Below are 53264 nucleotides of genomic sequence, written 5' to 3' on the forward strand. Positions count from 1 at the left end.
GGTGATGGTCAGCGGATGTATCGCACCGGGGATTTGGTGCGCTGGGGTGCTGATGGGCAGTTGCAGTATCTGGGGCGCGCTGATGAGCAGGTCAAGATCCGCGGGTATCGCATCGAGCTCGGGGAGATCCAGGCCGCCCTGGCCGCCTGTGGAGGGGTGGGGCAGGCGGTGGTGATCGCCCGTGAGGACCGCCCCGGGGATAAGCGGCTGGTCGGCTACGTCACCGGCCAGGTCGACCCGGCCCAGACGCGCGCCGCGCTGGGGCAGCGGTTGCCGGGCTACATGGTGCCCGCCGCCGTGGTGACGCTGGAGGTGTTGCCGTTGACGGTCAACGGCAAGATCGACACCCGCGCGCTACCGGCACCGGAATACAGCGACGCCGAACGCTACCGCGCCCCAGTGACCGCGATCGAAGAGATCCTGGCCGGCATCTACGCCCAAGTCCTGGGCGTCGACCGCGTCAGCGTCGACGACTCCTTCTTCGAACTCGGCGGCGACTCCCTGTCGGCGATGCGCCTGGTGGCCGTGATCAACAAGACGCTGGACACCCACCTCGCGGTGCGCACGCTGTTCCACGCGCCGTCCGTGCGTGGCCTCAGCGAGCAACTGGGCAAAGCCGACAGCGCCTTGGAACTCATTCCTCTCGAGGTTTTCCGAGAGGGCACCGGAATTCCGCTGTGCTGTATTCACGAAGGCAACGGACAAAGCTATGCGTACCGGAATCTTCGCGATTACCTGGACTGCCCGATAATCGGGATCAACCAGATTCCGCAGGACGGAGAAACTGAACCTCACTCGATTCGTGACATGGCAAGAAACTACGCCGATCGAATCCAGGCCGCTTATCCGGAAGGGCCCTACAACCTGCTCGGGTGGTCATTCGGCGGCCCGGTTGCCCATGAAATCGCCGTCGAGCTTCGCCGGCGGGGTGCCGTGGTGCACCGTCTCGTCATGCTGGACCCGGTCCTCGACGCCGACGGTGACGCAGCAGACCAGACCGCCGTCGACGAGAGCCCGGCCGAGAATCGCCTGCTCAACCTCTTCCTGCGGTCCAGCGGCATCGAAATCCCCGAGCAGTCCGAGCCGCTCACCTACCAACAGGCAGAAGAGCTGATCCGCGAACAGGGGCAGGCGGTGGAATTCGTTCTGCCGCCCAAACCGATATTCGAGTTCGCGGTTTACAACCACAATACGAATCTGTCCTATCTGCGCGAACACACGCCCGAGGTGTTTGACGGCGATATGATCGTTTTCTCCGCTGCACGAGGTGAAAATGAGAACAATCCAGAAGACTGGCGGCAGTATGTAGCCGGTGACATCGCCGTGTACCCGGTCGATTGCGGACACGACGAGATGACCTCGACAGAAGTGCTGAATTCATATATCGAACAACTCAAACTGTCTTTAGGAGTTTGAGGCTGTAGTGGAGTGTAGAAGGCAATCTGCTCGGTGAGAGCGAGGGCGCAAGCCTGATGGGGGCGGGGGTGACCGGGGGGTGTTGACCCAGGCTGCGGCTACTGCCGGCTCACACGTGGGCGTTGGCGACCTGATGGACGCCGAGCACGGCCCGGCCGGACGGATCGGCGTTGTCGGCGAAGCTGGTGTCCCACGCGATGGCCGCCGGGGTGCTGCAGGCGATGCTCGGGCCGCCGGGCACACAAGACGCCGCGGCACGGCCCGGGAAGTGCGACTCGAAGATCTCCCGGTACATGTACGCCTCCTTGGTGGCCGGCGGATTGTCGGGAAAGCGGTACCGCGCGCTCTGCATCTGGCTGTCGGAGACCTGCGCCTCGGCGACCGCCTTGAGCGAATCGATCCACCGGTACCCGACGCCGTCGGAGAACTGTTCCTTCTGCCGCCACAGGATCTCGCTGGGCAGGAATCCCCGAAACGCTTCTCGCAGCGGCCATTTCTCCATCCGGTCCTGGCCGACCATCTTCTCGCAGGGATCGAAAGCCATTGCGATGTCGAGGAATTCGCGATCGAGGAACGGCACCCGGATCTCGACGCCCCACGCCGCGGCGGTCTTGTTGGCGCGCAGGCAGTCGTACTTGTGCAGCAGGTCGAGCTTGCGGATGGTCTCCTCGTGAAACTCCTGGGCGCCGGGCGCCTTGTGGAAGTAGAGGTAGCCGCCGAAGACCTCGTCGGCGCCTTCTCCCGACAGGACCATCTTGATCCCCATCGCCTTGATCCGGCGCATCATCAGATACATCGGTGTCGAGGCGCGGATGCTCGTCACGTCGTAGGTCTCGATGTGGTAAATCACGTCCCAGAGCGCGTCGAGGCCCTCCTGCACGGTGAACTGGAACTCGTGGTGCACGGTGCCGATCGCCGCGGCGACCTTGCGGGCCGCGGCGAGGTCGGGGGAACCTTCGAGCCCGATGCAGAACGAGTGCAGCCGCGGCCACCAGGCCTGCGTCCGGTCGCCGTCCTCGATCCGGTTCTCGGCGAATTTCGCGGTGACCGCCGAGATCACCGAAGAATCGAGTCCGCCGGAGATCAGCACGCCGTAGGGCACGTCGGACATCAATTGCTGATGGACGGCGGCTTCGAGGCCCTCGCGCAGGCCGGCGATGTCGAGGGGTCGGCCGGTGACGGCGGAGAAGTCGCGCCAGTGCGGGTCGTAATAGCGTCGCGGCTTGTCCAGCCCGCGCGTCAGGTAATGGCCCGGCGGGAAGTCTTCGATGTGCCGGCAGTACCGGATCAGCGCTTTCATCTCCGAGGCGACGTACAGGTTCCCGTTCTCGTCACGCCCGGTGTACAGGGGGATGACGCCGATCGGGTCCCGCGCGACGAGGAAGTCGTTGGTCCGCTTGTCGTAGAGGACGAACGCGAAGATTCCGCTGAGCCGATTGAGGAAATCGGCGCCGTAGCGCTCGTAGAGCGGGATGATCGCTTCGCAGTCCGACGCAGTCTTGAACGGATAGTCCCTGAACTCAGAGCGGAGCGCCTGGTGGTTGTAGATCTCGCCGTTGACCGCCAGGACGAGCTCGACACTTCGATCGGTCAGCGGCTGAGCTCCGTGTTCGACGTCGACGATCGAGAGCCGCTCGTGCGCGAGCACCGCATTCTCGTCGGCGAAGATGCCGCTCCAGTCCGGCCCGCGGTGACGCAGCAGTCGCGCCATCGTCACGGCCCGCTCGCGGAGCTCCCGGTGATCACCGCGCACATCGAGGATCGAAGCAATCCCACACATCACGCCCCCCATCTGAACCGACCGCAAACGCGATCAGCGCGAGCGTACTGCGGGGGGCGGTTCGCGGAGCTGTCGATTCGCGAAATGAAGCCCATTCGAAGCAAAGAAAAACGGCGGCTCGCCTGCCGCCCTCGCACAGGTGTCTCTGCTCAACGAGGAGGGAGATGACACGCAGCGCTGTTCATGGGTTGGTGTCGGTCGAACTGGTTTCGGCCGACCCGGAAAAGCTCGCGGAGTTCTATCGCCGTGTTTTCGACATCGAGTTCGAGCGTGAGGTCTACGGATACTCGTACCCGTACTTCGTCAGCACCGGCTCGTCGGCCCGCGGACTGGTGATCCACGACATCCGGAATTTCCCGCCGGGCAGAGCGCATTGCGGTACCGCGCGCTTCCTGCTGCAGATCGAGGATCTGGAGACTCTCAAGCAACGGCTGACGCAGCACGGCATCGAACTCGAGGAACCGCCCAGGAACCTGGGCTTCGAGAGGCTCCCGTGGTTCAGTTACTGGGGGCGGTGGGTCATCTCGATACGGGACCCAGACGGCAACGTCGTCCTGTTCCGCCAGTTCGAAAACGAGTTGCCGCGCAACCGGTTCGAGATGTTCAAGCTGACGCTGGCGTCCACCTACACCGACCTGAAGACGGTTCTCCAGTTCAAGGTCGTCGATCGCCTCCAGTATCGACTGGGCCGAATCCCGATCCGCACCAGAGATCTGACCGGTTACACGCATCTGGTGGCGTCGCGGGAAGGGCTCTACGCGGTCAACGGCCGGCAGTGGACGAAGATCATCAGCGGCGTCTTCTTCGGTGTGACGGTCAAGGACGGTTGCATCTACTGCTATCAGGCGCACGACATATACGACACCGGAATCCTGCTGAGCCGCATACAACTACGGGGCAAACCCCTGCGGGTGCGCGGCAAGCTGTTGGGCCGCGTCATCAAGCTGGAGCTGGACGGCAACCGCATCCGGCGCGAATCGGTGGTCGTCACCGGTTTGCACACCAACTGTCACCAGATGGATTTCATCGGCGACAAACTCCACATCATCGACACCTTCTGCCAGAAGATCCAGCGCTTCGACAGCTCATTCGAGCTGGAGGAGGAATTCTTTCCCCTGGGTTCTGAATTCGCGTCGCACAAATCGGGTCCCGATCGGTACATAGTTCCGGGACGCAATTACGTCCACATCAACTCCATCGTCGCGGAGCAGGGGTCCGTTTACCTTCTCCTGCACAACGGTCTGTCCAGTGGCAAACACAGCGAGCTGATCCAGACGGACGAGAACTTCGAGGTGAAGAACAGGTTCACCGTCCCCGGGGCTGGTTGTCACAACGTCGTGTTCCTGGAGGACGGCGAGTGGCTGATGTGTGATTCGCGCGGCGGCAACCTCATCAACCGCCATGGTGTGGTGGTGCACGTCGGTGAGCTGCTCACCCGTGGCCTCTCGGTCGACAAGGACACGGTCGTGGTCGGTGAATCGGGATACGCCACGCGGCTCGGCAGGCGCTACGTGCCGGGCAACGTGCACTTCTTCGACAGGAACTACCAGCGGCTGTCGAGCTTGCGCTTACCGGCCGCGCCCACCGATATTCGCAAGATCGACGGCCAGGACCTTTCACTTTCGAACGTGACCGAGCTGTAGGGGCACGGGCGGTGGACGACAGGACAGTTGGGATGCCGGCATGACCAGAGATTCAGTGCACAGCGACTTGTCGATTTCGCTATCTGGCGATCCGGCCATGGGCAAACTGTGGAGGGCGCCTACCGGACCGGGCCCGGGAGAGGATTCGACGATGGAAGAGCTGGCCCTGACCAGAACCGAGGCGCGCCCGGTTGTCCTGTTCGTGTTGGGCCAGGGCCGGTCCGGCACGTCGGCGCTCGCGCGTGTGCTCTCGCTCTGTGGCGCCGCGCTTCCCGCCGAGGTCAGACAGGCTGATGCGCACAACCCTCGTGGCTATTGGGAGCCCCGGGCAACGCTGGTACTCAACGAGACGATCCTGCGCCGGCACGGCAGCGCGGGGTTCGATCCCTCCCTGCGTCTGCTCGAGGACGGCGCGTTCGAACCCGACGAGAAGGCCGCCTGGACCGCCAAGATCGGCGATTTTCTGTCCGGGCTGCCGCAGGCGCCACTGGTGGTCATCAAGGACACCCATGTGACGGCGCTGTCCGACCTCTGGTTCGAGGCTGCGGATTCGGCCGGACTCGACGTTGTGGCCGTGATCGCGGTGCGCCACCCGCAAGAAGTCATCGCATCGCTCGCGGCAGCGGGTCCGACCACCCCTGAGCTGTCGAGCGCGCTGTGGCTCAAGAACACTCTGCTCGCCGAGAGGTACACGCGCGGCATGCCCCGGGTGTTCGTCGACTACGCCAACCTCCTCGACGACTGGCGCCGCGAGGTTTCGCGGATATCCCGGGCGGTCGCGATCGACCTGCACGCGCGAGACGAGGCCGAAGTCGACGAGTTCCTGGCGCCCAGCCTGCGGCGTCAGCGATGTTCCGGCCCGGTGAGCGAGCGTTTCGGCACCGACTGGATGTCGGCGGTGTACGAAGCGATGCGCGCGGCCGCGTGCGACGATCCCTGGGACAGCTCCGTGCTGGATCGTGTTTTCGAGGCGTATCAGGTCAGCGAACACGACTTCCGGACGGCCTTCGACAATTCGCGGGAGCTGTGGGCACTCGGCGCCGATCGCGCCTACTCCAACAGCTTGCTCTACCGGCTGTCTGTGTTGAAAATGATCCGCGCACCACGTGCCATGGTCAACCGTCGCAGGGGTGCGCGCGCCTGACGGAGGTGCGAATGACTTTGGCGGCGCTCATGTTTGCCGTAGGGTAGCCCGCTATGGCGTGTCTCGACGATGGGGAGCAAGCGACAGCTCGCTCGCGGACCAAACGTGCGGGACACGCGATGACAAAGGCCGCCGACCCGGCTACGCCACACCGCAGGAAAAGCTACGTTCCGGATTTGCTGAGGTCCCGGCGGTTCGTCGCAGTGATCCTCGCGATCGGCGGCACCCAGCTGATGGCGTCGATGGACGGACCGGTCGTGGTCCTCGCCCTTCCGACCATCCAGAACGAGCTGGGGCTCTCGGACGGAATGCGGAGCTGGGTCATCACCGCCTACGTGCTGACGTTCGGCGGGCTGATGCTCGTCGGCGGACGCCTCGGTGACACCATCGGCCGCAAGCGCACGTTCATCATCGGGGTGGCTCTGTTCACCGTCGCGTCCGCTGTGTGCGCGGTCGCCTGGAACGGAGGCGTTCTCGTCGTGGCGCGTCTGCTGCACGGAGCTGCGGCGGCGATCATCGCGCCGACTTGTATGGCGCTGGTGGCCACGACCTTTCCCAAGGGGCCGGTGCGAAACGCGGCGACGGCGGTGCTCGGCGGGATGATCGGCGTCGGGTCCGTGATGGGCCTGGTGCTCGGCGGGATGCTCACCGACGTGTCGTGGCGGCTCGTGTTCTGGGTGAATGTGCCGATCGGGATCCTGGTGATCGTCCTGGGCAGCACGATGCTGCAGGAAACGCAGAAAGAGCGGATGAGGCTCGACGCCAGCGGAGCGGTACTGGCGACACTGATCTGCACCGCGGCAGTCTTCGGACTGTCGATGGGTCCGGAGCTGGGCTGGGTTTCGGTCCTGACGATCGGCTCAGGCGTGGTGGCGCTGGTCGGTCTGGTCGCATTCGTCGCGGTGGAACGCACCGCGGAGAACCCGGTCGTGCCGTTCAGCCTGTTCTTCGACCGCAACCGGCTGGCCACCTACGGTGTCATGTTCCTCTCCGGCGGAACGGGTTTCACGCTTGCTGTGCTGATCGCCCTGTATGTGCAGGACGTGATGGGCTACAGCGCGCTGCAGGCAGGTATCGCCTTCATCCCCTTCGCCTTGGCGCAGGCCACCGGAATGGGCACCTCATCGCAGCTGGTGAAGTGGTTCCCGCCCCGCGTGGTGGTGATCACCGGCGCCAGCCTGCTGGTGGGCGCCATGCTGTACGGCTCGACGCTCAACCGTGACGTCCCGTACTTTCCGGACCTGTTGCTTCCCCTCGTCGTCGGCGGTCTCGGGCTGGGCATGATGGAGATCCCGCTCATGCTCTCCTTGATCGCCAGTGTCGGCTCCGACCGGATCGGCCCCGCATCGGCGGTGGCGGTGATGATCAGGATGATCGGCGGCCCCGTCATCCTGGTGACCATCCAGGCCGTCATCACGTTGCGCACGCTGGACCTCGGCGGCACGACCGGCCCCGTGCAGTCCATGACCGACGCTCAGTTGAATGCGATGGACAACGGCTTCACCGACGGGCTGCTCGGCGTGGCCGGTGTGGTCATGCTGCTGGCAGTGCTGGCGTTGTTCATCGGCTATACCGCCGAGCAGGTGGCACGGGCCAAGGAGGCGAGGGAAGCCAGGGACGCGGCGGACGCTGCCTGACGGCTACGGGTTGCGCACCGACCAGGGTTCGGCCATGCCGACGACGATCTGGCGCGGCGGCTTGTACTCCTCGCGGCTGTGGGCGACGAGCATGTTCTCGAGCATCATGATGTCGCCCTCCTGCCACGGGAGAGTCACCGTCTCGGCCTCATACGCCGCGCGTAGTTCGTCGAGCGCCTCGGGCTCGATCTCCTCGCCGTCGCCGTAGTAGGTGTTGTTCGGCAGGTTCTCCTTGCCCATCGACAGCAGGGCCTCGGCGACCATCGGGTCCAGGCTGGAAATGTGGAAGAAGGTGAGGTGGTTGAACCACGTCTTCTCGCCTGTTTCCGGGTGTGTCGCGGTAACCGGCCGCCGCTGCCGGGTGGTCAGCTCGCCGCCCGCCCCCCAGGTGAACTCGATGTCGTTCTCGGCGCAGTAGCGCTCGACCTCGGCGCGGTCGTCGGTCTGAAACGCCTCCTGCCAGCTGACCCCGAAGGTCGGGTTGAAATGGCGGACGTAGAGGTAGTCCCGTTCCTCCAGCCGTTGCCGGAGTTCAGGCGAGATCCGGCGGTAGATGTTGCGGCTGTCGGCGATCGGCGTGGCACCGCCGCTACCCGGTGGCACGACGCAGTGAAAGAAGAGCCGCAGCGGCCAGGTCTTGCTGTAGGACGACTCGTTGTGCATCGGAATCCGGGTGTGCGGCGGGTAGTCGGTCGACGTGTAGACGCGGTCACCGACTTCGTGTCGGGGCGACGTTCTGCCGACATAGGGGAGCGGCTCGCCGCCCACCGCCGCGATGAACCGGCGAAATGTCTCGACTGATGCCCCGGTGAAGCCCCGGAACACGATGCCTCCGTGGCGGAGGAGGAGTTCATGAATCGCGCCGCGCTGTTCCTGTGCCCACGCCACCACGTCCAAGCCGGCCCTCGTCGGCTCTATGACAAGGGGAAGTGACGGTCCCGGAACAATTCTTGCGTCCGTCAGTGTCAAGACATCAGACTCCACGTCGATCCCTCCCGCGCTCGACTGCGCCTCGAAGTCGCCGTCCCCACGGCTCGGCACGCCACGCTACCAGCGGCTTGTGACGCCGGGACGCTTCTTTGAAAGACGAACGGAACCGGCTCGGAAAACTTGAGAATCGACCCACGAGGGACGGCTTGGAGTGGCCCACCCTGAGCGGCGAACCGTCCCGGCATTCCGTTGTGCCGGCTGCGGCGGAGCGGTCAAGACACCCCATCAATTGATGGTGGTCGCTTAGCTGACGAAATCGGATGACGTCGCGTTGACTTTCCTCAACCACACGAGAGCAACAATGAGCACCGTTGCCTTGCTGTTATGGTCGGCTTTGCGTCACGGAGACGTAATTCAAAAAGGGGAAGCGACGAATTTCGCAAGGGGGAAAACAATGGCGACAGAAGCCAGCCACGCGTCGGCGGTAAAGGACATGCGGCGCCTGCGGTGGCAACTGTTCTTCCGGGGCGCAGTGACGCTCTACGGGTCCAGCAGCGCCACCGAAATGGTGTACCTTACCCATTACGCCCAACATGCCCGTCTAGTCGCTGAGATCGGGTTCAACGCCGGCCAATCCGCTTACGCAATGCTCATCGCGAACCCCGACCTCGAGGTGGTGTCGTTCGACCTAGGAGCGCATCGGGCGATAAAAGTCGGGAAACGGTTCATCGATGAGCGGTTCCCCGGCCGCCACACCCTGATTCTCGGAGACTCCAAAACTACCGTGCCTGAATACAGAGCCGCTCATCCTGAAACGGTGTTCGATGTGGTATTCGTCGACGGCGGCCACGACTACGACACCGCCGCAGCCGATCTGGCGAACATGCGGGAATTGTCCTCCCCGGCGACAACACTGATCATGGACGATTTGGTGCCGGGAATGAGTTACGGGATCGGGCCCATGAAGGCGTGGAGTGAGGCTGTTGAGCAGGGGATGATTCGTGAGTCAGAACGCGTGCGCAATGGGCGGCGCCGCGGATGGGGACGCGGCCACTACGTGGCGAGGGAGACTGACACACCCACCTGAGTGGATCGACTGGTGTAGTTCGCCGTTCTGGCGTTCGGGTGTTCCGCTGGGGGCACACGCCCTGCGCCTGCTTCGCCCAACTATCGAGCGCAGCAAACTTGCCGAGGTAAGCGCAGAATCTTCGGCGACTAGCGCGGATTGCCCTAGCTGACAGGTCGGCGACCAGGCGTCGCGTTCGCTGGGTGTATGCCCGGTTAGGTCGAAACTGCTCGATGATCCACGCCCTGGCTATCGCCCTGCCGCAAGTTCGCCGAACGGGCTACCGGCGCGGTAGTATTTGCTGCGTAGACCATGGGGGAGTTTACTGGCGGGGTCCGACGGATAATCCGCCGCGTAGTCTTGAAGGGTCATGACCGGAGAGAGCAGTCGCATCGCGCTAACCCGCGGTCGGCGCTGCGCCTGAACCCTGGCGTGCTGCGCGCCGCGTGGTGTAGTCGCGCCGACTCTGCTGTCAGAGTCCACCGTCCTGAAGGAGGAAACGGTTGTTTGACGTCAACAACACGTTCGAGGTGCCGAGATTAGAACGCCCGAGCCGCGATGAACTGGAAGAGCGCTTCATCATCCCGCAGCGCCCGGTCGTCATCTCCGGAGCGATGGAGGACTGGCCAGCGCTCGAGCAGTGGACCAACGAGTATCTGAAGGAGAAAATCGGCGGTCGCCCGCTGAGCCCCTCCAAGGTCACCGATGCGGGCACTCACATCCCCGATGCGAAGAAGGGGACCATGGCTGCCGCGTCGGAGATGACGTTCGCGGAGTACATCGATCTGCTGGCAAGTGGCGTCATCTCGGACGGCGAACTCTATGCCGTCCAACTTCCCATCGAGACCGCCCTACCCGAGCTGTGGCCCGATGTCCGATTCCCCGCCTTCGTCGACGAGGACAAGTTCGCCGCGGTCAATCTTTGGTTCGGCCCTGGCAACAACTTCACGTCGCTGCACTACGACTACGCCGACAACTTCCTCACGCAGGTCCGGGGCAAGAAGCAAGTAATGCTCTGTCCGCCTCGGGAGATCACCCGCGTCTACCCCTACCCCTTCGGATACGTCGGCAACAACCTCTCCCAGGTCAACGTCGCGTCCCCGGATCTGACTCAGTTCCCCGACTGGGCCGACGCCGACCGGGCTGTCGTCGAGCTCGGCCCGGGCGACATGCTCTACATCCCGCTCGTCTGGTGGCACGCGGTGTGGGGAATCGGCGAGAACATGTCGATCAACTACTGGTGGCAGTCCAACTACGCCAATTTCCTCAAACATCCCCGCCAGACGGCCCGCCGCCTCGGCAGCCTCGCTGTCGGCGTTCGCGGTGCCGCCGGCCAGATGGTACAGAGCGTCGCCAGCAGCGCCGGTCTCCAGTCCGTCCGCTGACCCGCAGGGCCGTCACAGCGCGTCGGTATCGCTTCGCGACAGCACGATGTCGCAGTGCGGTTTGCGCTCCAAAAGCGTCAAGTCACGCACGCGCTGTGGCCGGCCGACATTCCTGGGCCACAGATACCGCCAGGGCCCGTAGTCGTTCGGCAGCAGATAGACGTTGAAACCGCGATCCACAAAGGGTCGCAGCACATCCGTCGGCTTCAGTGTCTGATCGCTCCACCAGATCGGGGACAGCTCAACCATCAATTCCGCGTCGGCGGGCAGCGCGTCGACGGACTCCAACAAGCCCGCGAGCACGCGGTCCTCGCCGCCCTCTACGTCGATCTTGATCAGGCGCGCAGCCGCCAGCTCCTCGCGGCGTACGAGCGCACCCAGCGGCGCCGCTCGAACTCGGCCCTGTTCCCGGAAGCCCCCGTGGGCGACCGTCGTGGTGAGGCCGGTGTTGTAGCTCGGACCCACGAACAGCGGGACTTCGTCGTCGTGATCCGACACGGCGGCGGTCACCACGCGGACGTTCGTCAGGTCGTTCGTGGACACCGTTTCCTCTAGCGCGGCGACGGCCGGGGGCGAGGGCTCGATCGCCACCACTGTGCCGGCAGGACCGACCAGCTTGGCGGCCAGCGCGCTTACACAGCCGATGTTGGCGCCGACGTCGATGAAGGTGTCGCCGGGTTGCAATCGGCGGCGCATGAGCGCTGCAATGTCGGGTTCCCACGTGCCGAACAGATACAGATACATCTGAATGAGGTCAGGTAGCTCGCATCGATGACGCACGCCGTCTTCAGTGGTGCAATGAACGACCAGCGGGCCCCGAAATGCGGCACGGAGGTACAGCCACACAACCATCGCGAAGAACGGAACGACGAGTAGAACGGTCCGAACCCGGCGCTCGGCGGCACCGACGCTTTCCTGGTCGGTGCGCAGAGATCTGAGGTACCTCCGCCACAGTGCGACGATCCGCTGCTCGATCAACCGCGTGACCCGCTGTCTCCAGACACCGATGAACACTGCTGGTACGCCAACGACACAGGCGTTCCCCCTAAGTCACCCCGACCCAGAACACGTGGGCCCCTGAACGATCAACGTGATCCTAGTCCGAACACACAACATCCGATCAGGAAGAGGCGGATCACTCCGGCGACCGCGAACCCGACTGCCTCGGCGCGGGGTGGCCCGGCGGAGCCTGCTGCCGGCGGTCGCGTGCAGGCCTACATGTCGCCGGCGTCGATGGCCTTCTTGACTTGCTGTGCGTGCGCCACCTGCTGCGCCGAGTAGCCGATGAAGAGCGCGATGATGCCGACGATGACGGTCACCGCAGCCAACCACAACAAGCCGTAGGTGATGCCTTCGTCCAGCGCATGCAACTGAGCGGCGTCCATGGACTTGACCGGGCCGTTGACGCCGCCCAGGGAAAGGGTGCGCGACGTGATCACGGCTTGGATCGCGACCAGCACCACCGGTCCCCCCAGGGTGGACAACATCAGTGCTATCGCGGAGGTGGGTCCGATGCGGTCGTCTCCGACGCTGGCGATGGCCGAGAGCATGAGCGGGAGGTTGACCACGCCGATGCCGACGCCGCCCACGACGAGTGGCAGCACCAGGTTCGGGAAGTAAGGGACGTCCATGTTGAGGGTGAGGCCGCTGACCACCACCGCCCCCAACACGAGCAGGCCACCGGCGATCACCAGCACCCGTGGCGGGAACCGCATCACCAGCCGCGACGACGCGCCCATCCCGATGCCAGCCGCAATGACGAACGGAATGAATCCGATGCCGGCGTGCAGCGTGCTGTAATGCAGGACTTGCTGAACATATAAGGCAACCAGCACGGTCAGCGTGAACAACACCCCACCGGCGAAGAAGATGGTGACGAACGTGGCCAGCCGATTACGGTCGACGAACAAATCGAAAGGCACGATGGGGTTCTCGGCCCGGCGCTCGACCACGACGAACGCCACCAGGGCGGCTAGTGCCACGACGCCCGAACCGATCGTCATAGCCGACAGCCAGCCCTCTTGAGGCGCTACTGATACGCCGAGAACCACGGCGGCACAAATCAATGTGGCCAGTACGGCCCCGGCGACGTCGAGCTTCATCCGCTCCGTCCGGGTCTCGCGCAGCGCGGCGCTCGCGAGCCAGATCACGACGAGTCCGATCGGCACGTTGACGATGAAGACGAGTCGCCATGACACGTCGGTGAGTGCCCCGCCCACAGTCAAGGCCAGCACGGAGCTGAGTCCCCCCATCGCGCCGAATATCGCCGTCGCGACATTGCGCCCGGGCCCCTTCGGGAATGTGGTCGCCACCAGCGCCATACACGTGGGTGTGAGGATGCCGGCGGCTATGCCCTGCACCAGCCGGCCCGAAAGGAGACTGGCCGAGTCCCAGGCGACCCCGCACAGTCCTGAGGCGATCGTGAACACCGCACCAGCGATCAGGAAAGTGCGCTTCCGGCCGATCGCGTCCCCAAGGCGGCCGCCCAGAAGCATCAGGCCGCCGAAGGTGAGTATGTAGGCAGTGACCACCCATCCCCGAGCAGCGTCGGAGAGGCCAAACTCGTTCTGAATCTTGGGAAGAGCGAAGACCGCGATAGTCCCGTCCATCGCCGCCACCAGGCTCATGCCGCTGAGGGCGATGACTGCGGCGGCATACCGGCCACGCGACAGCGGAGTCTGGAGGAAGCCGCTCTTATCGCTCAACGTAGTCGGCTCGGCGGGCATACAGTCGCTCCTTTCGCGTGCCCTGCCGTCGATTGACGTTGCGCTGCCACGTCACTCGCCGTCATAGCGGACCACGCTACAGCAATCTCAAAAGGTGTCGGCCGTGAGCCCGACGGGTCAAGCGCTGTCTGTGACTTCGGGTCTCAGTCGCCTTCCGCCGACCGTGTCATTGGCGAACATCGCGGTCGTGCCAGGTGACCGGTCAATGCCTCGCCATGTGGTTGCGTAGTGGTCCCACGGTCAAGTCAAGCTCGCGAAGGCGAACCACCAACGGTTCGAGCGCGGCAGCCGTCACCTTCCATGATCCCGGAGCGGCTTGATAATCGCTGTCGTGCAGCAGCACCGTGCTGCCATCACGCGCGTCGCGCATCACATCGCGCACCACCTCTTCGGCGGTGGCATCTTCGCGCCAATCGCGCCCGCACGCATCCCAGAGCACCGGCATCAAACCCAGGCTCCTGCTGGCCCAGAACGTGGCACCCGTCGGAATCCCGTACGGCGGCCGATACCAGACGGGCCGCACCCCGGTCGCCGCGGCGATTTCATCCGAGGCCCTCACCAGGCTGGCGCGCAGCCGGCGTGGGGGCACCAGCAGGCTGTTTCGATGATCCCACCCGTGCAGGGCGATCTCATGGCCTTCGGCGACCACACGCTGCGCGACGTCAGGGTGTTTGGCCACCTGCTCGCCCAGCATGAAGAACGTCGCTTTCACCTCGAGCCGCGCGAGTATGTCCAGAATCTCTGGCGTGCCGCACGGGTCGGGACCGTCGTCGAATGTCAGCGCGACGTGGCCCGGCCGGCCTCGGCCGGCCAAGCGCGGCATCCACCGGTGCACTTGTGGAAAGGCTGTGATGAACGGTAAGGCAAACGCCAAAGCCGACATCACCGCCGCCACACAAGCCCACCGCAGCGTCGCTCTCATCACCCTCCCATGGTCTGTCCGCGTCGTCGTTCGCACGGAGAACGGGCGCTTTATCAACGCCGTGGACTGTCAGTCGGCGCGGCAATGCACCCGGCGCGTGCGGACTTTTCCAGTAGATCAGCGGCGTTGGCAACGCTTTCAGCGGGTTTTGTCATCCGGGTGGCGATTTCTCGAGCCCGACTGACGTATTGCGGCGCCAAGATTTGTCGAAGGTCTTTGGCCAAGGATTTAGCGTCAGTCGCCGAAAATCGCCGCGTGGCGCCGACCTGCATTCGCTTGGCGTGGCCGCCGAATACCTGCCCATCGGTGTGCGACCAAAGGATCAGCGAAGGTACTCCCGCGCGTAGAGTTGCGGCGAAGGTTCCCGCGCCGCCGTGGTGCACTATGGCACGGCAGGCGGGAAAGACTGCCGAGTGCGAGACCGCCTTAACGACTTTGACGTCATCCGAGCACGGAACGTGTTTGAAGTCATTGCATCCTGAGCAGATCAGGACCCGCTCACCCAATTCCGCGCAGGCGGCGATGACCATCGCGATTGTGCGGTCGGGGGAGTCGGTCGGCATGCTTCCGAATCCGAAATAGATCGGCTGCGTTCCCGCGGCGATCCACGAGCTCACTTCCTCGTCGTCATTCGACGACAAACCCATCGTCAGCGCTCCCACGAACGGACGATGATCTTGGCGCTGCGCCCATTCCGCTGCCAGTCCCGGGTAGCAGATTTCGTCATACGTCTGTATCTCCAAGGCCCCTTCTGCGATCCGCCGCGTTGTCGGCATTGTCGCTTTCGGTAGCCCGAGTTCACTGCGTTGAGCGGCCTCGAGATTTTTTGTTCCCAGCCAGTTCATCCAGTCCAAGAGGCGAAGGCCGAAACGGACGACCGCCGGCGGTAAACCTGGAATCCAATACCCGTTGGGTCTCAGCGGAATGGGATGCAGCGTCGCGAACGGGATGGCGTGATGCTCTGCGACGTTTGCCGCGACTTGCTCGTAAATATGACCGCTGACTAGCAGATCGGCGTCATCGGCCAGCGAGATCAGCGTTTTGCTCAACTCCGACCAGTGTCTCTTGACTATGTCGATCGTTTCTCGCCATGACTCGAATAACTCTTTGGTCCACAAATTCCGCGGGAATCCCTTCCACAAATTCTGGAAGAAATCCGATTTCAGGGTGGACTGCGAATCCAGGCCGAAGGCGACCGCCTCGAGCCCTGCCGATTCGACGAGCCCCACCTGGTCAGGTGGAACTGCCATCCGTACTTCGTGGCCCCGGAACGCCAGTTCGCGGCCCAGTGCCGCGCAGGGCTCGACGTCACCCCGGGTTCCATAGCACGCCAAAACAAATTTCATAACCGCTCCCCCCGGCCGTATGCTATCGCCGCGCGATGGAAGAGATTGTAAGCAGTTGCACAGCTACTGACAAATCACTGCTGCGTCACACCATTTCGATCTCAACGAGATAAATTGTTTGCGGCAGCAACGATGTTTTCTTCTACCACGTCAATACCCTTTCATATGGCCGCCAGCAGCGGAATCACCTCGGCCTCCAGTCTTGATCCCTGCGCTGCCAGCAACCTTCCGCACCATCTCGTCCCACTCACCGCCAATGCCCGAGCGCGAAGGTCGATTACGCGGCGGGCAGCCGGTGGGGGTGCTCCGAGCAGTTGGCACAGCCGCGAGTGCCGCACGGGAGTTGACTGATCACGTGCTGCGGGACGCCCTGGACGGCATGCCGCCGAAAGGGGGGTGAACGGCATGTTGCCCCCGCACGGGCTCGGCGCGAGCGCAGTCGGCGCCGGACCAGTCGGAACGGTGGGCATAGTCGTCATGCCGGCCGGCGAAGTTGTGCCCGGCCAGAGTTGACGGCGGAATCGCAACGAGCGCTTCGAGGCGCGATACTATGCAGCATCACACTTCAGGCGCTTGGGGCCATCTCGCGGGCCATAGAATTGAGGTTGCAAACAGTCACATCTGCGCACGATTTTCTTTCAACTACTGGTTCAGTTTCGGGGCGGGTTCCATCGCTCTTGAACGTCGCAACATTCATCGACAAATAAGGCCGTTCCTAATATGCCACGATCTGCCCATGCAAATAACGCGCGAAAGTCGTTCACGGCCGTCATGGCGGCCAAGTCCGTGGCTTTCTTCACCCGACACCCGATTCTCATACGGGCCGTCGTCCCTCCGTTGTCATACATGGTCAATCCTCCATCGATTGATGAGGCAACGTGGGATCGCGAATATTCAGAGGGTCATTGGGCTTACCTGAATGAATTGGCCGAAATGCCGCGTTATGCTCTCATTGCTGGGTTCATGAGATATTTGCAGCCAGTGGGAAGTGTACTGGATGTCGGTTGTGGGACCGGCCAGCTGGTTGATTGGGTATGGCGGGAAAGTGTCCAGCGGTACGTCGGGATCGATTTATCGAAAGTCGCGGTTGAAACTGCGAGCCGTCTGAGTGCGCAAGCGCGATTCGAAGTGGCAGACGCGAATACTTACGTTCCAGACGAAACGTTCGACGTCATCATCTTCAATGAAGTTCTCTACTACTCGCCCGATCCCGGTGCAACATTGGAACGTTACGGGCAGTTCCTCAATCCGGACGGCGCGTTCATTATTTCGACGTTCCGTAATCCCGGCGGCGTGAAGATGTGGCGCGAGTGTAGGGCGCACGTCGAACTAGTCGACCAGGTCAGGTGCCGGGGGGCTGCAGGATTGGAATGGGACATTCGTCTATGTCGTCCCAAGAAGGCGGCTGCTTGATTCCCTTCGACCTCTCCCGACGAGTCGATTCACGGCTCACCCCGTCAGCGGTCACTCGATCCGGCCGGCCAAGCCGAATTCTGCGAGCGTTCGCGCAGCCAACTCGCGCAAAGCGGGCTTTGTATTCTCAAAACCCGGTTGGTATGCGTCAACACTGATGATGAAGCTGCCCGGGATGCGCAGGGACTGCAGAATCAGTTGCCCGCCGGTGCGCTCGAGCCGTTCTCGCGATTCGTGCTGGGCAGTCACTCGTGCGGTGGCGTACTCGGCGTCAGTGCCGTCGAGACGGTTCACCACCGAACCGACGTCGCCGAGGTTGGAACAGAACACCGGGTGCTCTGGGTCAGCCAGCGTCGCATCGTCCATGCGTTTCAGGGCCCGCTTCGGTGTGAAGGAAAGCAGCCACGCGAGCTGCAAAGACTCATCGTGTGTCTGACGCACCTCTTTCAGCGCCTGTCTGATCGCCGCGCGCATGTCATGCAGATCCGTAGTGAGTCCGGTCGGATCGATGCTGACGCGCGCGATCAACATCGCATTTGCCCGTAGATCACCCTCGCCGCGCTCGCTCACGGGGAGCTGCAGCGTGACGGCGCCGTCACCAGCACGTCGGCGTCCGAGGTGTTCCCCGAGTTTCGCGGCGAACGCCGCAGTCAGGGTGTTACTCGTGCCGCCCAGAGCCTCCGCGCGGGCGTCCCAGGCTGCGAGATCAACGCGAATCGTGATACCCGGCACGACGATGACGTCATCGCCGGCGGCCCGCCGAAGCGGCGCTGGTGGTGGCGGCGCCGGCGCCGGTGACTGCGCAAGCTCACGGCGGCGCTGACGGGCGAGTCGTGCCGCCAGCCGAACTGCCCGGCCGACTTCAGGTGCGTCCCGCAGCGTCAGTCGGCTGTCCTGTGCGACCGCGCGCAGCCGACGACGTGAGTCCGGCGGCGGGTAGGGGAGATCGTGCGTGTTCCCCATGAGCGCGTCAACCAGGACCACGACGAGCCCGAGGCCGTCGACCAGGTAGTGCGAGACGACCAGGCTGACCGCGGTGCAGCCGTCCTCCAGCGGAACGACCCCGATATGCCAACCCGGTCCGTTCTCCGCATCGATGGGTATCTGTGAGCGTTCGTCGATCCAGTCGCCGAGCTCAGCCCGTGGCCGGGGGCGTTCTTCGACATCTATGCCCGAAGGGCCGCGGTCCAGGACCCACCGATGCGGACCGAACGGCAGCGGCGAACTCTCGATGCGCCGCCCCGCCAGCCCATACCCCAGATTCCGGTGGAAGCTCTGCACGCGCTCGAAGTCGATCGGGTGTTCGTAGACCCACACACACTGGATGACCAAGTTGCGCCCCATCGCGCGGTGCTGCGTGAACAAGCCGTGGTCCATGAGTGCGAGCCGATTTTCCGGCCGCACAGCGCTTGTCGTGTCGGGGCTGTCTGTCGAAGTCCTTGCATCAGGCGTCCGCGCCCGCATCATCAGCCTTCGATCGCCTGGTACGCATCATCGCGGAGGACGACACGGCACCGGCCGACGCGGGCATCGGCGAATCCGAACCAATTCATGGGGTGAGAGTACCGAGGAGCTTGATCGGGAGTGTGGCGGACTCTGGCGTGGACCTTGCGGCCCACGTCCATCAGCAGTTGGAGCGCAGGCGTGCGAAGTTCTCGACGAGATCGGCAGCGGCCGAGACGCTTTCGGCGGGGCTGGTCATCTGGGTGGCGATTTCGCGGGCTCGTGATTCGTACCGTGGAGCGAGGATCGTGCGCAGATCCGCCAGCAGTGATTCCGAGGTGGTGGTCGAAAAGCGGCGCTTCGAGCCGACTTTCAGTCGCTTGACCCGGACCCCCCAGAGAGTCTGATCCAGGTCGGTCGAGAGGATCAACTGCGGGATTCCGGCACGCAGAGCCGCTGCCGTCGTACCCGCGCCACCGTGGTGCACGACGGCGCGGCACGCGGGGAAGGCGGCCGCATAGCTCGTCGCGCTGACCACCTTGACGTCGTCCGGATTCGCGACTTGGGGAGCATCCAACCCAGTCGCGCAAATCAGTGCCCGCTCGCCCAGTTGCGCGCAGGCCTCGGTGATCATGGCCAGCGTGTCGGCGGCAGAATCCACCGGCACGCTGCCGAACCCGAAGAAGATCGGCGGAGTCCCCGCTCCGATCCAGGAGGCAACCTCCTGGTCGCTGTCCGCCGGCTGGTTCGTCGCCAGTGCCCCGACGAAGGGCCGTTGGCCGTCGAAGTCCGCCCATTCTTCGGCCAGGCCCGGAAAGCAAGCCTTTTCATAAGCCTGAATTTCCAGCGATCCGCGTTCGGTGATCTGCCGCGTGGCGGACAGCGTGGCCTCTGGCAGTCCCAATTCGCGGCGCTGCGCGTCGACCACCTCTTTCGTCCCGCGCCAAATCAGCCATTCGTGCGCCAGCATGGTCACACGACGTAATGGCGCCGGCAGGAACGAAAGTAGTTTGCCATTGGGTCGGATAGGAAAGTAATGCAGCGTGGCCAAAGGAATGTCGTAATACTCGGCGACGTTGGCCGCGACCTCTTCGAATACCAAGCCGGTGAAGAGCAGATCGGCGCCCTTCGCAAGCGACGTCAGCGTATTGCTCAGCTCTTGCCAGGCCTCGGCTTTGGGCTCCCATGCCTCGCGCGACAACCTGCTCACTTCGCGAAGCCGCCAGGGCGTGTGAAAAAACGTCCGGTAGAAGGCCCAGTGGGCGTCGAGCATCTTGTGCGAATCCGGCCCGAAGGCGGTCGCATCGAGTCCTGTCGACTCGACGAAGCCGACCATGTTGGGTGCGACGGCCAGGTGCACCTCGTGCCCACGGTGGAGCAGTTCACGGGCAACCGCGGCGCAGGGCTCGACATCGCCGCGCGTCCCGTAGCACGCCACCACAACCTTCATCGTGAGTCCTGACCTTTCATCGTCGCTGCGGAGCCTTTCATTCTTGTTGCTGGGGGCGCAACGCGCGGACAGCTGCTGTAGGACAAGTGTGATGGCCGACCACCGGACTGGCGACTGCCGTCGTCCGAGCGAATATTCTGTCCACCGTGTGTGGACCTCTTACTGAGCCGCACAGGGCGCCTTTCTCATGGCCGTGAGCGCAAATCCGCAGCGTCGAATCAGCTCCGAAAGCGGTTCGGTTAATTGACGTACTCGTGGAAGAAGAGCCGCGACCCGGCTCCTTGTCGGAAGTTCAGCAAATCTGCCGCGCCGGCTGAAGCCGGCTGAACCTCGCCTGTCAGGGGGCGTCTGGCTGCCGAGGCTGGGCGGTCCTGCTGTTGCCCGCGCATATCCCCATTGTCGGGGCGCGGCCGGAGAACCAGTAACGGCTAACTGCGCTATTTGAAGACGCACAGTAAATGCTTCTGCGCATTTCTACTCAAGCGGAATCAAAATGCATTATCGGTCGGTTCGGCATGGCTCGGACCGAAGTGCCTCCAGCAGTCAAGAACAGGTTTCGCCGGCATCGCCGGTGCAACTCCGGCACGGCGGTCACGCCGGTTCGGGGGTTGGCGCCGCCGAGTTCACTGAGCTAGGAGAAACCTGGACTCCCAAAGCGGCGAGACACACTTCGAGATGACCCATCACCGCAGGCGATAGCACTTCGCCAGGCTACCGCTTTGGATGCTAGGCTGTGAAGCGCACTACACCTAAAGACTTTGCTGAAAGCCTGAACAGGCCCACCTCGGCTTCAGTATGGTTTGGAGGCGTCCCACCGACTCAAGTAAATTCTGGAGAGCTGTGAGCATCGATGCGTTCGACTGCGCCGACGGCCGTTCCTGGTCTCGGCCGACGTTGGGCGACACAGCCGGTGGCTCGTCTAGGACCATTTCGCAACCGGCTCGCGAGCGGTTCGCGGCAAAGTCCAGCGCCTCGCGGTTTGCACTGCCTCGGACAGAACTGGGTACACATGGCCCAAAGGGGCTGCGGGAGAAGCTCGCCGGGGGCCTCACGCTGACGAGCAAAGTGCCTGACTTGGGTGATTGAGGGGACTTGAATGGAACTCGATGACCGGGTTTTTCCGCTAACGCGGAGACAGTTCGAGATGTGGCTCGCCGAAGAGACGGGCCAGGCCGACGCGACGTTGCATCTCGGCGGGCTCCTGCGGATCGAGGGGCCGATAGACGCGGATCAGCTGGAATCCGCGATTCACCACGTTGTGCGCGAGGCCGAACCGCTCAGAGCCGAATTCTTCCAAGACGCTGGACAGGTCTTCCAGAAGCCGGTCGATCACCCGGTGGTTGAGCTTCGTCGCTATGACCTACTGCGCTCGCAAGATCCGGTCGATGAGGTGCAACGCTTGGCATCCAGCATCCGGCGGATGCCGATGCCGCTGTCTGGCCCGCTGTTCACGTTCACCCTGATGCAGACGCGCGCGGACGAGAACTACCTGTTCGCCTGCTGCCACCACATCGCGGTGGACGGAATCGGCCTCACTCTGGTATTGCACCGGATCGCAGCTGTTTACTCCGCGATTGCTGCCGGCGACGAGATTCCTCCGGCTTTCTTCGGCTCGTTGCAGGACTTGGTTCAATGCGAATCGGAATACGAAACGTCCGGCGAGTATCTCGATGACCAGGCCTACTGGGCCAGTAATCTTCCCGGCGAAAAGCCGCTCGCTCACTCTTCAGTCCACGCTGCCGCGCACGGAAGCGCTGCCGACGACTTTTCCGCACCGCTTCCATTGGATTCGCAGATTCTCGAGCAGATCGACGAATTGTCGCGGAATGTGGGTGTCAGTCGGTCTTCGGTGATCACTGCTGCCTGCGCGCTATTGGTCAGCGCTTATGAGGCCGACCGTTCAGAGGTCGTACTCGATTTTCCGGTGAGCAGGCGCGTGCGTCCGGAATCGCTGGCGGTCCCAGGCTTGATTTCAGGTGTTGTGCCACTCGTCTTGAAGACACCTGCGGATGCCTCCATAGCTAATTTTTGTCGACACGTCAATATTCGGATTCGGGAAGCGCTGCAACACCAGCGGTATCCGGTGGCTGCAATGGAGAGCAGAGCGTACCTCGGCGACTCCAGCCGTGCGTCGAATCGGGTCGTGGTCAATATCATTCCCGCGGCGCATATGGGCCTCTTCGATGGCGCCTTGGCGACGGGCACTCTGACCAATGCCGGTTTCGGGGATCAGGCCGCACTGGTCTTCTTCAGGGATGGCGACCAGCTTCACCTCAGCTCGCTGGGCACCGGCCATCCGACTGCCGAACTCGATGCCGCCGACGTGGCGGATCGGTTGAGTCGCCTGCTGACGGCGATGACGACCGATCCGGAACGGCGGTTGTCCTCACTCGACCTGCTCGACGAGAGCGAGCAGGTCCGAGTCCACGAGTGGGGAAACCGGGCCGTGTTGACCGCCCCGGCGCCGCAGGCGGTGTCGATCCCGGCGGTGTTCGCGGCGCAGGTTGCCGCCGCTCCGGAGGCGGTGGCGCTGACCTGTTCGGGCCGTTCGTGGACTTACGCCGAGCTGGATGCGGCGTCGAATCGGGTCGCGCACCTGTTGGCCGGCCTCGGCGCGGGCCCGGGCCAGTCGGTGGCGCTGCTCTTCTCACGGTGCGCCGAGGCGATCGTGGCCATGCTCGGGGTGCTCAAGAGCGGCGCGGCGTACCTGCCGATCGATCCGGCGCACCCGTCGGCGCGTATCGAGTTCATGATTGCCGACGCCGCGCCGATGGCCGCACTGACCACCACGGCGTTGGCGCAGCGGCTGGCCGGCAGTGGCCTGACGGTCATCGACGTCGACGATCCGTCCATCGAGAGTCATCCGGTCACCGCGTTGCCGGGGCCGGCAGCTGACGACGTGGCCTACCTGATCTACACCTCGGGAACGACGGGCGTGCCGAAGGGGGTGGCGATCACCCACGCCAACGTCACCCAGCTGATGGGTTCGTTGGACGACGAGTGGGCCACCGCAGGCCAGGTCTGGTCGCAATGGCATTCGTACAGTTTCGACATCTCGGGCTGGGAGATCTACGGCGCCTTGCTGCATGGGGGGCGCCTGGCGGTCGTGCCCGAATCGGTGGCCGCCTCGCCCGACGCCTTGCGCGCGTTCTTGATCGACGAGCAGGTCAGCGTGTTCTGCCAAACGCCTTCGGCGGTGGGGATGCTGTCGGCGCAGGGCCTGGACGGGGTGACGCTGCTCGTGGGCGGTGAAGCCTGCCCGCCGGAGGTGGTGGAACGCTGGGCGCCCGGTCGGGTGATGATCAACGAGTACGGCCCGACCGAGGCCACGATGTGGGTGGCGTTGAGCGCGCCGCTGCAGGCGGGCTCGCCGGTGGTGCCGATCGGCGCGCCGCTGCCGGGTGCGGCGTTCTTCGTGCTGGACAGCTGGCTTCGCCCGGTACCGCAAGGGGTGGTCGGGGAGCTTTACCTGGCCGGCCCGCAGCTGGCGGTCGGGTACGCGCGCCGGACTTCGTTGACCGCCTCGCGGTTTGTGGCCTGCCCGTTCGCCGGTGCCGAGGGCACCGGACAACGCATGTACCGCACCGGCGACCTGGTCTGGTGGGGCGCCGACGGGCAGCTGCGCTACGTGGGCCGGGCCGACGAGCAGGTCAAGATTCGCGGGCACCGTATCGAGATCGGTGAAGTGCAAGCCGCGCTCGGCGCTCTGGACGGAGTGGATCAGGCGGCGGTGATCGCCCGCGAAGACCGCCCGGGTGACAAGCGCCTCGTCGGCTATCTCACCGAGACGGAGACCGGGGCGGTCGACCCCAGCACCGTCCGTGCCGCGCTGGCCGAGCGGCTGCCCGGATACATGGTGCCTTCGGCGGTCGTACTGATCGACGCGTTGCCGTTGACGGTCAACGGCAAGCTCGACAAGCGGGCGTTGCCGGCCCCCGAATACCCCGACACCGATCGGTACCGCGCGCCGTCCACGCCTACCGAGGAGATCCTGGCCGGCATCTTCGCCGAGGTGCTGGGTGTCGAGCGGGTCGGCGTCGACGAGTCGTTCTTCGAACTGGGCGGCGACTCGCTGCTGGCGATGCGGGTGATCGCCGCGGTCACGAGGAGCCTGGACTCCGGGCTTTCGGTGCGCGCAGTGTTCGAGGCGCCCACCGTGGCCGAGCTGGCCTCGCGCATCGGCGAGGGCGACGGGCTGGAGCCGTTGGTCGCAGGTCCTCGCCCGGCGGTGGTGCCGTTGTCGTTCGCCCAGAAGCGGTTGTGGTTCCTCGATCAGCTGCAGGGGCCGTCCTCGGTCGACAACTTGGCGGTGGCGCTGCGGTTGACGGGCGCCCTCGACGTGCAGGCGTTGGGTGCGGCCGTTGTCGACGTGGTAGCCCGCCACGAGAGCCTGCGCACGCTGTTCCCGGCCCCGGGCGGGGTTCCCGAGCAGCGGGTGGCGCCGGCCGATGACGTCGAGGTGGGGTGGCAGGTCGTCGATGCCACCGGTTGGCCGGAGCGCCAACTGGAGGAGGCCGCGGGCGCGGTGGCGCGCCGCCCGTTCAATCTGGCCGCTGAGATCCCCTTGCGGGCAACGCTTTTCAAGCTCGGTGCGGACGAGCATGTGCTGGTGGCAGTGGTCCACCACATCGCCGCCGACGGCTGGTCGATCGCCCCGCTGATGGGCGATCTGGGCGCGGCGTATGCCGCCCGGTGCGCGGGACAGCGTCCCGACTGGGCGCCGCTGCCGGTGCAGTATGTCGACTACGCGTTGTGGCAGGGCGCCCAGCTCGGCGATCTCGACGATCCGGACAGCCGGATCGCCGCGCAGCTGGCTTACTGGCAGGACGCGTTGGCTGGTCTGCCGGAACGGGTGGAGCTGCCGACTGACCGGCCGTATCCGCCGGTGGCGGACTACCGCGGCGAGAAGGTGGCCGTGCAGTGGCCGGCGCAGGTGCAGCAGGGCATTGCCCGGCTCGCCGGTGCGAACGGCGCGACGAGCTTCATGGTGATGCAGGCCGCGCTGGCGGTCCTGCTGGCCAAGCTCAGCGCGAGTTCCGATGTGGCAGCGGGCTTTCCGATCGCCGGCCGACGCGACCGGGCACTGGACGAACTGGTCGGTTTCTTCGTCAACACGTTGGTGCTGCGTGTCGATCTCTCGGGCGACCCGACGGTCGCCGAGGTGCTGGAGCAGGTGCGCGCGCGCAGCCTGGCCGCATTCGAGCACCAGGATGTGCCGTTCGAGGTGCTCGTCGAGCGGCTCAACCCCAGCCGCAGCCTGAACCATCATCCGCTGGTGCAGGTCCTGTTGGCCTGGCAGAACAACGCCGCAGGCGAATTGAGACTCGGCGATGTAGAGGTCACCTCGATGCCGGCCGACACCCACACCGCCCGCGTCGATCTGACGTTCTCGTTGGCAGAGCAGTGGAGTGCGGCCGGACAGCCCGCCGGAATCGCCGGGGATGTCGAGTTCCGCACCGACGTGTTCGACGCGGCCAGCATCGAAGCGCTGGTCGAGCGGTTGCAGCGGGTGGTGGTCGCGCTGTGCGCTGACCCGTCGCGCCGCGTGTCGTCGATCGATCTGCTCGACGAGCGTGAACACGTCGACGTGCAGACGTGGGGCAATCACGAAGCGTTGACACTGCCGGTGTCCGCGTCCTGGTCGATCCCGGCGTTGTTCGCCGCCCAGGTGGCTCGTGCTCCGGAGGCAATCGCCATCACGTACGGCGCCCGGTCGTGGACGTACCGCGAACTCGACGAGGCCTCGAACCGCATGGCGCATCTGCTGCGGGGTCACGGGGTGGGGCCCGGACAGCGGGTCGCCCTGCTGTTGAAGCGCTCCGCCGAGGCTGTGGTCTCGATCCTCGCCGTGCTTAAGACCGGGGCGGCTTACCTGGCGATCGACCCGGGTCAACCGGGTACGCGCATGCACTTCATGCTTTCCGACGCCGCTCCGGTGGCCGCGATCACCTCCGCCGGCCTGGCCGACCGCCTGGACGGCCATGACTTGCTGGTCGTCGACATCGGTGACCCGGTCATCGCTGCCCAACCCAGCACCGCGCTGCCCGCACCGAGCCCGCACGACGTCGCCTACCTGATCTACACCTCGGGCACCACCGGCGTGCCCAAGGGCGTGGCGGTCCCACACCTGAACGTGACCCAGCTGCTGGACTCGCTGGACGCGGATCTGCACACGTCGCCGGGCCAGGTATGGACGCAATGCCACTCCTTGGCCTTCGACTTCTCGGTGTGGGAGATCTTCGGTGCGCTGCTGCACGGCGGGCGGCTGGTGGTGGTGCCCGATTCGGTGGCCGCCTCGCCGCAGGATCTGCACGCCTTGCTCGTCAGGGAAGAGGTGAATGTCCTAAGTCAGACGCCGTCGGCGTTCTATGCCTTGGAAACCGCGGATTCGTTGGCCCCCGAGCTCGGGCAACAGCTCAAGCTGGAGACGGTGATCTTCGGTGGCGAAGCGCTCGAACCGCACCGCCTCACGTCTTGGCTTCGCAACCACCCCGGTCTTCCCCGGCTCATCAACATGTACGGCATCACCGAGACCACGGTCCATGCCTCCTTCCGCGAGATCGTCGACATCGACGCCGACAACGCCGTCAGCCCGATCGGATCGCCGCTGGCCCATCTCGGCTTCTTCGTGCTGGACGGTTGGCTGCGGCCGGTTCCGCGTGGTGTGGTCGGAGAGTTGTATGTGGCCGGCCAAGGTGTCGCGTTCGGATACGTGCGCCGGGCGGCGCTGACCGCGACGCGGTTCGTGGCCTGCCCGTTCGCCGGCGTCGGCGCGCGGATGTATCGCACCGGTGATCTGGTGCGCTGGGGCGCCGACGGGCAGCTGCAGTACCTGGGACGTGCTGATGAGCAGGTCAAGATCCGCGGGTACCGCATCGAGCTCGGGGAGATCCAGGCCGTGCTGAGCACCGTCGACGCGGTGCACCAGTCGGCGGTGATCGTCCGCGAGGACCGCCCGGGTGACAAGCGGCTGGTGGCTTATGTCACCGGCACGGGTGACTCCGTCGAGTTGCGTAACACCCTTGCCGAGCGTCTGCCGGCTTACATGGTGCCCGCGGCGGTGGTGGTCGTGGAGGCCCTGCCGCTCACCGGAAACGGCAAGCTCGACAAGCGCGCGCTGCCGGCACCGGAATACGCCGACGGCGACCGCTATCGGGCGCCGGCCGACGCCCTCGAGGAGATCCTGGTCGGTATCTACGCCCAGGTGCTGGGTGTCGAGCGAGTCGGGGTCGACGACTCGTTCTTCGAATTGGGCGGTGACTCGCTGTCGGCCATGCGGGTGGTCGCCGCGGTCAACGCCACCCTGGGCGTCGATCTCGGCGTGCGGACCCTGTTCGAGGCACCCACGGTGGCCCGGTTGGCACCGCGCATCGGAGCGGACGAGGGGCTGGCGCCGCTGCTGCCGGCGGAGCGCCCTGCGGTGGTGCCGTTGTCGTTCGCGCAGAACCGGCTGTGGTTCATCGAGCAGCTGCAGGGGCCGTCGGCGGTCTACAACCTCGCGGTTGCGCTGCGGCTGGATGGGCGGCTGAACACCCAGGCGCTGGGCGCTGCCTGGGCCGACGTGGCGGGCCGTCACGAAAGCCTGCGCACGCTGTTCCCGGCCCCCGACGGGGTTCCCGAGCAGTTGGTGGTGCCGGCGGAGCGGGCAGACGTGGGTTGGCAGGTCGTCGACGCCACCGGCTGGCCGCAGCGCCGGCTGGATGAGGCCGTCGGGGCGGCGGCGCGTCGCCCATTCGACTTGGCCACCGAAATTCCTTTGCGTGCAACGGCTTTCCGTGTCAGTGACCACGAGCATGTGCTGGTCGCGGTGGTTCACCACATCGCCGCTGACGGCTGGTCGATCACTCCGCTGGTGCGGGACCTGGGCGTGGCCTATGCCGCCCGCTGTGCGGGGCGGGCTCCGAGCTGGGCGGAACTGCCGGTGCAGTATGTCGACTACACGCTGTGGCAGCGCGCGCAGTTCGGTGATCTCGATGATCCCGACAGCCGGATCGCCGCGCAGTTGGCCTACTGGCAGGACGCGTTGGCAGATCTGCCGGAGCGGGTGGAGCTGCCGACTGACCGGCCGTATCCGCCGGTGGCGGACTACCGCGGCGCCAAGGTGGCGGTGCAGTGGCCGGTGCCTGTGCAGCAAGCGGTTTCGCGGTTGGCCGGCGAGCACGGCGCGACCAGTTTCATGGTGATGCAGGCCGCGCTGGCGGTGCTGCTGGCCAAGCTCAGCGCGAGTTCTGATGTGGCAGTTGGCTTTCCGATCGCCGGGCGGCGCGACCGGGCACTCGAGGAGTTGGTCGGTTTCTTCGTCAACACGTTGGTGCTGCGGGTGGACCTCGCCGGCGACCCGACGGTCGCCGAGGTGCTGGACCAGGTGCGGCACCGCAGCCTGGCCGCATTCGAGCATCAGGACGTCCCGTTCGAAGCGTTGGTGGAGCGGCTGAATCCGACTCGCAGCCTGAACCACCATCCACTGGTGCAGGTCCTGTTGGCCTGGCAGAACAACGTCGCCGGCGATTTCCGGTTGGGTGACGTGGACGTCACTCCGTTGCCCGCCGACACCGACACCGCCCGCGTCGATCTGACGTTCTCGTTGGCCGAGCGGTGGAACGAGGCCGGGCAGCCCGCGGGAATCGGCGGGGATGTCGAATTCCGCACCGACGTTTTCGACGCGGCGAGCGTCGAAGCGCTGGTCGAGCGGTTGCAGCGGGTGGTGGTCGCGCTGTGCGCTGATCCGTCCCGCCGGATGTCGTCGATCGATGTCCTCGACGAGCATGAGCATGCCCGGCTGCAGGACTGGGGCAACCGGGCCGCGTTGACCCGGCCCGTCGCCGCGCCGGCGCGGTCGATCCCGGAGGTCTTCGCCGCGCAGGTCGCCCGCAGCCCGGAAGCGGTGGCGGTCAACAGCGGCGGCCGGTCGCTGTCCTATCGCGAGCTCGACGAGGCGTCGAATCGGATGGCACACCTGCTGATCGGCCGAGGGGTCAGTCCCGGCGGACGGGTGGCGCTGCTGATGGAGCGCTCGGCCCAGGCCGTCGTGGCGATGCTCGCGGTGCTCAAGACCGGGGCGGCGTACGTGCCGATCGACCCGGCGCACCCCGATGCGCGCATCGAGTTCGTCCTGTCGGACGCGGCGCCGACGGTCGTCCTCACCACCACCGACCGTCGCTCGCGGTTGGCCGGCCGCGACGACCTGGTGGTTGTCGACGTCGACGACCCGGCAGTCACCAGCCATCCGGGCACCGCGCTGCCCGCACCGGAGCCCGGCGACATCGCTTATCTGATCTACACCTCGGGTACCACGGGAACCCCGAAGGGCGTTGCGGTCGCGCACCGCAACGTGATTCAGCTCCTGCAGACGCTCGGCGGCGACGTGCCGACGGCAGGCGTGTGGTCGCAGTGCCATTCCTTGGCCTTCGACTTCTCGGTGTGGGAGGTCTTCGGGGCGCTGTGCAGCGGCGGCCGGCTGGTCATGGTGCCCGATGCGGTGGTGCGTTCCCCCGAGGAGTTGTACGCGCTCCTGGTCAGTGAGCAGGTCAGAGTCCTCAGCCAGACCCCGTCGGCGTTCTACGCCCTGCAGGCCGCTGATGGGCTGGCGCCGGAGTTGGGTGATCAGCTGAAGCTGGAGACGGTCGTCTTCGGCGGCGAGGCGCTCGAACCGGCGCGTCTCACCGGCTGGTTCGATCGGCATCCGGAGCCGCGGCTGTTGAACATGTACGGCATCACCGAGACGACGGTGCACGCCTCGGTACGCGAGATCGTGCCCGCCGACACCCATGCGACGGTCAGCCCGATCGGGGTTCCGTTGGCGCACTTGGGCTTTTTCGTGATGGACGCATGGTTGCGTCCCGTGCCCGTCGGGGTGGTCGGCGAGTTGTATGTGGCGGGCGCCGGTGTCGCCGAGGGCTATGTCGGCCGGGCCGGGCTGAGCGCCGCACGGTTTGTGGCGTGCCCGCTGGGAGCGCCCGGGACCCGCATGTATCGCACGGGCGACCTGGCGTCCTGGGGCGCTGACGGGCAGCTCCGGTACGTGGGCCGCGCCGACGAACAGGTCAAGATCCGCGGATATCGCATCGAACTCGGCGAGGTGCAGGCAGCGCTGGCAGCCCTCGAAGGGGTTGATCAGGCGGCAGTGCTGGTGCGTGAGGACCGCCCCGGCGACAAACGCCTGGTCGGCTACATCACCGGGTGCGCCGAGGTGAGCGGGGTTCGGGCGAAGCTCGGTGAGCGGTTGCCCGCGTACATGGTGCCGGCGGCGGTGGTGGCGCTGGAGGCGTTGCCGATCACGTCCAACGGCAAGCTCGACAAGCGCGCGCTGCCTGCGCCCGAGTACACCGATGTGGACCGCTACCGCGCCCCCGCCAGCGCCACCGAGGAAGTTCTCGCGGGCATCTTCGCCCAGGTGCTGGGGCTGGAGCAGGTCGGTGTCGACGAGTCGTTCTTCGAGTTGGGCGGCGACAGCATCCTGTCGATGCAGGTGGTGGCCCGCGCTCGGGCGGCCGGTGTGGTGTGCCGGCCGCGCGACATCTTCGTCGAGCAGACGGTGGCTCGGCTGGCGCAGGTGGCCACGATCTCGGACGGCGAGACCCAGGAGATCGACGAGGGCATCGGTCCGGTGACGGCTACCCCCATCATCAGCTGGCTCGAAAGCGTGAACGGGCCGACTGACCAGTTCAACCAGACTGTGCTGCTGCAGGCTCCCGCCGGGGTGGGCGAGGCCGATGTCGTGGCGGTGCTGCAGGCTTTGGTCGACCGGCACGCCATGTTGCGGCTGCGCGTCGCCGAGACCGCCGAGGGCTGGTCGTTGCACGTGCCGGAGGTTGGGTCGGTGGATGCCGGCGAGTGCCTGCACACCGTCGACGCGCTGTCCGACGAGGCGCTGGTCAAGGTGCGGTCGCGGTTGAGTCCCGTCAGCGGGGCGATGTTCGGCGCGCTGTGGGTGGCCGCGACCGGACAGCTCGCGCTCGTCGTCCATCACCTGGTCGTCGACGGGGTCTCATGGCGGATCCTGTTGGAGGACCTCAACATCGCCTGGCGCCAACATCGCGCCGGGCAGTCGATCGCCCTGCCGGTGGGCGGGACGTCGTTCGCCCGCTGGGCATCGATGTTGGCCGAGCACGCCCAGGACGCGGAAGTGGTGGCCAAGACCGCCGCGTGGCGGCAGGTGGCCGCGGTCCCGGCGCGCCTGCCCGCGGTGCAGCCGGCGGTGGACACGTTCGCCACGGCCGGCCGCTTGTCGGTGGAGCTGGACGTCGAGACGACCCGGATGCTGCTGGGCGAGGTGCCGACGGCGTTCCACGCCGGGGTGCACGAAGTCCTGTTGATCGGGTTCGGACTGGCGGTCGCGGAGTTCCTGGGGACCGGTCTCGCGCCGGTCAGCATCGACGTGGAAGGCCACGGCCGTGACGGGGACTTGGCCGAAGAGGCGGACCTGTCCCGGACGGTGGGCTGGTTCACCACCAAGTACCCGGTGGCGTTGAGCGTCGGTGGACTGGACTGGTCGCGAGTGAGCGCCGGAGGACCGTCGCTGGGTGCGCTGATCAAAGACGCCAAGGAGCAACTGCGCGAGCTGCCGGACGGGTTGTCCTACGGTCTCCTGCGCTATCTGAATCCGGACGCCGAGCTGCCCGACTCCGACCCGGCCATCGGGTTCAACTACCTCGGGCGCCTCGGCGCGGCGGCCGCCGAGACCTCCGACGACCTCTGGCGGATGAGCCACGACGGCATGTCGCTGACCGCTGTCGCTTCGGACATCCCGATGCCGCTGCTGCACACCGTGGAGCTCAACGCGGCCACCGTCGACACCGACAGCGGCCCGCAGCTGCAGGCCAATTGGACGTGGGCACCCTCAGCGCTGGGCGAGGCCGACGTTATTCGGTTGACTAGCTTGTGGTTTGAGGCTCTGGACGGAATCTGCCAACATGTCAGGGGCGGCGGAGGTGGTTTGACCCCCTCCGATATCGCCGTCAACCTCAGCCAACAACAGATCGAGGAGCTTCAGCGGCAATATGCAAATCGCTGACATACTGCCGCTTACCCCTCTACAGCACGGTTTGCTCTTCCACGCCGGCGCAGCGCCGGATCTGGGTGACGACGTGTATGCGGTGCAGTTCGACATCACCGTGCGGGGCGCTCTCGACGAGGACCGGCTCCGTACTGCGGTGAACAAGGTGGCGGCCCGTCACCCGAATGTGTTGGCCCGCTTCTCAGAACAGTTCGGCCAGCCGGTGCAGATCATCCCGGCCGACCCTGAGGTGCCGTGGTGCTACATCGACCTTCGCGACAGCGACACAGATCTCGATGTGGAGATCGAGGCGATCTGTGCCAGGGAACGCGCCGCGATCCGCCACCTCGCCGACGACCCGGTCTTCCGGGTGGCGGTGATCCGTACCGCAACTGACGAGCACCGGTTCGTGCTCACCAATCACCACATCGTGCTCGACGGCTGGTCGATGCCGATCCTGCTGCGCGAGATCTTCGCGAGCTATTACGGGTGGCGCCTGCCCCCGGCCACGCCGTATCGCAGGTTCGTCACCTGGCTGGCGGAGCGGGACCGTGAGGCAGCCCTCGCGGCGTGGCGTGACGTGTTGACCGGCTTCGAAACTCCGACACTGGTGGGTCCGCCGGATCGGTTGGAGCTGCGCAGCCGCGGCGTGTACGAGCACCGGCTGCCTCAGGCGACGACACAGGCCCTGACCGAGCTGGCACGCTCGCGGCACACCACCGTCAACGTCGTGCTCCAGGGCGCTTGGGCGTTGCTCCTGGGCTCGCTGACCGGTCAGCATGACGTTGCCTTCGGGACGGCGGTCTCGGGCCGGCCGGCTGACGTGCTCGGCGCGGAATCGATGGTCGGGTTGTTGATCAACACCGTGCCGGTTCGGGTGAACGTCACGTCGGCCACCACCACAGTCGAGCTGCTCGACCAGCTGCAGAGCGCCAACAACCGCACACTCGAGCACCAGCACCTGGCGCTCAACGAGATGCACCGCATCGCCGGTCACGACAAACTCTTCGACACTCTTCTGGTCTACGAGAACTACCCGGTCGACACGGCCGCATTGGCCGGGGGCGACGAGTTGGTGGTCACGGACTTCAACACCCGCGAGTACAACCACTACTCGCTGACGCTTCAGGCCGTCCCAGGCGATGAACTCACTCTTCGGGTCGAGTTCGCCGCTGACGTCTTCGACGACGAACGAATCCGGACGCTGATCGAGCGGTTCGGCCGCGTGTTGGCTGCGATGACCGCAGACCCGACGCGGCGGTTGTCGACGATCGACCTGCTCGACGCGCAAGAGCACGCCCGGCTGGACCAGATCGGTCACACCGCGGTGTTGAACCAGCCCGCGACCGCAACCTCGATCCCGGCGCTGTTCGCCGCTCAGGTGGCGCTGGCGCCGGACGCGGTGGCCCTGACGTATCAGGACCGCTCGATCACCTACCGGGAGTTGGACGAGGCGTCGAACCGGTTGGCACATCTGCTGGCCGCTCACGGAGCCGGCCCGGGACAGTGTGTGGCCCTGCTCTTCAACCGGTCGGCTGAGGCGATCGTGGCCATCCTGGCGGTACTCAAGGCCGGGGCGGCTTATCTGCCGATCGATCCGAAACTGCCGGCGGCCCGGATCGGGTTCATGATCTCCGACGCCGCGCCGATCGCCGGTGTGACCACCACCGAGTTCGCCGAGCGGCTGACCGTACACGCGTTGCCCGTCGTCGACGTCGACGATCCCCACATCGAGACCTGTCCCGGCACCGCACTGCCGCCGCCCGCAGCCGACGACCTCGCCCACATCATCTACACGTCCGGCACCACCGGCACGCCGAAGGGCGTGGCGGTCACCCATTCCAACGTCACCCGGCTCTTCGACGGCATGGACGTCGGGGTGCAGATGGCGCCCGAGCAGGTCTGGACACAGACTTCGTCGCTGGTCTTCGACTTCTCGGTGTGGGAGATCTGGGGAGCGTTGCTGCACGGCGGGCGGCTGGTGGTGGTGCCCGAGGACGTGGCCCGCTCGCCGGAGGACTTCCAGTCGCTGCTGGTGACCGAGCGGGTCAGCGTGCTGAGCCAGACCCCTTCCGCGGTGGCGGCGCTGTCACCGCAGGGGTTGGAGTCGGTCGCGCTGATGGCCGCCGGGGAGGCGTGCCCTCCCGCGGTGGTGGACCAGTGGGCACCCGATCGGGTCATGATCAACGGGTACGGCCCCACGGAAACCACCGTGTACGCCACGATCAGCGCGCCGCTCCAGGCGGGGTCGGGTGTGGTGCCCATCGGCCTGCCGGTGCCGGGTGCGGCGCTGTTCGTGCTCGACGGCTGGCTGCGGCCGGTGCCGCCCGGTGAGATCGGCGAGTTGTACGTGGCCGGTCGTGGCGTGGCGTGCGGTTATGTGCGCCGGGCCGGGCTGACCGCTTCGCGCTTCGTGGCTTGCCCGTTCGTCGGTTCCGGCGCGCCCGGGCAGCGCATGTACCGCACCGGGGATCTGGTGCGCTGGGGTGCCGACGGGCAGCTGCAATATCTGGGCCGCATCGACGAGCAGGTCAAGATCCGCGGTTATCGCATCGAGCTCGGCGAGATCCAGGCTGCGCTGGCCGCGTTGGACGGCGTGGAGCAGGCGGCGGTCATCGTGCGCGAGGACCGCCCCGGCGACAAACGTCTGGTCGGTTACGTCACCGGAACGGCTGATTCGGCCGAGCTTCGCAACGCTCTCGCTCAGCGCCTGCCCGCCTACATGGTCCCGACGGCGGTGGTGGTGCTCACGTCGCTGCCGTTGACGGTCAACGGCAAACTCGACAAACGCGCCCTGCCGGCACCGGAATACCAGGGCGGCGACACTTACCGCGCGCCCACCGACGCGGTCGAGGAAGTGCTGGCCGACATCTACGCGGAGATCCTCGGAGTCGAGCGGGTCGGTATCGACGAGTCCTTCTTCGAACTCGGCGGCGACAGCATCTTGTCGATGCAGGTCGCCGCCCGAGCACGCGCAGCGGGGTTGAAGTGCCGGCCGCGCGACATCTTCGTCGAACAGACCGTGGCCCGGCTGGCCCGGGTGGCGCGCGCGACCACGGGCGACGCCGAGGTTGTCGACGAGGGCCTGGGCCAGATTCCTGCGACGCCGATCATCCACTGGTTGGCCGGCGTCGACGGTCCGGTCGACGAGTTCAATCAGACGGTGGTGGCCCAAGCTCCGCCGGAAGTGACCGAGGCCGACGTGCTGGCGCTGTTGCAGGCACTCCTGGACCGGCACGCCATGCTGCGGCTGCGCGTCGACGACGACGGAGCCGGGAACTGGTCGCTCAACGTGCCGGAAGCGGGGTCGGTCGACGCCGCCGCATGCCTGCGCACCATCGACTCGTTTTCTGAGGAAGCCTTGGTGCAGGCACGCTCACAATTGGACCCGGCCGCGGGCGTCATGCTCAGGGCCTTGTGGGTGACTTCCACTTCTCAGCTGGTGCTGGTTGCCCACCACCTGGCGGTCGACGGGGTGTCCTGGCGAGTCCTGCTGGAAGACCTCAACATCGCCTGGGCGCAGCGTCGCGGCGGCAAGCCGGCGCAGCTGCCGGCCGGGGGGACGTCGTTCGCCCGGTGGGCCTCGCTGCTGGCGGAGTACGCGCACGACCCCGACGTGGTGCAGCAGGCGCCGACGTGGCGGCAGGTGGCGGCCGCCCCCGCATTGCTGCCGGCGGTGCAGCCGGCGATCGATACGTTCGCGACGGCGGGGCGCATGTCGCTGTCGCTGGACGAGCCGACCACGCGCATGCTGCTCGGGGAAGTGCCGACGGCATTCCACGCGGGCGTGAACGACATCCTGTTGATCGCGTTCGGCCTGGCACTGGCCGAGTTCTTCGCCGCTGACGGCCACCCGATCGGGATCGATGTGGAGGGCCACGGGCGGCAGGAGGAGATCGCCGCCGACGTCGACCTGTCACGCACGGTGGGGTGGTTCACCACCAAGTATCCGGTGGCAGTGACCGTCAATGGGCTGGACTGGGCGCAGGTGACAGCCGGCGAGGCAGCTCTGGGGGCGGCGATCAAGACCGCCAAAGAGCAGCTTCGCGCAGTGCCGGACGGATTGAGCTACGGGGTACTGCGGTACCTGAACGCCGACGTCGACCTGGCGGGCCCCGACCCCACCATCGGCTTCAACTATCTGGGCCGGATGGGCGCTTCGGGCGCCGAGACTGCCGCCGGAACATGGCGGATGAGCCAGGACGGCCTGTCTGCGACCGCCGCGGCCGCAGACATCCCGATGCCGTTGATGCACGCGCTCGAGCTGAACGCCGCCACCGTCGACGCCGAGACCGGCCCGCAGTTGCACGCGAACTGGTCGTGGGCGACCTCGGCGCTCGATGACACGCAGGTCAACCGGCTGAGCCGACTGTGGTTCGAGGCGCTGGCCGGCATCTGCGCGCACGTCAGCGCCGGCGGCGGCGGACTGACGCCCTCCGATATCGCACCGGCCCACCTGACCCAGCAGCAGCTCGACGACCTGCACAGCCAGCATGCGATCGCAGACATCCTGCCGCTGAGCCCCCTGCAGCAGGGCCTGCTGTTCCACTCCGAGGGCGCACAGGTCACCGACGACGTCTATGCGGTGCAGCTGGAGATCGCGATCAATGGTCCGCTCGACCGGCACCGGCTGCACGATGCGGTGCAGACGGTGGCGAACCGGCATCCGAACCTCTCGGCGCGGTTCTGCGCGCAGTTCGACGAGCCCGTCCAGATGATTCCGGCAGACCCGCAGCTGCCCTGGCGCTATGTCGAGCTGAACGGCGCCGACGCGGACATCGACGAACAGCTGCAGGCGGCGTGTGCTGCCGAGCGCGCTGCGGTCTGCGACCTCGCCCACCAGCCGGCCTTCCAGGCTGCGCTGTTCCGCACCGCCGAGGACCGGTACCGGTTCGTGCTGACGTTCCACCACATCGTCGTGGACGGCTGGTCGCTGCCGATCCTGCTGCGTGAGATCTTCGCCGGCTATTACGGCCAGCCGTTGCCCGCGGCGGCGCCGTACCGCAACTTCATCAGCTGGCTCACCCGTCGGGATTACGACGCCGCCCGGGCGGCCTGGGGCGAGGTGTTCGCCGGCTTCGAGACCCCTACCATGGTGGGCCCGCCTGATCAGTTGGTGCGCGGGAAGCGGAGCGTCGCGTCGTTCCAGGTGTCAGCTGCCACGACGCAGGCCGTCGGTGAGCTGGCGCGCGCGCTGCACACCACGGTCAGCACGGTGCTGCAGGCCGCGTTCGCGCAGCTGCTGACATCGTTGACCGGTCAGCATGACGTCGCATTCGGTACCGCGGTCTCGGGGCGCCCGGATGAGGTGGTCGGCGCGGACTCGATGGTGGGCCTGCTGATCAACACGGTGCCGGTGCGGGCCGACATCACATCGGCAACCACCACCGCAGACCTGCTCGAGCAGCTGCAGGACGCGTACAACCGCACGCTGGAACACCAGCATCTCGCGCTCAACGAGATTCACCGCGTCACCGGTCACGACCAGTTGTTCGACGCCATGTTCGTCTACGAGAACTATCCGGTCGACACCGTCGCCCTGGAAGCCGACCACGAGTTGGCCATCCCCGAATTCGCGAGCCGCGAATACAACCACTATCCGCTTTCGGTGCAAGCCATCCCGGGCGACGAGATCGGTCTTCGCGTCGAATACGACACCGATGTGTTTGCCGCGCAAGGCATTCAGGCTCTCATCGACCGGCTGGAGCGGCTCCTGGTCGCGATGACCGCCGATCCGCGGCGGCCGCTGTCGTCGATCGACGTGCTCGATTCCGCTGAGCACGTCCGCCTCGACGAGTTCGGTAACCGGGCGGTGCTGACCAGGGCGCCGGAGCGCGGGTCGACCATCGTCGAGCTGTTCGCGGCGTGGGTCGCGCAGACGCCGGATGCGGTGGCGCTGGTATGCGGCGAGCGGTCGTGGACCTACCGGGAGCTCGACCTGGCGGCCAACCGGCTGGCGCATCTGCTCGCCGGCCGAGGGGCCGGCCCGGGCCAGTGCGTCGCGGTGCTGTTCAACCGCTCCGCCGAGGCAGTGGTCGCGATCCTGGCCGTGCTCAAGACCGGTGCGGCCTACCTGCCCATCGACCCCTCGCTGCCCGAGGCCCGCATCGGCTTCATAGTTTCCGATGCGGTGCCGCTGGCCGTTGTCACGACCGCCGGTTTGGCCGGCCGACTCGACGGCCACGCAGTGGCGGTCATCGACGTCGACGACCCCGCCGTCGACGGCCAGCCCAGCACCGCACCCCGGTCGCCCGCTCCCGACGACACCGCCTACGTCATCTACACGTCAGGAACCACCGGCACCCCCAAGGGCGTGGCGGTCACCCACCGCAACGTGACCCAGCTGCTGGCGTCGACGGATTCCGCCCTGCCGGCCGTCGGAGTGTGGGCGCAGTGCCACACCTTGGCCTTCGACGTCTCGGTGTGGGAGATCTTCGGGGCTTTGCTGCGTGGCGGCCGCCTGGTGGTGGTGCCCGAAGAGGTGACCCGCTCGCCGGAGAACTTCCAAGACGTGCTGGCGGCGGAGCAGGTCAGCGTGCTGACCGAGACTCCGTCCGCGGTCAGCGTGCTCTCGCCGGAGAAATTGGCGTCGATGGCGTTGGTCGTCGTGGGTGAGGCCTGCTCGGCCGAGGTGGTGGACCGGTGGGCACCGGGCCGTCGCATGGTCAACGCCTACGGCCCCACCGAGACCACGATGTGTGTGGCGATCAGCACGCCGCTCACCTCGGGGGCGCAGGCCGTGCCGATCGGCTCGCCGGTGGCCGGAGCGGCGCTGTTCGTGTTGGACAACTGGCTGCGCCCGGTGCCCGAGGGCGTGGTCGGCGAGTTGTATGTGGCCGGCGACGGCGTGGCGACCGGTTACGTGCGTCGGCTGGGGCTGACGGCGTCGCGCTTCGTCGCGTGCCCGTTCGGAGCGCCGGGTGCCCGCATGTACCGCACCGGGGACCTGGTGAGGTGGCGCGCGGACGGGCAGCTCGACTATCTGGGACGTGCCGACGAGCAGGTCAAGATTCGCGGTTACCGCATCGAGCTCGGCGAGGTGCAGGCCGCGTTGGCGGGGCTCGAAGGCGTCGAACAGGCGGCGGTGATCGCCCGCAAGGACCGCCCCGGCGACAAGCGTCTCGTGGGCTATGTCACCGGCTCGGTCGACTCGGCCGAGCTGCGGGCGACGCTGGCCGAGCGGCTGCCGGCCTACATGGTGCCGACAGCGGTCGTCGTGCTGGACGCGCTGCCACTCACGGTCAACGGCAAGCTCGACACCCGCGCGTTGCCGGCGCCCGAGTTCAGCGACTCGAATCGCTACCGCGCCCCGGCGAACCTGACCGAGGAGATCCTCGCCGGGATCTACGCCCAGGTGCTCGGCGTGGAGCGCGTCGGGGTCGACGACTCGTTCTTCGATCTGGGCGGAGACTCGCTGTCGGCGATGCGCCTGGTCGCCGCCGTCAACGCCAGCATGGACGCCCAGGTCTCGGTGCGCACTCTGTTCGAGGCGCGCACGGTGGCGGAGTTGGCGCACCGCATCGGAGCGGACGAGGGCGGCCTGGAGCCGCTGGTGGCCGGTGAGCGGCCCGACGTCGTGCCGCTGTCGTTCGCGCAGAGCAGGTTGTGGTTCCTCGACCAGTTGCAGGGGCCGTCGCCGGTCTACAACATGGCGCATTCGTTGCGTCTGCACGGCAAGCTCGACGCTGCTGCGCTGGGTTCGGCGCTGGCCGACGTACTGGCGCGCCATGAAAGTCTGCGCACCGTCTTCCCGGCGGCTGCGGGTGTGCCTCAGCAGGTGGTGGTTCCCGTCGAGCAGGCCGACTTCGGCTGGCAGATCGTGGACGCCACCGGCTGGTCGCCGGACCGGCTGCACGAAGCGATCAGCGAGACGGCGCGTCACACGTTCGACCTCGCCGCGGAGATCCCGGTGCGGGCGCGGCTTCTTCGCGTCGACGAGGAAGAACACGTACTGGTTGCGGCGATCCACCACATCGCGGCCGACGGTGTGTCGATCGGCCCGTTGCTGAGGGACCTGCGGGCGGCTTACGCCAGCCGATGTGTGGGCGAGGCGCTCGACTTGGCGCCGTTGGCGGCGCAGTACGTCGACTTCACGCTGTGGCAGCGCGCGCAGCTGGGTGACCTGGCCGATCCGCAGAGCCGCATCACCGCCCAGCTCGCCTATTGGGAGCAGGCCCTGGCCGGGATGCCCGACCGGCTGGTGCTCCCCACCGACAGGCCTTATCCGGCGGTTGCCGATTACAGCGGCGCTCGAGTGCTGGTCGACTGGTCGCCGGAACTGCAGCAGCAGGTGGCCCGGGTGGCCCGTGAGCACAACGCGACCAGTTTCATGGTCGTCCAGGCCGCGCTTGTGGCGTTGTTGTCGAAGGTCAGCACCAGCCATGACGTGGCAGTCGGCTTCTCGATCGCCGGCCGGCGCGATCCGGTGTTGGACGAGCTGGTCGGCTTCTTCGTCAACACCCTGGTGCTGCGGGCCGACCTGGGTGGCGACCCGACTGTCTCCGAGCTGTTGGAGCAGGTGCGTGCACGCAGCCTGGCCGCCTACGAGCACCAGGACGTGCCGTTCGAGATGCTCGTCGAGCGGCTCAAGCCCACCCGCAGCCTCGCCCATCACCCGCTCGTGCAGGTGCTGTTGGCGTGGCAGACCCTGCCCGGACAGCAGAGCGGCGCCGTCGGGCTGGCCCTCGGTGATGTGCAGATCACGCCGACGAGCCTCGACACCCACACCGCCCGCACCGACCTCGCGTTCCACCTCGGCGAGCGGTGGACCGAGGCGGGGGAACCGGCCGGGCTCGGCGGAGACGTCGAGTTCCGCACCGACGTGTTCGACGCGGCCAGCATCGAGCTTCTGATCGAGCGGCTGCGGCGGATGTTGCTGGCGCTGACCGCGGACCCGGCGGCGCGGTTGTCGTCAGTCGACGTGCTCGACGAGGCGGAGCACGCGCGACTCGAACAGTGGGGTAACCGGGCGGCGCTGACCCAGCCCGCGTCCGAGTCGGGGTCGATTGCGGAATCCTTTGCCGCGCAGGTGCAGCGGTCACCGTCGGCAGTGGCGATCAGCGGCGACGGTCGCTCGCTGACCTATCTGGAGGTTGATCAGGCGTCCAACCGGTTGGCGCACCTGCTGGCCGGCCACGGAGCGGGACCGGGTCAACGGGTTGCCTTGCTGTTGCCGCGGTCGGTCGACGCGATCGTGGCGATCCTGGCGGTGCTCAAGACCGGGGCGGCCTATGTGCCGCTCGACCCGGCGCATCCCGATGCCCGGATCCGGTTCGTCATCGGCGATGCCGCTCCCGCAGCGGTGATCACCACGGCGGATTTGCGTGCGCGTCTCGACGGGCACGACCTGTTGGTCGTCGACGTCGACGACGCCGCGCTGGGCAGCCAGCCCGACACCGCGCTTCCGGCGCCGGCCGCCGAGGACATCGCGTACCTCATCTACACCTCCGGCACGACCGGAACGCCCAAGGGTGTCGCGGTCGCGCACCGTAACGTGACCCGGCTGCTGCAGACCTTGGACGCCCAGGTGCCGCCCGGGGGCGTGTGGTCCCAGTGTCACTCGCTGGCGTTCGACTTCTCCGTCTGGGAGATGTTCGGTGCGCTGCTCGGCGGCGGACGCCTCGTGGTAGTGCCCGACGAGGTCGTGCGGTCGCCGGAAGAGTTGTACTCGATGCTGATCGCCGAGCAGGTCACAGTGCTGAGCCAGACCCCTTCGGCGTTCTATGCGTTGCAGACCGCCGACGCGCAACACAACTGGCAAGACGTGGCCACGGCATGGGAACACCAGGTGACCCGCTGGCTCGGCTTTGGCGAGTCCCAAGCGCAGGAGTCGGGTGGTGAGCTCGCGCTGCAGCGGGTCGTGTTCGGCGGGGAAGCGCTGCAGCCACCACGCCTGGACACGTGGCTGGACAACCACCCCGGAATCCCGTTCCTGATCAACATGTACGGCATCACCGAGACCACGGTGCATGCTTCGTACCGCAGGATCGTCGCCGCCGATCTCGACCGGACCGCCAGCCCCATCGGTGGCCCGTTGGCAGACCTCGGCTTCTTCGTGCTCGATGCCTGGCTGCGGCCGGTGCCCGTCGGGGTCGTCGGGGAGCTTTACGTGGCGGGTGCCGGCCTGGCTTACGGGTATGTGGGCCGAGCAGGGTTGACCGCAACGCGTTTCGTCGCCAGCCCGTTCGGCGCGCCAGGGAAACGGCTGTACCGCACCGGGGATCTGGTGTCCTGGAGCGCGAAGGGCGAGCTGCACTACGTCGGCCGGGCCGACGAGCAGGTCAAGATTCGCGGCTATCGCATCGAGCTCGGTGAAGTGCAGGCCGCGCTGGCGTCGTGCAGCGGAGCGGGCCAGGCCGCGGTGATCGCGCGCGAGGACCGCCCCGGCGACAAGCGACTGGTCGGCTACATCACCGGTTCGGCGAACCCGGACGAGGTACGCGCCGCGATGGGCGAGCAGCTGCCGTCCTACATGGTGCCGTCCGCGGTCGTCGTGCTCGACAGCCTGCCGCTGACCGCCAACGGGAAACTCGACAAGGCGGCCCTTCCGGCACCCGAGTACCAGAAAGACGGAACCTTCCGTGCGCCGGCCAATCTCACCGAGGAGCTGCTGGCCGGCATCTACGCGCAGGTGCTGGGGCTCGAGCGGGTCGGGGTCGACGAGTCGTTCTTCGAGCTGGGCGGAGATTCGCTGTCCGCGATGCGGGTCATCGCTGCGGTCAACAAGGCGCTAAATGCCAGCGTCGCGGTGCGCGCTCTGTTCGAAGCGCCCACCGTCGCGCAATTGGCGTCCCGGGTGGGCGCGGGTTCAGGTTCACTCGCGCCGGTCGTCGCCGTCGAGCGGCCGGCGGTGATCCCGCTGTCGTTCGCGCAGAACCGGCTGTGGTTCATCGATCAGCTGCAGGGCCCGTCACCCATCTACAACATGGTGGTCGCATTGCGGCTGCAGGGCCGACTGGACGCCGAGGCGCTGCGAGTGGCACTGAGCGACGTCGTCAGCCGTCACGAGTCGTTACGCACGCAGTTCCGCGCGGTCGACGGCGTACCGCAGCAGGTGGTGGTCCCGGCCGAGCAGGCGGCCATCGGCTGGCAGCTCGTCGAGGCCACCGGTTGGACCGATGACCGGTTGACCGAAGCCGTCGCGGAGGCGGCCCGCTACACCTTCGATCTGGCCGCCGAGATTCCTTTGCGCGCAGTGCTTTTCCGTCTCGGCGACGACGAGCATGTGCTGGTGGGTGTGGTCCACCACATCGCGGCCGACGGCTCATCCATCGCGCCACTGGTAGCGGATCTCGGGACGGCATACGCCGCGCGCCGCGCGGGGCAGGCCCCATCGTGGACGGACTTGCCGGTTCAGTATGTCGACTACACGTTGTGGCAGCGTGCGCAGTTCGGGGACCTCGACAACGACGACAGCCCGATCGCGGCGCAGCTGGCCTATTGGCAGGACGCATTGGCCGGGCTGCCCGAGCGCCTGGAGCTGCCGACCGACCGGCCGTACCCGCAGGTGGCTTCCAACCGCGGGGCCAGCGTGGTCATCGACTGGCCGGCAGAGCTGCACCACCGGGTGATCCAGGCTGCCAGTGAGCACAACGCGACCAGCTTCATGGTGGTCCAAGCTGCCCTCTCCGCCCTGTTGTCGATGATGGGTTCCACGACCGATGTGGCTGTCGGATTCCCCATCGCCGGGCGGCGCGACCCGGCGCTCGACGAGTTGATCGGGTTCTTCGTCAACACCTTGGTGTTGCGGGTCGATCTGTCTGGAGATCCGACCGTCGAGGAGTTGCTGGCGCAGGTGCGCGCGCGCAGCCTGGCCGCCTTCGAGCACCAGGATGTGCCGTTCGAGGTGTTGGTCGACCGGCTCAACCCCACGCGTTCTCGCGCCCACGAGCCGTTGATCCAGGTGTTGCTGGCGTGGCAGAACTTCGCCGGGCCGCGGCATGGCCGTGGTGCGGAACTGCCGTTGGGTGATGTGCAGGCGACGCCTCTGGAGGCCGAAACCCACAGTGCGCGAATGGATTTGACGTTCGCGATGGCGGAACGTTGGAGCGACGACGGTGAGCCCGCCGGTATCAGCGGGGCGGTCGAGTTCCGCACCGATGTGTTCGACGCCGCGAGTATCGAGGGTCTGATCCGGCGGTTCGAGCGGGTGCTGACGGCGATGACCGGCGACCCGGGTCGGCGGTTGTCGTCGGTGGATGTGCTCGATGAGGTCGAGCGCGCTCGCCTGGATGCGATCGGTCAGCGCGCGGTGCTGACCGCGGCGGCGCCGGCTGCGGCGTCTGTTCCGGCATTGTTCGCCGCCCAGGTGGCGCGTTCCCCGCAGGCGGCGGCGGTGACCTTCGAGGGCCGCTCGATGACGTACCGGGAACTCGATGAGGCGTCGAACCGGTTGGCGCACTTGCTATCCGAGCAAGGTGCTGGCCGCGGACAGTGCGTGGCGCTGCTGCTGCCGCGCTCGGCCGAGGCGATCGTCGCGCTGCTAGCAGTGCTCAAGACCGGGGCAGCGTATGTGCCGATCGACCCCGCGCATCCGGATGAGCGCATCGCGGTGATCCTGGCCGACGCGGCACCGGTCGCCGTCGTCACGACGGCGGGCATTCGGTCGCGCGTCGACGCGCGTGACGTCTCGGTCGTCGAGGTCGATGACCCGCGGATCGACAGCTACCCCGCCACGGAGTTGCCCGCGCCGGCCGCGGACGACTTCGCGTACATCATCTACACCTCCGGGACCACCGGCGTGCCGAAGGGCGTCGCGGTCACCCACCAGACCGTCACTGCCCTGCTGGAGTCGTTGGACATCGAACTGAAGCTGACCGGTCAGGTGTGGTCGCAGTGGCATTCGTTCGCGTTCGACGTCTCGGTGTGGGAGATCTTCGGTGCGCTGTGCAACGGTGGGCGCCTCGTCGTGGTGCCCGAGTCCGTGGTGGGCTCGCCAGATGACTTCCACGCCTTGCTGATCCGCGAACAGATCAGCGTGCTGAATCAGACGCCGTCCGCGGCGGCGGCGCTTCCTCATGAGGGCCTGGACTCGGTGGCGTTGGTGGTGGCCGGAGAGGCCTGCCCGGTCGAGGTCGTCGATCGGTGGGCCCCCGGACGGGTGATGATCAACGGCTACGGCCCGACCGAGACGTGGTACACCTCGTTCAGTGCGCCGTTGCGCGCGGGCTCGGGTGTGGTTCCGATCGGCACGCCGGTGCCCGGCGCGGCGTTCTTCGTGCTCGACGCGTGGTTGCGGCCGGTGCCCCCGGGGGTGCCCGGCGAGCTGTACGTCGCCGGCCGCGGGGTGGCGTCCGGTTATGTGGGCCGCAGCCCGTTGACGGCAGGACGGTTCGTCGCGTGCCCGTTCGCCGGCGCGGAGGCGCCAGGACAGCGCATGTACCGCACCGGGGACTTGGTGCGCTGGGGCGCCGACGGTCAGCTGCAGTACCTGGGCCGTGCCGACGATCAGGTCAAGATCCGCGGGTACCGCGTCGAACTCGGTGAGATCCAGGCAGCATTGGCCGGCTGCACCGGGGTGAACCAGGCGGCGGTGGTCGTGCGCGACGACCGGCCCGGCGACCAGCGGCTGGTGGGTTACGTGACCGGGACAGCCGAACCGGCCGAGGTCCGGGCCGCGTTGAGCGAGCGTCTGCCCGGCTACATGGTGCCGGCCGCGGTGGTCGTCCTCGATGCGCTGCCGTTGACGGTCAACGGCAAGCTCGACAAACGTGCCTTGCCAGCACCCGATTACACCGACACCGATCGCTATCGCGCTCCGTCCGGCCTCGCCGAGGAGGTCCTGGCCGGAATCTATGCCCAGGTGCTGGGACTGGAACGGGTCGGTGTGGACGACTCGTTCTTCGAGTTGGGCGGCGACTCGCTGTCGGCGATGCGGGTGATCGCCGCGGTCAACAAGTCGCTGAATGCCGGGCTGTCGGTGCGCGCTCTGTTCGAGACGCCGACGGTGGCCGAGTTGACCCCGCGCATCGGCGAGGGGGACGGGCTGGAGCCGTTGGTTCCGGTGCAGCGCCCGACGGTGGTGCCGTTGTCGTTCGCCCAGAACCGGTTGTGGCTCCTCGAACAGTTGCAGGGCCCGTCAGCTGTTTACAACTTGGCGGTGGCGTTGCAGTTGGACGGCCGCCTGGACGCTGAAGCGTTGGCTGCGGCGCTGGTTGACGTGGTGACGCGCCACGAGAGTTTGCGCACGCTGTTCCCGGCCCCCGGCGGAATACCGCAGCAGCGGGTGGTGCCCGTCGACGACGTCGAGGTCGGGTGGCAGGTCGTCGACGCCACCGGTTGGCCGGAGCGCCAACTCGAGGAGGCCATTGGCGCGGTGGCTCGCCGCCCGTTCGATCTGTCCTATGAAATCCCTTTGCGGGCAACGCTTTTCAAGCTCGGCGCGGATGAGCATGTGCTGGTGGCGGTGGTCCACCATATCGCCGCTGACGGCTGGTCGATCGCTCCGCTGGTGGGCGATCTCGGCGCGGCGTATGCCACGCGGTGCGCAGGACACGCGCCGGACTGGGCGCCGCTGCCGGTGCAGTATGTCGACTACGCGTTGTGGCAGCGCGAGCAGCTCGGCGACCTGGCCGATCCGGACAGCCGGATCGCCGCGCAGCTCGCCTACTGGCGGCAGGCGCTGGCCGACATGCCCGAGCGGGTGCAGCTGCCCACGGATCGGCCCTACCCGCAGGCGGCCGACTTCCGCGGCGCCAACGTCGTCGTGCAGTGGCCGGCGCAGGTGCAGCAGGCGATTGCCCGGCTGGCCGGTGCGCACGGCGCGACCAGCTTCATGGTGATGCAGGCCGCGCTGGCGATGCTGCTGGCCAAGCTCAGTGCGAGTTTTGATGTGGCAGTGGGCTTTCCGATCGCCGGTCGGCGCGACCGGGCACTGGACGACCTGGTCGGTTTCTTCGTCAACACGTTGGTGCTGCGCGTGGACGTCGCCGGTGACCCGACGGTCGCCGAGGTGCTGGAGCAGGTGCGCGCGCGCAGCCTGGCCGCCTTCGAGCATCAGGATGTGCCGTTCGAGGTGCTCGTCGAGCGGCTCAACCCCACCCGAAGCCTGAACCATCATCCGCTGGTGCAGGTGTCACTGGCCTGGCAGAACAACGCCAGCGGGGACCTGCGACTCGGTGACGTCGCGGTCACCCCGATGCCGGCTGACACCCAGACCGCCCGCATGGACCTGACGTTCTCGCTCGGCGAGCAGTTCACCGAGGCGGGGGAGCCCGGCGGAATCGGTGGGCACGTCGAGTTCCGCACCGACGTGTTCGACGCGGCCACGATCGAGGCGTTGGTCGAGCGGTTGCAGCGGATCCTTGTGGTCATGACGGCCGACCCGGCGCGGCGGCTGTCGTCGATCGACCTGCTCGATGAGCATGAGCACGCCCGGCTGCAGCGGTGGGGTAATCGCGAGGCGCTGACGGCGCCCGCACCGCCGGCGGTCTCGATTCCGGCGAGGTTCGGCGCACAGGTCGCCCGTACGCCGGAGGCGGTGGCGCTGACCTGTCAGGGCCGCTCGTGGACGTATCGCCAACTGGACCAGTCCGCCAACAAGTGGGCGCACTTCCTGGCTGCTCGCGGGGTGGGTCCCGGGAAGCGGGTGGCGTTGCTGCTGGACCGCTCGGCCGAGGCGGTCGTGGCGATGCTCGGCGTGCTCAAGACGGGGGCGGCCTATGTGCCGATCGACCCGGCGCACCCGGATGCGCGGATCGAGTTCGTGCTGGCCGACGCCGCACCGATCGCCGCTCTTACCACCGCGGGTCTGGCCCACCGGCTCGCCGGCCATGGGCTGGCGGTCATCGATGTCGCCGACCCCGCTGTCGATGGGCAGCCGGACACCGCGCTGCCGGCGCCGTCCCCGGATGACGTCGCGTACCTGATCTACACCTCGGGCACCACCGGTGTGCCCAAGGGCGTGGCCACCACCCATCACAACGTCACCCAGCTGTTGGAGCGACTGGGCGCCTACCTGCCGGTGGCGGGGGTGTGGACGCAGTGTCACTCCTACGGTTTCGACACCTCGGTCTGGGAGACCTGGGGTCCGCTGCTGCACGGCGGCCGCACGGTTGTGGTGCCCGACTCGGTGACCCGGTCGTCGGAGGACTTGCACGCCTTGTTGGTCGCCGAGCAGGTCAGTGTGCTCACGCAGACCCCGTCGGCGGCGGGCGTGTTGTCGCCGCACGGGTTGGACGGGATGGCGCTGGTGGTCGCCGGTGAGGCCTGTCCGCCGGAGTTGGTGGATCGGTGGGCGCCCGGGCGGGTGATGATCAACGCCTTCGGCCCGACCGAGACGACGATGGTCGTGTTGCTCAGCGCACCGCTGATGCCGGGCACGGGTGCGCCGCCGATCGGTGCGCCGGTCCCGGGCGCGGCGTTGTTCGTGCTGGACGACTGGCTGCGTCCGGTGCCGCCCGGGGTGGTCGGCGAGTTGTATGTGGCCGGCGAGGGTCTGGCATGCGGCTACCTGGGCAGGGCCGCGCTGAGCGCCACGCGCTTCGTGGCGTGTCCGTTCGCCGGCGACGGAGCGCGCGCGGCACGCATGTACCGCACCGGCGATCTGGTGTCCTGGGGCCCCGACGGCCAACTGCGGTACTGGGGACGTGCCGACGAGCAGGTCAAGGTCCGCGGGTACCGCATCGAGTTGGGTGAGGTGCAGGCGGCGTTGGCCGGCTGCGAAGGCGTCGATCAGGCGGTGGTGATCGCCCGCGAGGACCGCCCCGGCGACAAGCGTCTGGTCGGTTATGTGACCGAGGCGCCCGGCGCAGCGGTGGACCCGAACGGAATCCGGGCCGCCTTGGCGGACCGGTTGCCGACCTACATGGTGCCGACGGCGGTGGTGGTGTTGGCCGCGATTCCGTTGACCGTCAACGGAAAACTCGACACCCGCGCTCTGCCTGCGCCCGAGTACACCGGCACGGATCAGTACCGCGCCCCGTCGAATGCGATCGAGGAAGTGCTGGCCGGCGTCTACGCCGAGGTGCTGGGTGTGGAGCGGGTCGGGGTCGACGAGTCGTTCTTCGAGCTCGGCGGCGACAGCATCTTGTCGATGCAGGTGGTGGCCCGGGCGCGAGCGGCGGGTGTGTTGTGCCGGCCGCGTGACGTGTTCGCCGAGCAGACCGTCGCCCGGCTGGCGCGGGTGGCCGAGGTGACCGACGGGACGAACGACGTCGTCGACGAGGGTGTCGGCCCCGTGGTGCCCACGCCGGTCATGCGTTGGTTGCAGGGCATGCAGGGTCCGATCGACGAGTTCAACCAGACTGTGGCGGTGCAGGCTCCGGCCGGGGTCAGCCAATCCGACGTGGTTGCGCTGTTGCAGGCGCTGATCGATCGGCATGCGATGTTGCGCCTGCGCGTCTCGGGCGACGACGCCGGCGGGTGGGCGCTCACTGTGCCCGAGCCCGGGGCGCTGGACGCGCACGATTGCCTGCGAACCGTCGACGTGCTGTCCGAGGCCGCGCTGGTGGAGGCGCGGTCGCAGCTGAACCCGGCCGCGGGACTGATGCTGGTGGCGGTGTGGGCGAGCGCGACGGGGCAGTTGGCGTTGATCGGCCATCATCTGGCCGTCGACGGGGTGTCGTGGCGAATCCTGTTGGAAGACCTCAACATTGGCTGGGCTCAGCACCGCAGCGGGCAGCCGATCGTGCTGCCGTCGGGCGGGACGTCGTTCGCCCGATGGTCGGAGCTGCTGGCCGAGCACGCGCGGCGCCCGGAGGTCGTCGCGCAGGCCGACATGTGGCGCCGGGTGGCCGCCACCGCGCCCGCGCTGCCGGCGGTGCAACCCGCGCTGGACACATTCGAGACGGCTGGACGCTTGTCGGTGTCGCTGGACGTCGACACGACCCGGATGCTGCTGGGGGAGGTCCCGACGGCGTTCCACGCGGGGATCCACGAAATCCTGTTGATCGCGTTCGGTCTGGCGGCAGCGGAGTTCTCCGGCAGCGGTGATTCGCCGATCGTCATCGACGTGGAAGGCCATGGCCGAGCTGAGGAGCTGTCTTCCGAGGTTGACCTGTCGCGCACGGTGGGCTGGTTCACGGCCCTCTATCCGGTCGCGCTGGCCGGGGGCGGACTGGACTGGGGTCGGGTCAGCGCCGGCGACGCGGCGCTGGGCGCGGCGGTCAAGGACGCCAAGGAGCAACTGCGCGGTCTCCCGGACGCGGTGACCTATGGTCTGCTGCGGTATCTGAACCCCGAGGTGGATCTGGCCGGCTCGAACCCGGTGCTCGGGTTCAACTATCTGGGCCGGCTGGGGGCGGCGGGCGAGACCTCCGAGGACGCGTGGCGGATCAGCCCCGAAGGTCTGGCGCTGACAGGTGCGGTGACGGCGGTGGCGCTGCCGCTGGCGCACACCGTGGAACTCAACGCCGCCACCGCCGACACCGAGACCGGCCCGCAACTGCACGCCGACTGGACTTGGGCGACGTCGGCGCTGGATGCCACCCAGGTCGAGCGGCTGAGCCGGTTGTGGTTCGAGGCACTGGCAGGTATCTGCGCGCACGTGCGCGCCGGCGGCGGCGGGTTGACCCCGTCGGACATCGCGCCCGCCCGGCTGAGCCAGCCTCAGCTCGAGGAGGTGTGCCGGCGCCACGCGGTCGCTGATGTATTGCCGTTGACTCCGCTGCAGCAGGGGCTGCTGTTCCACGCCGGCGCCGCGCAGGGCGACGGTGACGACGTGTACGCGGTGCAACTGGATCTCACGATCAGCGGCCCGCTCGAGCCGGCGCGGCTGCGGGATGCGGTGAACGCCGTCGTCAACCGCCATCCGAACGTGGTGGCGCACTTCCGCGCTCAGTACGACGAGCCGGTTCAGGTCATCCCGGCTGATCCGGTGGCGCCGTGGCGCTATGTCGACCTGAGCGACGGCGGGGTCGATGTCGACGAGCAGATGCAGCGTCTGGGCATTGCCGAGCGCGCCGCCGTCTGCGATCTTGCGAACCAACCGCCGTTCCGGGTGGCTTTGGCCCGCATCAGCGCAGAGCAGCACCGGTTGCTGCTGACCAATCACCACATCGTGCTGGACGGCTGGTCGATGCCGATCCTGCTGCAGGAGATCATCGCCGGCTACTACGGCCGGCGACACCCGGAGCCAGCGCCGTATCGCGCGTTCTTCACCTGGCTGGCCGACCGGGATCTGCCAGCCGCCCGTACGGCGTGGGCCGACGTGCTGTCCGGTTTCGACCATCCGACCTTGGTGGCGCCGCCGGACCGGTTGGGCCTGGGCCCCCGCACGATTGCGGAGTTCCGGCTGCCGGAACAGACCACGCACGCACTGGCCGAGCTGGCCCGTTCACACCAGACCACGGTCAGCACCGTGCTCCAGTCGGCCTGGGCTCTGCTGTTGAGCTCGGTGACCGGCAGGCGGGATGTCGCGCTGGGCGCTGTGGTCTCCGGGCGGCCCGCCGAGTTGGCCGGCGCCGAATCGATGGCGGGGCTGCTGATCAACACGGTGCCGGTGCGCGCGCGCCTCACACCGACCACCACCACCAGTGACCTGCTCGAGCAGCTGCAGACGATGCACAACAAGACCTACGAGCATCAGCACCTCGGGCTGGCGGAAGTCCATCGACTCACCGGACACGACAGGCTGTTCGACACGGTGTTCGTGTACGAGAACTACCCCGTGGACAGTGCGGCGTTGTCGAGCGGTCATGACCTGGCCATCACGAACTTGGCGGCGCGGGACTACTACCACTATCCGCTTGCGGTGCAGGCACAACCGGGGTCGGAGTTGGGGCTGCACGTCCAATTCCGCACCGACGTCTTCGCCATGGCCGACATCGAGGCACTGATGGAGCGGTTGCAGCGGATCTTGGCGGCGATGATCGACGATCCGGCACAACGGCTTTCGTCGACTGGTCTGATCCCCACGGCCGAGCATGACCACCTCGACGAGGCGTCTGCGCCCGGCTACTCTGGCAGCTCGCGTGTTTTCAGTGCGCCGACCACTCCGATCGAGCGGCTCTTGTCGGACATCTTCGCGAAGGTCCTGAAGGTGGACCGTGTTGGGGTCGACGAGTCGTTCTTCGACATCGGCGGCGATTCGCTGTCCGCGGTGCGGCTGATCGCTGCGGTCAACGCGGCCCTCGACGCCCAGCTTGCGGTCACCAGCCTCTTCAACGCGCCGACGGTCAGAAGCCTGAGCAAGCAGCTGGCAGACATCGCCGGCTCGCTGGAATAAGGCACCGCCGCGGCGGCGCCGTCAATCAATTGGCGTGTGCCGCAGCGGAAGTCGGCGCCTGGTTCAGGGTGAAAGGTGTCCTCAGTTCACCAGACGCACGGCACCAGGCGGTAGCGGACCTTCTGCGTGTAGTCGCGGTATCCCTCGAGTTCCTCTTGCAGCATCTTTTCCTCGTCCCGGATTCGCAAGGAGAGTGATACTGCCGCAAGGAGGACGGTGAGAAGTCCCCAATAAGAACCGAGTGCAAGGGGGATGCCGATCATCATGATCATGCTGCCGGTGTACATCGGGTGCCGAACCATTCCGTACAGGCCGGTGGACACGATCGTCTGGCCGCCCTCGACCTGTACGTTGGCTGCCGCATAACTGTTCTGGACTGCAACGACCGTCACGAGGATCAGCCCGACGGCCACCAGCACGTCGCCGATCAAACAGATCGCGGTCGGCACGTGCGACCAGCCGAAGCGATGGTCCAGGCCGCTGATGACGAACGCCGCCGGCACCGACAAGAGCCAGCCGACGATCAGAATTCTTTGCGCAATTCGAGTCTCGGCGGTCGGGCCCCGCATCCGGCGCTCGAAGGCGTCGGGATTGGTTCGCATCAGATAGATGCTCGGAATCCACCCGGCAAGGTTGTAGACGGCGAGGAAGACCCAGCCTTGCCAGTAGTGGACCGTGCCTGCCGCGAGGAAGAGAATCAACCCGTGCACGACGGACTCAGCAAACTTCGCCGTCAACCTTGCAGCAGTGGAATTCACGGGCCCTCCTTGGCGTCCGCCCGATACCGTACGCTACAGCGAACTT

At 66.8% G+C, this 53264-nt stretch carries 18 protein-coding genes; 9 read left to right on the forward strand and 9 right to left on the reverse strand.

What is annotated here, in order from left to right; translation table 11 throughout:
* A partial coding sequence (locus A5663_RS14580; protein WP_156744488.1) for a thioesterase domain-containing protein occupies positions 1-1416 on the forward strand: 1416 nt, incomplete at its 5' end.
* A gap of 109 nt (positions 1417-1525) precedes the next feature.
* Here the strand turns inward: A5663_RS14580 and asnB are convergent.
* Entirely contained in the window at positions 1526-3196 is a 1671-nt protein-coding gene (asnB, locus tag A5663_RS14585; RefSeq protein WP_068150195.1) for an asparagine synthase B, read from the reverse strand.
* 164 nt (positions 3197-3360) lie between these two features.
* On the opposite strand from asnB, the gene A5663_RS14590 reads away from it, so the two are divergent.
* From A5663_RS14590 to A5663_RS14600, 3 genes are all read left to right on the forward strand, one after another.
* Positions 3361-4839 carry a VOC family protein gene (locus A5663_RS14590; protein WP_082974139.1) on the forward strand — a complete coding sequence of 493 codons (1479 nt, stop codon included), beginning with the start codon at positions 3361-3363 and terminating at the stop codon, positions 4837-4839.
* A 151-nt stretch (positions 4840-4990) separates the two neighbouring features.
* Complete coding sequence (locus A5663_RS14595) at positions 4991-5983, forward strand: sulfotransferase family protein (RefSeq protein WP_068150200.1); 993 nt, start codon at positions 4991-4993, stop codon at positions 5981-5983.
* Between the two features lie 53 nt (positions 5984-6036).
* Positions 6037-7620: an MFS transporter gene (locus tag A5663_RS14600; protein WP_082974141.1), complete on the forward strand. Its 1584-nt coding sequence runs from the start codon at positions 6037-6039 to the stop codon at positions 7618-7620.
* Between the two features lie 3 nt (positions 7621-7623).
* Here A5663_RS14600 and A5663_RS14605 read toward each other — a convergent pair whose 3' ends face one another.
* Entirely contained in the window at positions 7624-8661 is a 1038-nt protein-coding gene (locus tag A5663_RS14605; RefSeq protein ID WP_068150206.1) for a TauD/TfdA family dioxygenase, read from the reverse strand.
* Between the two features lie 250 nt (positions 8662-8911).
* Here A5663_RS14605 and A5663_RS14610 point away from each other — a divergent pair, with 250 nt between their 5' ends.
* Both A5663_RS14610 and A5663_RS14615 read left to right on the forward strand, forming a co-directional pair.
* On the forward strand, positions 8912-9637 hold the full coding sequence (locus A5663_RS14610) for a class I SAM-dependent methyltransferase (protein WP_082974143.1): 726 nt from the start codon (positions 8912-8914) through the stop codon (positions 9635-9637).
* 482 nt (positions 9638-10119) lie between these two features.
* Positions 10120-11001, forward strand: a complete 882-nt coding sequence (locus tag A5663_RS14615) for a cupin-like domain-containing protein (RefSeq protein ID WP_068150212.1) — start codon at positions 10120-10122, stop codon at positions 10999-11001.
* Between the two features lie 12 nt (positions 11002-11013).
* On the opposite strand, the gene A5663_RS14620 is transcribed toward A5663_RS14615, so the two are convergent.
* From A5663_RS14620 to A5663_RS14635, 4 genes are all read right to left on the reverse strand, one after another.
* Positions 11014-12015, reverse strand: a complete 1002-nt coding sequence (locus A5663_RS14620; protein ID WP_068150214.1) for an FkbM family methyltransferase — start codon at positions 12013-12015, stop codon at positions 11014-11016.
* Between the two features lie 200 nt (positions 12016-12215).
* A complete protein-coding gene (locus A5663_RS14625; protein ID WP_082974144.1) occupies positions 12216-13727 on the reverse strand; it encodes an MFS transporter in 1512 nt (503 codons plus the stop codon).
* A 202-nt stretch (positions 13728-13929) separates the two neighbouring features.
* Positions 13930-14622, reverse strand: coding sequence for a polysaccharide deacetylase family protein (locus A5663_RS14630; protein ID WP_197503407.1), 693 nt, complete (start codon positions 14620-14622; stop codon positions 13930-13932).
* A gap of 80 nt (positions 14623-14702) precedes the next feature.
* The gene (locus A5663_RS14635) at positions 14703-15995 is read right to left on the reverse strand and encodes a glycosyltransferase (protein WP_068150221.1); all 1293 of its coding nucleotides are present in this window, start codon (positions 15993-15995) and stop codon (positions 14703-14705) included.
* Positions 15996-16841: 846 nt separating this feature from the next.
* On the opposite strand from A5663_RS14635, the gene A5663_RS22670 reads away from it, so the two are divergent.
* Positions 16842-17408 carry a trans-aconitate 2-methyltransferase gene (locus A5663_RS22670; protein ID WP_197503408.1) on the forward strand — a complete coding sequence of 189 codons (567 nt, stop codon included), beginning with the start codon at positions 16842-16844 and terminating at the stop codon, positions 17406-17408.
* A 51-nt stretch (positions 17409-17459) separates the two neighbouring features.
* On the opposite strand, the gene A5663_RS14640 is transcribed toward A5663_RS22670, so the two are convergent.
* Both A5663_RS14640 and A5663_RS14645 read right to left on the reverse strand, forming a co-directional pair.
* Complete coding sequence (locus tag A5663_RS14640; protein ID WP_068150235.1) at positions 17460-18785, reverse strand: hypothetical protein; 1326 nt, start codon at positions 18783-18785, stop codon at positions 17460-17462.
* Between the two features lie 247 nt (positions 18786-19032).
* Positions 19033-20301: a glycosyltransferase gene (locus tag A5663_RS14645; protein ID WP_068150223.1), complete on the reverse strand. Its 1269-nt coding sequence runs from the start codon at positions 20299-20301 to the stop codon at positions 19033-19035.
* A 1144-nt stretch (positions 20302-21445) separates the two neighbouring features.
* Between A5663_RS14645 and A5663_RS14650 the strand changes: the two genes are divergently transcribed.
* Both A5663_RS14650 and A5663_RS14655 read left to right on the forward strand, forming a co-directional pair.
* Entirely contained in the window at positions 21446-32314 is a 10869-nt protein-coding gene (locus A5663_RS14650; protein WP_068150226.1) for a non-ribosomal peptide synthetase, read from the forward strand.
* A 31-nt stretch (positions 32315-32345) separates the two neighbouring features.
* Positions 32346-52460 carry a non-ribosomal peptide synthase/polyketide synthase gene (locus A5663_RS14655; RefSeq protein WP_231976791.1) on the forward strand — a complete coding sequence of 6705 codons (20115 nt, stop codon included), beginning with the start codon at positions 32346-32348 and terminating at the stop codon, positions 52458-52460.
* A gap of 86 nt (positions 52461-52546) precedes the next feature.
* Here A5663_RS14655 and A5663_RS14660 read toward each other — a convergent pair whose 3' ends face one another.
* Positions 52547-53218 (reverse strand): isoprenylcysteine carboxylmethyltransferase family protein, encoded by a 672-nt coding sequence (locus A5663_RS14660; protein ID WP_068150228.1) that lies wholly within the window; start codon positions 53216-53218, stop codon positions 52547-52549.
* Positions 53219-53264 lie beyond the last annotated feature (46 nt).

Origin of the sequence: Mycobacterium sp. E740, assembly GCF_001672895.1 — a bacterium.
GTDB lineage: Bacteria > Actinomycetota > Actinomycetes > Mycobacteriales > Mycobacteriaceae > Mycobacterium.

Excerpts from the sequence above, each read along its gene's own strand:
- asnB (WP_068150195.1), bottom strand. The coding sequence starts at position 3,196 with ATGTGTGGGATTGCTTCGATCCTCGATGTGCGCGGTGATCACCGGGAG.
- A5663_RS14590 (WP_082974139.1), top strand. The coding sequence starts at position 3,361 with ATGACACGCAGCGCTGTTCATGGGTTGGTGTCGGTCGAACTGGTTTCG.
- A5663_RS14595 (WP_068150200.1), top strand. The coding sequence starts at position 4,991 with ATGGAAGAGCTGGCCCTGACCAGAACCGAGGCGCGCCCGGTTGTCCTG.
- A5663_RS14600 (WP_082974141.1), top strand. The coding sequence starts at position 6,037 with ATGGCGTGTCTCGACGATGGGGAGCAAGCGACAGCTCGCTCGCGGACC.
- A5663_RS14610 (WP_082974143.1), top strand. The coding sequence starts at position 8,912 with ATGAGCACCGTTGCCTTGCTGTTATGGTCGGCTTTGCGTCACGGAGAC.
- A5663_RS14625 (WP_082974144.1), bottom strand. The coding sequence starts at position 13,727 with ATGCCCGCCGAGCCGACTACGTTGAGCGATAAGAGCGGCTTCCTCCAG.
- A5663_RS14635 (WP_068150221.1), bottom strand. The coding sequence starts at position 15,995 with ATGAAATTTGTTTTGGCGTGCTATGGAACCCGGGGTGACGTCGAGCCC.
- A5663_RS22670 (WP_197503408.1), top strand. The coding sequence starts at position 16,842 with ATGGTCAATCCTCCATCGATTGATGAGGCAACGTGGGATCGCGAATAT.
- A5663_RS14640 (WP_068150235.1), bottom strand. The coding sequence starts at position 18,785 with ATGGACCACGGCTTGTTCACGCAGCACCGCGCGATGGGGCGCAACTTG.
- A5663_RS14645 (WP_068150223.1), bottom strand. The coding sequence starts at position 20,301 with ATGAAGGTTGTGGTGGCGTGCTACGGGACGCGCGGCGATGTCGAGCCC.
- A5663_RS14650 (WP_068150226.1), top strand. The coding sequence starts at position 21,446 with ATGTGGCTCGCCGAAGAGACGGGCCAGGCCGACGCGACGTTGCATCTC.